A 55,210-nucleotide genomic window follows, 5' to 3' on the forward strand; every position below is an offset into this window, starting at 1 on the left:
TGGTGCTTAAGCCGTCGGAGATCACCCCGCTGACCGCCCTGAAGCTGGCCGAGCTGGCAAAAGATATCTTCCCGGCCGGGGTGATTAACGTCCTGTTTGGCCGGGGTAAAACCGTGGGCGACCCGCTGACCGGCCACGACAAGGTGCGGATGGTCTCCCTGACCGGCTCCATCGCCACCGGGGAGCACATTATTTCCCATACCGCGCCGACGATTAAGCGCACCCATATGGAGCTGGGCGGCAAAGCGCCGGTGATTGTCTTTAACGACGCCGATATCGACGCGGTGGTCGAAGGCGTGCGCACCTTCGGGTTCTACAACGCCGGGCAGGACTGTACTGCGGCCTGTCGTATCTATGCCCAGAAAGCGGTCTATAACACGCTGGTGGAAAAGCTGGGCGTCGCCGTCGCCAGCCTGAAAATGGGTGCCCCGGAGGATGAGACCACCGAGCTCGGGCCGGTCAGCTCCGCCGCCCATCTGACCCGCGTCAGCGAGGCGGTGGAACGCGCCAAAGCCCTGCCGCACATCCACGTGGTGACCGGCGGAAGCGTGGCGGGCGGCGGCGGATATTACTATCAGCCAACCCTGTTGGCCGGGGCGAAGCAGGAGGATGAGATCATCCAGCGCGAGGTCTTCGGCCCGGTGGTGAGCGTCAGCATGTTCGACGACGAAGAGCAGGTGCTGGAGTGGGCCAATGACTCGCAGTACGGCCTGGCCTCGTCGGTCTGGACCCGTGACGTGGGCCGTGCGCACCGCATGAGCACCCGCTTACAGTATGGCTGCACCTGGGTGAATACTCACTTTATGCTGGTGAGCGAGATGCCGCACGGCGGGCAGAAGCTGTCCGGTTACGGCAAGGATATGTCGATGTACGGGCTGGAGGATTACACCGTGGTACGGCATGTGATGGTGAAGCACTGATTTTATTACGCGGCGGCAATATCCTGTGATGTTGCCGCCGAGACTGTTATATACATTCTATATGGATCATTTTTATCTCTCTCTATATACTTTACATATAGTTTTATAGAGAGGTTAATTATGCCCACCCCAACACGTACTGCGCCGAAAAAATTCCTGTTCCAGCTCCGTTCTGTTGATAACGAATTTGGCGTCAGCGAGGAGACCTTTTCCCGACTGATGGCAGAGCTCTCCCTGAACCAGACCGAGTTGGTCCACAAGGCGTTACGCAACCTCGCCAAAGAGGTACTACCCGCCTACCAACAGGACGATGGCCCGCTGTCCGACGCACAACACGCCGCCGTCAAAAAACTGTCTGGCCTCGACATTTCAGAGGACGATCTGGACTCTCCATTATTTAAATAAGCAGGACGCTTATGATTAATAATTACCATCCGTTACCGGCAATCGGAGACATCATCTGGTGCAGGTTTCCTCAACATGAGGATCTGGGCCATCCGGGGCCAAAAGCGTGCCCCGGCCTGATTTTGAATGTCTTCCCGGATCTGCATGCCGTGCTGATTGTTTATGGAACCTCCCGGACGGACCACGTTTATCAGGGCGAGTTCGTCATCGACGATCAGCTTGATACGGCAGGACTAAGCTGGCCGACAAAGTTTGATCTTAACCGGCTGCAAAAATTGCCGTTTAATACGGAGTGGTTCGCGGTTGCGCCGGGCGTGGAGATCAATACGCCGTTACCCAAAATGGGGGTGATTCCACCCGTGTTTATTCCTGTGATGCGTGCCGCCTGGGCGAAAAGAGGGTAACCGGCATTGCCCGGCGGCGCTCCGCTTGCACGGGCCTACAGGGAATGCACCGGATTTTAATATCGCAGGCTTTTGTAGGCCGGGTAAGCGCAGCGCCACCCGGCAGCTTGTCGGGCGAAAATCCTAATAATATCAGGCGATATAGACAACGATAAAACAGAGTACGTACCATCAGGGCACTCATTTATAAGGATATAAGTTATGTGTTCACAATCAGATATCAGGGATGGTGTTTATTTTTAGTAGATCCCTCATTGCTATATCCATCACCGCATTAATCCTCTGCGGGCTATTTATCTCCCTCATCGCATCCAACATAAACGAGATGACGGTCTACAAAGAAACCGATCGCTATAACTATTACTCTCTCACATATGAAGAAATTCAAAACGCGCCAAGAATCTCGCAAAATTATTATTTCGAATTTCAACCCGGCGACGGATATGCGCCATCAAATGCCATCATTTTCAAAGACGCCATCAATCCAGAACCGCTTCGCACCTACCTCGTAAAATTAGGGTACGTCAGAGAGCAACGCAGGCTGCGTGGAATGGAAGTGTGGTGTCAGCCGAATAAGGAGGGGAGAGGCCCTCTCTATTTATACGTCGATAAACATGCTAAAGAAGTGAGGTTAGCAAAAATCCAGGATCAGCCCCCATGCTCCACGCCCTCAACCACCTGACCCTCGCCGTCAGTAATCTGCCCGCCAGCATTGCTTTCTGGCGCGATCTTCTTGGCCTGCGTCTGCACGCCGAATGGCACGCCGGGGCCTATCTTACCTGCGGCGAGCTCTGGCTCTGCCTGTCATATGATGAAACGCGAAAATTCATCCCGCCGCAGAACAGCGACTACACCCATTACGCCTTCTCCATCGCACAAGAGCACTTCGCAGCGTTCACGCAAAAGCTCCAGGACGCAGGTGTTATCGTCTGGAAGGAGAACAAAAGCGAAGGGGAGTCGTTTTACTTTCTCGACCCGGACGGGCACAAGCTGGAACTGCACGTGGGGGATCTGGCCGCGCGGCTGGCGGCGTGTCGGGAGAAGCCTTACGCGGGAATGGTTTTTACGTCGGATGAGGATTAACAGGGAAAGTAGGCCGGGTAAGCGTAGCGCCACCCGGCATTAAGCGCTGAACTTAAAGCGACTTCACAAACGTCAGCAGATCTTCATTCAGCTGGTCCTGATGGGTCAGCGCAAAGCCGTGCGGCGCGTTGTCATACACCTTCAGTTCCGCCTTGCTAATCAGCTCTGCCGCCACTTTACCGGTAGTTTCAAACGGTACGATCTGGTCGTTGCTGCCGTGGATCACCAGCGTCGGAACGTCGACTTTCGCCATATCCGCACGGAAGTCGGTTTCGGCGAAAGCAGTCACGCAGTCGAGGGTGCCTTTCAGCGAGGCCAGCAGGGCGATGTTCAGGGTCTGGGTCAGGCCGCCTTCAGAGACTTTCTGCCCGGCGTTGATGCCGTAGAACGGGGTGGCGAAATCGCTGATGAACTGGGCGCGATCTTTCAGCAGCCCGTCACGAATGCCGGCGAACACCGACTGATCCACGCCCTGCGGGTAAGAGTCGGATTTGCCAAAGATCGGCGTCACCGCACCCAGCAGCGCCAGGCCTGCCACACGATCGGTGCCGTAAGTGCCGATATAACGGCTCACATCGCCGCCGCCCATCGAGAAGCCCACCAGCGTCACGTCGCGCAGATCGAGCGCGGTGATCAGGTCGTTGATGTCGGAGGCAAAGGTGTCGTAGTCATAGCCATTCCACGGCTGATCCGAACGGCCAAAGCCGCGGCGGTCGAAGGCGATGGCGCGGAAACCGCGTTCCGCCAGATAGTTAAGCTGGCTGTCCCACATGTCGGCATCCAGCGGCCAGCCGTGGCTGAACAGCACCGGTTTACCCGCACCCCAGTCTTTGTAATAAATCTGAGTGCCGTCTTTCGCTTTAATCGTCGCCATAGTCTCTTCCTCAAAGTGTTGTTTTAGGTTTTAAACCGGCGCTACCAGGTAGCGGGTCGCCGGAGGTGCATCGCCCTGATGAAAAGCCAGCACGCGGCTTTGCAGCAGGTGGTCATTCATGGTGTGGCGCTCCTGCAGGCGCAGGTGTTCCACCCAGGAGCCCATCAGGAAGGTCTCGACATAGAGACCCGGCTGGTCGATATCTTCATATACCGCCCAGCTGATGGCACCCGCGCGGCGGCGCACCCGGCGCAGCTCGTGGACCGCCTGCAGGAAATCGCTGGCCGCTTCAGGATCGATCAGGTACTCGCAGGAGACCAGCACCGGGCCGCGCTCGTTGGGGATGCTCTCCCGCGCGTCGTCGGCAATCAGGCCGCTGGTATCGAGGTTCAGATTGGGATCTTTCTCCAGCTTCCAGCGCAGCACCGTGGCGCTGGCCAGCAGCATCCCGACCGTCGCCACGCAGAGTGACGTGGCGGTGTTAACGTGGGAAGCAATCTGTCCCCAGATGGCGCTGCCCGCGGTCATCGAGCCGAAGAAGACCGTCAGATAGACCGCCAGCGCCCGGGCTTTTACCCAGCGGGCGGCGCTGCGTTGCGCCCCGAGGTTGAGGGTGGAGAGCACTGCGATCCACGCGAAGCCGGTGAAGAACTCAAACAGGTTCAGCAGCCAGAAGTGGCGCACAAAGGCCAGGGCCAGCATGGTGATGGCGAAGACCAGGCTCGCCGCCACCATCAGCCGATCGGCGTTCAGGTGCTGGCGCAGACGCGGCAGCAGCACTGCCCCGGCAATCGCCCCCAGCCCGATACAGGCCAGCATAATGCCGTACCCCGCCGGGCCGAGGCCCAGCTCCCGACGCGCCACCAGCGGCAGCAATGCCCAGCCCGCACTGGCGAAGACGAAGAATGCTACGGTGCGGATCAACACGTTACGCAGCACCGGGGCAGCGTGGACGTAGCGCACCCCGGCGCGCACCGCCGAGAAGAAGTGCTCCGGCGGCAGGCGCTGCACGGATGCCGCAGGTTTCCAGCGCCACAGCACCCAGGCCACGCCCAGCACCGACAGGGCGTTGAGCATAAACACCATCCAGGGTCCGGCCAGCGAGAGCAAAAAGCCCCCCAGCGCCGGGCCGATGGCGCGACTGATGTTGACCCCCAGCGAGTTCAGCGCCACCGCCGGGCCCAGCTCCGCCTTGCTGACCAGATCCGGCACCACCGCCTGGAACGGCGGCGAGCTCATGGCGCTACCGACGCTCAGCAGAAACGCCGCGGCCAGCAGCACCGTTGGCGTGACCTGCCCGGTAAAGGAGAGGATCGCCAGCCCCGCGGCGGCAATAAACATCCACAGCTGGGAGAAGAGCAGGTACTTACGCCGGTCGACGATATCCGCCATCACCCCGGAGGGCAGGGCGAAGAGGAACATCGGCAGGCTGCTTGCCGCCTGCACCAGGGCGATATCCAGCGGATCGGCGCTGAGGGTCAGCATGCTCCAGTTTACCCCCACGTCGCTCATCCACGAGCCTACGTTGGACACCACCGTGGCGATCCACAGCATGCGGAACACCCGCTGGTGCAGAGGCTGCCAGGTGGACATCGTCGGGGCAGGCGGATGCTCCACGTGCGCGTCGGTGATCTGGGTCATGCGAATCTCTCCGTGGCCCGCGAACGGACCCGCCACGCGCCGGGGCCGGTGATCGCCAGCGTAATGAAGACGATCAGCAGCAGCCAGCCAAACTGGCCTTCGGCAATCGACCAGCCCGGATGCACCACCAGCATCGCCACCAGCAGCACGGCAACGATCGGCACGCAGGCCAGCCGGGTCGCCACGCCGAACAGGATCAGGATCGGGCAGATCACCTCGGCGACGATCGCCGGGATCAGGCTGAAGTACGGCCCGAAGCCAAAGGGATCTTCGATCCGCGTCAGTTCTTCGCTGAAATGCACGATCTTCGGCAGGCCGTGCACGTACAGCAGCAGCAGGCTGCCGGTGATCCGCAGGAAGAACAGCCCCAGGTCAATCCGGGGCAGGGTCTGTTGAGTTGAGTTCATCATGATCAGAACGCGAAGCAGCTGCAGCCCAGCACTCCCCAGAAGGCGTTATCGTCGGCCACCGGCATCTCTGCCGTGCGGGCGAAATCGTGCGCGTGGTTATGCACTCCGCACGGGCCGCTACAGTGGTGCATAGTGTTAATCCCCACGCGGGCGGCCTGCGGTGGCGCGCTGCGGTAGTGACCCGGCACCTTGACCACCGGTGACCACTCCGGCAGGACCGGGATGGCAGGCGGCGCCAGCGGGCCGAAGCTTCCTGCGGCGTAAACGATGTTGCCGTCCACCACCGTCAGCACCGACTCGATGCCTTTAATTTCCTCTTCCGGCACGCGGAAGAAGTCTTTGCTCAGCACCGCGAGATCCGCGAGCTGGCCCTTTTTGATCTGACCTTTCTGGCTCTGCTCGTTGGAGAACCACGCGCTGCCCTGGGTCCAGAGCATCAGGGCGGTGTCGCGATCCAGACGGGCGCTGTGATCGTACATCTGCATCCCGCCGACGGTGCGGCCCGAGACCAGCCAGTAGAGCGCGGTCCACGGGTTGTAGCTCGCCACGCGGGTGGCGTCGGTGCCCAGACCTACCGGCACGCCGGTCTCCAGCATGCGGGTAACCGGCGGGGTGTGGCGAACCGCTTCCATCCCGTAGCGCTCGGCGAAGTACTCGCCCTGGAAGGCCATACGGTGCTGCACGGCGATGCCGCCGCCCAGGGCCTTGATGCGGTCGATGTTGCGCTGGGTAACGGTCTCGGCGTGGTCAAAGAACCAGTGCAGGCCGTCGAACGGGATCTCGCGGTTGACCTTCTCGAAGACATCCAGCATCCGGCTGATGGACTCGTCGTAGGTGGCGTGGAGGCGGAACGGCCAGCGATGCTCCACCAGATGGCGCACCACGCGCTCCAGCTCGTCCTCCATGCCGGGAGCCAGATCCGGGCGCGGCTCGAGGAAATCTTCGAAGTCGGCGGCGGAGAAGACCAGCATCTCGCCCGCGCCGTTATGGCGGAAGAAGTCGGTGCCCTGGCCCGGCTTGAGCATGTCGGTCCACTTCTCGAAGTCTTCCAGCTCGTGACCAGGGCGCTGGGTAAAGAGGTTGTAGGCGATGCGGATCGTCATCTGCTTTTTCTCGTGCAGCTCGGCGATCACCTCGTAGTCTTCCGGGTAGTTCTGGAAACCACCGCCCGCATCAATGGCGCTGGTTAAGCCCAGACGGTTCAGCTCGCGCATGAACTGGCGGGTGGAGTTCACCTGCTGCTCCAGTGGCAGTTTTGGCCCTTTGGCGAGGGTGGCGTAGAGGATCATGGCGTTCGGACGGGCGATCAGCATCCCGGTCGGGTTGCCGTTAGCGTCGCGCTGGATCTCGCCGCCCGGCGGGTTCGGCGTGTCTTTGGTGTAACCGACGACCTTCAGCGCTGCGCGGTTGAGCAGGGCGCGGTCGTACAGGTGCAGAATAAACACCGGAGTATCCGGCGCGGCGGCATTGATCTCGTCCAGGGTCGGCATCCGGCGCTCGGCGAACTGGAACTCGTTCCAGCCGCCCACCACGCGTACCCACTGGGGTGACGGGGTGCGCAGGGCCTGCTCTTTCAGTATCCGCAGGGCGTCGGCCAGCGAGGGAACGCCTTCCCAGCGCAGTTCGAGATTGTAGTTCAGCCCGCCGCGGATCAGGTGCAGGTGCGAGTCGTTCAGGCCGGGGATAGCGGTGTGGCCTTTCAGATCCACGACTTTAGTGGCGTCGTCGTGGTACTGCATTACTTCCGCAGCGGTGCCTACGGCAAGGAATTTGCCGTCGCGCACGGCGACCGCTTCGGCGAGAGGATTTTCACGATCGACGGTATGAAACTGGCCATTCACCAGAATCAAATCTGCTTTAGCAGAGGAAGTCATAACTGCTCCTGACTGAGAGAGGGGGAAATGTCAGGATTATTGGAACCGGTTACCGGAAAAAACCAGTTATACAATGGGATAGCTATACCAAAGTATAACTATACCTGCGTATAACTATACGAAAGGTTAATTATACAAAGAGATAATTACGCCAGGGCGAAGAGTCATCCAGGATACAGGCATCGCATCGTCGCAGTGTTCCGCGACGGATTTCACCTGTTCACCTCACTGGATACCATTATGTCTAACTCAAAACTCGAAGTGTTAACCCCCGATAACTGTCAGATGATCTTCATCGACCAGCAGCCGCAGATGGCGTTTGGCGTGCAGTCTATCGATCGTCAGGTGCTGAAAAACAACGTGGTAGGGCTGGCGAAAGCGGCCAAAGTGTTCAACATCCCGACCATCATCACCACCGTTGAAACCCAGAGCTTCTCCGGCAACACCTTCCCGGAGCTGCTGGACGTCTTCCCGGGCCAGGACATTCTTGAGCGTACCTCCATGAACTCCTGGGATGACCAGAAAGTGCGTGACGCCCTGAAGGCCAACGGCAAGAAGAAAGTGGTGGTTTCCGGCCTGTGGACCGAAGTGTGCAACAACACCTTCGCCCTGTGCGCAATGCTGGAAGGCGACTACGAAATCTACATGGTGGCAGACGCCTCCGGTGGCACCTCGAAAGAGGCCCACGACTTCGCCATGCAGCGCATGATCCAGGCCGGCGTGATCCCGGTAACCTGGCAGCAGGTGTTGCTGGAGTGGCAGCGCGACTGGGCGCACAAAGAGACCTACAACGCGGTAATGGATATCGTGCGTGAGCACTCCGGTGCCTACGGCATGGGCGTGGATTACGCCTACACCATGGTGCACAAAGCCCCGTCTCGCCAGAAGAGCGAGCACGAAACCCTGGCGCCCGTTCCGGCCCCGGTTCGCTAAGTTAACAGCCGCAGGCTGGGCCCTCATCCGGCCTGCTGTTGACCTCTCTGGAGTCCATCATGAGTACTGGGTTAATTTCCCTCGCGGCAGGCGTGTTAATCGGCCTGCTGTACGCGCTGCTGAAAGTCCGCTCTCCCGCCCCGCCCGCGCTGGCGTTGATTGGCCTGCTGGGGATGCTGGCTGGTGAACAGGCCACCCGCCATTTTCTGCATGCTGACGACACCGCGCAAAAGGCGCCCGTCACCCTGTCCACAGGAGCCTCGTCATGAAAGCCTGGGTCGTTTCACTGAGCTGTGGAATTCTGGCAGGGGTGATTTATGCCGCAATTGATGTACACTCGCCCGCGCCGCCGGTTGTCGCCCTGTTGGGGCTGTTTGGCATGCTGGTGGGGGAACAGCTGATCCCGATTGGCCGCCGCCTGTTCAGCCGTCAGCTGACGATGGCGTGGTTTCGTCACGAATGCGTCCCCAAAATCAGCGGCACTGCACCTCCGGCCCGTCCCGGCGACGGTAGCGAGGGTTAATCACCTTTAGTTTGAGGAACACGAGCATGCCGCAGCGCATAGCCATCATTGATGATGAACGGTCTGTCCGCAGCGGTTTAAGCAACCTGCTGCAGTCGGAGGGGTATGCCACAGAGGCCTTCGACTCGGCGGAAGTGTTTCTCAGCCACCCTACCGCGCTGGCAGAGGTCGCGCTGGTGATTGCCGACATCCGCCTGCGGGGGATGAACGGACTCGAGATGCTCGACAAACTGCGCCTTATCGCCCCCTCGCCGCCGCCGCTTATTTTTATCTCCGGTCATGCGGATGACAACATCCAGCGCTACGCTGTTGATCACGGCGCTGTTGCTTTTTTGCGCAAGCCGATTAATGTCGATGTGCTGCTGGCGCACATTCAACGCGCGCTCGCCACCTGACAACACCTGCAAACCGATCCCACGAGAACCATTAACGAAGAAAAAAAGGAACGTGGATGACCAATACATCGCTGCCTGCTCGCTGGCCTGCCCCCGAAAATTTAGCGGAAGGGCGGGCTTTTGTACTTAAAGAAGACGTCATTTTTACCCCGCTGGGGCAGGAGGGGAGCCTCTGCTGGCTCAATGCCCGCCTGCCCAGCTCCGGCGGGTCGTTTATCATCGCCACCGGGGTGAGCGATGAAGAAGAGGCCAGCGCAACGCGCCTGCTGCGCAACGAGTTTGCCCTGCGGGAGTACCTGAGCGACGACTGGGCCATCCGCCCGGTGGCCAGCACGCAGTACCACGGGCGCTTTGCACTGGTTTATGCCCCCTTTTCGTTTGTGCTGCTGACGCGAATTGTCGGCGCGCCGATGACCTGCATCCAGAGCTTTCTTGAGCTGGCGATCCGCATCAGCCTGCCCCTGCGCCTGATGCATCTGCGCAACCTGGTGCACGGGGATATCAAGCCCGGCAATATCTTTATTCACGAGGACAACCGCTGTCGGCTGGGGGGCTTTGGCCTGTCGTCCGGCACCTCGGAAGAGATCCAGCAATCCCGGCTGGCGGTGGTGGGCGGTACTCCCGCCTACATGTCGCCGGAGCACACCACCCGCACCCATCGCTCGGTGGATAACCGCAGCGATCTCTACAGCCTCGGGGTGGTGCTCTACGAGCTGCTCACCGGCAGCCTGCCGTTTGAGCTGGGCGGCGAGGATCAGGGCAAGTGGGCGCACTATCACATCGCCTCCGAGCCCCGCGCCCCTGGCGCGGTGTGTCCCGGCGTGCCCGCCATGCTGTCGACCATCGTTCTCAAGCTGCTGGCGAAAAAACCGGAGAACCGCTATCAGACCGTGGATGGCCTGATTGCCGATCTGCGTCGTTGCCAGGCGACCCTGAGCGACGACGGGGAGATCGCCGCCTTTACCCCCGGTTTACAGGATCGCTCTCCGGCGTTTCATCTTACCGACACCCTTTACACCGCCCATCCCCAGGCGGCGGAGCTGCTTCACGCCTTTGAGCGGGTCAATCGCGATGCCATCGCCGGATTCGTGGCGATTAGCGGCCCGTCGGGGATCGGCAAATCGTCACTGATCGCCTCGGGGCTGAAGGCCCTGCAACACCGCAGCGTGCTGCTGGCGGTGGGCAAGGTGGATCAGTTTTCCCCCACGCTGCCTTATGCGGCGCTGACCTCGGCGTTTCGTAACCTGGTGCTGCATCTGCTGGGGCTGCCGGCGGAGGAGGTGGCCCAGTGGAAGGTTCGCCTGTCCCGCGAGCTGGAGGGCTACGAAGCCTTAGCCGTCAGCCTGGTGCCGGAGCTGCGGCTGCTGCTGGATAACAAGCCGCGCTTCTCCAGCGATACCTTCTCCATCGACGCCCGGGCGCGCTTCAGCCACATGGTGCTGGCGCTGGTGAAAGCCTTCGCCAGCGCGGGCTGCCCGCTGGTGCTGCTGCTGGACGATATCCACTGGATCGACCCCGCCAGCCTGCAAATTCTGGAATACCTGCTGATCCACGCCAGCGCCGTGCCGCTGCTGATGGTGGTGGCGCACCGGGATGCCTGCTCGCTGCCGGATAGCGCCCTGCATCACCAGCTGGCGAATCTGCACCTGGCCTCGCGCAACACCACCGAGCTGCGTCCGGAGCCGCTGTCGGTGAAAGCGGTGTCGCGCTGGCTGGGGAACATCTTCCATACCCGCTCGGCCAGCACCCTCGATCTGGCCGGGCTGATCCACGAAAAAACCGGCGGCAACCCGCTGTTTGTGCATGAATTTTTTCGCCGCATCGTCGATGACGGGCTGGTGACGCACAACAAATATCAGGATAAGTGGCACTACGATCTGCACGCCATCCGCACCCGGCACTACACCGAAAACGTGGTCACGCTGGTGTTGCAGCAGCTGGAGGAGATGCCGGACGACACCCGGCGGCTGCTGGGCAGCATCGCCTGCCTCGGCGGCAGCGGCGAGCTGGAGATGGTCTGCCGGGTGGTGGCGATGTCGGTGGCGGAGATCCGCTATGCCCTGCATCCGGCGGTAACGGCGCAGCTGATCACGCTCAGCGCCGACAGCTATGCCTTTACCCATGACCGGGTTCAGGAGGCAGCCTTCGCCCTGCTGGATAATGCCGAGCGCAGCCGTCTGCACCTCACCACCGCCAGCCTGCTGGCGGAGTCGGCCCGTCAGGCGGCGGGCAACGAGATCCTGTTCCGCGCCGTGCATCACGTCACGGCGGCGCTGGACTGCATTCAGCCTGCCCCCCAGCGCCAGATGTTCCGCGAGCTGAGCCTGCTGGCGGCCCGCCGCGCCCGCCGTTCGGGGGATTACCTCTCGGCCCTGAGCTATATCCAGACCGCCCGCGCGCTGGGTAACGCCGGTGCGCTGCCGGAGAGCGCCAGCGACTTCACCCTGGACAGCGAGGAGGCCGGGTGCCAGTTCGCGCTGGGCAATCTCGATGCCACCCGCCGACTCTGCGACCGCATTCTCAGCTCCCCCGGCGGGCTGGCGGAAAAAGCGCTGGCGGCCAACCTGCTGGCCGAAGTTTATATGCGCCAGTCCGACAACCGGCTGGCGCTGGAGGCGGCCCTGAGCTGGCTGGCGGTGTTTGGCATTCACGTCAGCCGCTACCCGGAGGCCGCCGAGTGCGACGAGGCCTGGCACAGCCTGTGCAACCGCGTCGGCGATAACCCGCAGGGCCATTTTGCCGGGCTGCCGCGGATGACCGACGGCGACACCGAAGCGGTGATGAATCTGCTCAACAGTGCCAGCCTGTTTGCCAGCTTTACCAGCTCGCGCCTGCATTTCATCCTGCTGTGCCGGATGATGCACCTGACGCTGGATCACGGCATTACCGGCGCGTCGGCCCCGGCGATGGCGTGGTTCGGGGTGCTGATCGGCCACCGTTACGCCGAATATCGCCTCGGCTTCCAGTACGGCACCCTGGCCCGGGAGCTGGTCAACCGCCACGGCTACGACGCCTTTGAGGCCAAAACCCTGCTGCCGCTGGATCAGCTCAGCGTCTGGACCCAGCCGCTGGGCTACACCATCGAGTGCGCCAAGGCCTGCTTCACCTCCGCCGTGACCCACGGGGACATGACGGTGGCCTGCTTTGCCGCCTGTCATCAGGTGATCAACTTCCTCACCCGGGGCGATCATCTCGACGGGGTACTGACCAGCATCGAGCGCGGGCTGGCCTTCGTGCGCAAAACCCATTACCAGGACGTGGAGGCGATCCTGCTGATGCAGCGCCACTATGTAGAGCACCTGCGCACCCCGGTGAGCGGCCACTGGAGCGCCAGCGAGGTGCTGCCGCACTCCCTGCTGCCGGTCGCCCCGGAGCAGGCCACGGAGCAGACCTCCACCATGCTGTTCTGGTTCTGGCTCTATCGCGGCATGGCCCACTTCGCCTGCGGCGAATTCCCGCAGGCGGCAGATAACCTCGCCCAGGCCGGGCGGTTTGCCTGGTCCGCCCCCGGCCATATTCATCTGCTGGATTACCATCTTTACAGCGCCCTGACGCTCTCGCAGCAGCTGACCCCGGAGACCTTTTCTGCCGACCTGCGCCGTCAGATCCACCTTCACTATGACAAAATCGCCCTCTGGGCGCGGATCAACCCGGGCACCTTTGCCGATAAAGAGGCGCTGATCTACGCCGAGATCGTGCGGCTGGACGGCATGAACAGCATCGCCCTCGAGCAGTACGAGAAGGCGGTGCGCCTGTCGCGCGACGGCGGTTTTAACCCGTTCAACGCCCTGGCCCATGAGCTGGCCGGGCGCTTCGCCCACGCCTGCGGCTACACCACCGCCGCCGATGCCCATTTCCGCGGGGCGATGACCGCCTGGGGCCGGGCCGGAGCGCGGTCCAAGGTGCGCCAGCTGGAGCTGGATTTCCCCTTCCTGCTGGCCCCCGGACAGGCCAACGCCTGGGACACGGTGGCCTTTGCCCGCAACGAGGAGATCCGCGATCTGCAGAGCGTGATCAAGGCCTCGCGCGCCCTGTCGGAGGAGATCAATCTCGAACGGCTGATCGAAACCCTGATGACCATCCTGCTGGAGCGGGCCGGCGCCCAGCGCGGCTTTTTGATCCGGGTGAATGACAACAACATTCCGGAGATCGAGGCCAGCGCCAGCACCACCACCGACGGGGTGCGGGTGCAGATCCGCAAAGAGGTGCCGATGGCCACCGACATGCCGCTGACGGTGCTGGCGGCGGTGATCCGCACCGGGCAGGAGATCCACACCGGCAGGCCGGAGGAGTTCCACCCCTTCAGCCAGGACCCGTATCTGGTGACCTCCGGGGCGGCGGTGATGTGCGTCCCGATGTTCAAGCAGGCCCGGCTGGTGGGGGTGCTCTATCTGGAGAACCGCCTGATGCCGGAGGTCTTTACCGTGGAACACTCCCGGGTGGTGAGCCTGCTGGGCGCGCATGCCGCCATCTCGCTGGAGACCGCCCGGCTGTATGCCGAGCTGCTGGAAGAGAACCTCCAGCGTCGTCGGGTCGAGAAAGAGCTGCGGGCCAGCCAGACCTCGCTGATGCTGGGAGAGCAGATCAGCCACACCGGCAGCTGGCGCTGGGAGCTGGAGCAGGATCTGATGTTTATGTCGGAAGAGTACGCCCGCATCCTCGGCCTGCCGGAGAAGCAGAAGATGATCTCAATGGCCGAGTTCCTGACCTTTGTGCATCCCGATGACTATCCGCGCATCAGCACCCTGGTAACTGAGAGCGTGCGCGACGGCCTGACCATGCGCGCCGAGTTCCGCATTATCCGCGCCGACGGTGCCACCCGCACCATTCTGGGGATTGGCGATCCGGTAGGCGTGGGCAGCGAAGTGAACGAGTATTACGGCATCATCACCGACATCACCACCCAGCGGACGGCGGAAGACGCGATGCGCGTGGCCCAGACCGAGCTGGCCCGCGTGGCGCGCGCCACCACCGTCGGGCAGCTCACCTCGTCCATCGCCCATGAGATCAACCAGCCGCTGATGTCGATTGTCGCCAACGCCGGGGCCAGCCTGCGCTGGCTCAATCGCGATCCGGCCCGGCTGGACAAGGCCCGCATCGGGCTGGAGGAGATTGTCTCCGAGGGGGAGCGGGCAGGGGAGATCATCCGCAGCCTGCAATCCCTCACCCGCAGGCAGGATCCGACCTTCGCCCGCATCGATCTGCACCATCTGGTGCGACACATTATCACCCTGTCGCGCAGCGAGCTGGAGCAGCGGCGCATCAGCGTCAGCTATGACCTGGCGGCGGCAGACAGCTTTATCGTGGGGGACAGCGTGCAGATCCAGCAGGTGCTGCTGAACCTAGTGATGAACGCGGTAGAGGCGATGGCGGAGATCAAGGATCGCCCAGGCAGCCTGGTGCTGTCGACGTCGAACCCGGAGCGCGGGGGCATTACTTTTGAAATGGCCGACAGCGGCACCGGCATCGGGCCGGGGATGAGCGAGCGCATCTTTGACTCGTTCTACTCCACCAAAGCCCAGGGGATGGGGGTGGGGCTGACCATCAGCTACACGATTATTGAGCGCCACCGGGGTAAGCTGACGGCCCGCAACCGCGAGCCGCACGGCTGTATCTTTGCCTTTACCCTGCCGCTGGCGACGAGCGTGGAGCCGCTCTGACGGCAGGCTTCAGGTCAGGCGCCCGGCGGCCCTGACCAGATCCGCCAGCGAGCGGGCCTGCATTTTGTCCATCACCCGTCGGCGGTGCACTTTGACGGTGATCTCACTCACCCCCAGCTCGGCGGCGATCTGCTTGTTCAGCATCCCGCTGATCGCCAGCTGTAACACCTGCTGCTCGCGCGGGGTGAGGGAGAGATGGCGCTGCCTGAGGGAGTACTGCTCGCGCAGGTGCGAGGCGTTCTCTTCCGCCTGCTTCAGCGCTGCGCTAATGGAGTCGATCAGATCGTTCGACACCACCGGCTTGGTGAGGAACTCATACGCGCCGCCCTTCATCGCCTTCACTGACATAGGGATGGTGCCGTGGCCGGTGAGGTAGATAATCGGGATCTCGCGCCCGCTCGCCTTCAGGGTATCCGCCACCTCAAAGCCGCTGATGGTGGGCATCTGCATATCGAGGATCACGCAGGAGGGCACATCTTCAAAGGTGTGTTGCAGAAAAGATTCTGCCGAAGAGAAGTCGAGGGCGTTCAGCCCGGCGGACTCCAGCAGCCCGACCACGGACCGCCTGACAGCGTGATCATCATCAACGACGTAAACAATGTGTTCCATTAATAGCCCCAATGATTCAGCCTGACAGAGATGAGAGGATTTTCGCTCAGCGTGAAAACCACCTTCCTGATGTTCAAGCGGTTATGGTGGCAGCTTTCGAACGCAACTACTCTAACACATTAATTATCATTATCATTTAACAATATGATAACTGTATGAAAGCGAGGGGTGAGTATTCAAAACCGCTTTTCACATTGGGTAAGCGTAGGTCAGAAATGGTCAAATTGTCGTCGTCGAGAGCGGGCCAGAGTAACAATCGATATTTTTCCAGCTCAGTCATTGTTTTCGGCAAGCCCAGCTGCAGCAGGCTCTGCAGTAACGCCCGGCGGCGCGTTGCTTGCCGGGCCTACGGGTTTTGTAGGCCGGGTAAGGCGTAGCCGCCACCCGGCGATGCCGCAGCGGTGCTGCCTGATGCTCTCTCCCGAGGGGTAAAAGATTGGCAGATTACTCCCCCACCAGCTCAATACGGTTCCCGTCCGGATCCGCAATCACCGCCTCATAATAGCCGTCGCCGGTCATTCGCGGGGGGCTTAACAGCGTGTGAGTTAGCCGCGCCTGCTCCGCCATCCGATCCACATCCGCTTTGCTACCGACGTTCAGGGCGATATGCGCCCAACCGACAAACTCCGCGTGCGGCGGTGATCCGGCCAGCGCCGGGACGGTCATCAGCTCGATGGTCGGGCCGTCGCTGAGGGTCATAAAGTGCGACGCAAACCCCGGGCGGTTTTTACTCAGGTAGCGTTCGTTGCGGCGTGCGCCAAACACCGTCTCCCAGAAGTGGACCTGGGCGTCCAGGTTGTGGGTCCAGAGTGCGACGTGTGCAATATTCATATTATCCCTCGCTGCGGGCGGGTTGGTTAGCGGTGACGGTTACGGACAGCGCCGCGACGACCAGCATCAGCAGCATAATGACCATAAACGCCTGGGTTAAAGAGGTGGCGTGCGCCACATAGCCGATAATCGCGGGTCCGGCGAGCACGCCGAGATAGCCCAGAGTAGTAATGGCCGGCACGGCGACCGCCTGCGGCATGCGGGTCTGACGGCCAACGGCGGAGAACATCACCGGTACGATATTGGCGCAGCCGGCACCCACCAGCACGTAGCCCAGCAGCGACAGCTGCCACAGCGGCATAAAGATCACCAGCGCAAAGCCAATAGCGGCCACGATCGCGCCGCCCACCACGGCGCGCAGGGCGCCGGTGCGGGCGATCAGCTTATCGCCGGTTAAGCGGAAAATCGTCATCGCCACCGCAAAGCAGGTGAAGCCCAGCCCGCCCAGCGACTCCGGCACGCCGCGCACTTCGGTCAGGAATACCGCGCTCCAGTCCAGCACCGTCCCTTCGGCGAGGAATACCGCAAAGCAGATGGCGCCAATCAGCAGCACCACGCCGCGCGGAACAGCAAACGCCGGGCCGGAGGCGGGGTTAGCCCACGGCAGCAGCCCTTTGAGGCTGAAGGCCAGCATCAGGATAACGCTCAGGATGATAATCAGGCAGGCGACAAAGGCGCTGGCCCCGAGGGTCAGGAGCAGGGTCATCGCCCCCGCCCCCGCGATGCCGCCGACGCTGTACATGCCGTGGAAGCCGGACATCACCGGCGTGGGCGAATCGCGCTCGACGATAATCGCCTGAATGTTCATGGCGCAGTCCGTCACGCCGACGCCGACGCCGAACAGCAGCAGGGCGGCGGCCAGCAGGCGCGGATCCGGAATAATCGCCAGCAGGGGCGTGGTGAGCAGCACGAGCGCCATCGCGGTGACAATCACCCGACGGCAGCCGTAGCGGCTGGTCAGCATCCCGGTAAGCGGCATCGCGATCAGCGCCCCCATCCCCAGACACAGCAGCAGCGAGCCGAGCGTGGCCTCGTTAACGCTGGTATTGGCTTTGGCATAGGGCACCAGCACCGCCCAGGTGGCGGTGACGTAGCCGGCAATAAAAAAGACGATCCGGGTGGCAAGCCGCTGAACGGCTCCGGTGGTCTGCTGGGTCATTTCACATCCTTATAAGGTTTCAGTGACGGGGAGGCGGGCGTTTTGTGCTGCACCTTCTCCCCAGCGCGCGCATGTGAGGTCGCAGGTTCAAACAGGAAGCCGTCATGGGGGTTGGTGGCGGGCACCTGCTGACGGTAACTATCATAGTATTTCATCGTGACGCTCCGGTTTCGGGCCTGGTGGATTGACAGAGCGCGCCGTCATGCAACATTATGCGCATTGTTGCTCGATTCAAATCCAGAGAAGATAATTTATGCTCGATTATGCAGCTTTCCCGGAACAACGACAAGATCTGATCCGCCAGATCCTGCAGGAAAATGGCAGGGTAGTGTGCGCCGAACTGGCGACCCGGATGCAGGTGTCGGAACATACCATTCGCCGGGATTTACATGAGCTTAGCAAAGAGGGGTTCTGTAAGAAGGTTTACGGTGGGGCGGTGCTGCAGCTGGCGGATGCCGGAAACTTCTACAGCCGCGAGCAAAAAAATCACGCAAAAAAAATCACGATCGCGCAGAAAGCGGCAACCCTGATCAAAGCAGGCAGCTGTATTTTTATTGATACCGGCACCACCAACCTCGCGCTGGCGAAGGCCCTGCCGCCGGATCTGGCGATCACCGTGGTGACCAACTCCCCGGCCATCGCCGCCGAGCTGCTGCGTCATCCTCTGTGTGAGGTGATCATCACCGGCGGACAGATCCAGCGCAGCTCCGGCGGCGCGGTGGGGGCCACGGCGGCGAGCCAGATCCAGGGGATTATTTTCGAACAGGCGTTTATCGGCGGCTGCGCGATGGATCCGGGGATGGGGCTGACCGGGTTCGACTTCGCCGACTGCGAGTTCAAAAAAGCGGTGATCGGCCAGAGCAGCCAGACCATTGTGGCGCTCACCACCGATAAAATCCCCGGCGTGGCACGCTTTGTGGTGGCGAAAAGCAGCGATATCGACGTGCTGGTGGTAGAGGCGAGCCTGGATAACGAGGCGATCGCGGCCTTTACGGCACAGGATGTGCGGGTGATCAGCGCCTAACGCACCTCAAACACCACGGCCGTCCAGCTGACTCTGGTGCAGGGCGGAAACTCGGGGCAGGGGTCGATTCGGCTACAGGCCCCTGACCAGATAAAGGTGTCGTCATCAATCCGGTACCAGTGCGGATTGCCCTGTACCGCATCGCCCACCACCGCCGCCTGCACGCTGATGCGGCTCCCCGCGGGCAGCGCGTGGGCCACAGGCGCAAACACGGACGGGCTCTCTTTGCGCGTGCAGACCTCCATCAGGGTCTTCACATGGGCAGAAACGGGAAGTTCGATGAACGGGCTCATGGCAGGCCTCATAACAGTGCACTCTTTGTGATTAACGATATAAGTCGCTCTGTAACGCGCGCTCACGATAAAGCGTGAAACTGTCAGGCGGTGTCATGCGAAAGGCTGAATACCGCGGATTTCATCCCCGCTTGACCCACGACAAGGCAGCCTGGCCCGGCCTCTTTCTATAATCAGGCCCGTTTGTCTTTTCACTGGTGCTAACCATGGCGTATCAACTCAACCTGAACTGGCCGGAATTTTTAGAAAAATACTGGCAAAAGAAACCTGTCGTTTTAAAGAACGCCCTGCCCAATTTTATCGATCCTATCAGCCCCGACGAGCTGGCAGGGCTGGCGATGGAGCCGGAAGTGGACAGTCGCCTGGTCAGCCATAAAGAGGGTAAATGGCATGCCAGCAACGGTCCGTTCGAGCACTTCGATGGCTTAGGCGAAACCGGCTGGTCGCTGCTGGCGCAGGCGGTCAACCACTGGCACGCACCGGCTGCCGAGCTGGTACGTCCGTTCCGTGTGCTGCCGGACTGGCGTCTGGACGATCTGATGATCTCCTTCTCCGTACCGGGCGGCGGCGTGGGCCCGCATATCGACCAGTACGATGTGTTTATCATCCAGGGGATGGGGAGCCGCCGCTGGCGCGTGGGGGACAAACTGCCGATGCGCCAGTTCTGCCCGCATCCGGCGCTGCTGCATGTCGATCCGTTCGAGCCGATCATCGATGAAGATCTGGCCCCGGGCGACATCCTCTACATTCCGCCTGGATTCCCGCACGACGGCTTTACCCACGAGACGGCGCTGAACTACTCGGTAGGCTTCCGTGGCCCGAACGGCCGGGATCTGATCAGCAGCTTTGCCGATTACGCCCTGGAAAACGATCTGGGTGGGGAGCACTACAGCGATCCGGATCTGACCTGTCGCGAACACCCGGGCCGGGTGGAAGAGTACGAGCTCGAGCGGCTGCGTAAGATGATGATCGAGATGATTAGCCAGCCGGACACCTTTAAGCAGTGGTTTGGCAGCTTTATCTCCACCCCGCGCCACGAGCTGGATATCGCCCCTGCCGAGCCGGAGTATGCCCCGGAAGAGGTGCTCGACGCGCTGCTGGGCGGCGAAACCCTGACTCGCCTGAGCGGGCTGCGGGTATTGAATATCGGCGGCAGTTTCTTTATCAACAGCGAGCAGCTGGAGACGGTGGACGCGGCGGCGGCGGATGCGCTGTGCCGCTACACCGAGCTGGGCCAGGCGGAGCTGGGCGCTGCCCTGCAAAACCCGGCGTTTGTGGAAGAGCTGACCGGGCTGATTAACCAGGGCTACTGGTTCTTTGACGAGTGATCGCAAAGGCGGCGCGGGGCCGAAGCCCCACGCCGTCATCTTTACGCCGCGAGGATGTGACAGGCTTTCCAGTAATCAAGAAGGCGCTCGTCATTAGGTTCGCGCTCGGCTTTACTTTTCATGGCCCGTGCCAGATTCTCTCTCGACACCTCCTGGCCTTTTTGTACAACATCTAAAACCGCTTCACCAAGAGCCAGGGATATTTCGGTACGATTGGCTTCTACCATATATGCCTCCGTGTTGAGTGCGTAAATTTAATTATGTAACACAGTAACGGGAACGGAATATTTCTCGGCACATTCTTATATATTTAATATAACCTCCAGGCCGCTGCGTAAATAATGTTTCGAAATGCTAATGAAGCGGTAAATAACGGATTTATGGTCTACAGTTAGTTTCGTATCACAACGCTCAAACACATGATGAGGAGAATTAACCATGGTAAACAAGAGTGAAATCAAGGAACATGCTCCGGTTGTTGCAAGCTGCGGTCACCATGTCGGCACGGTTGACCATCTTGACGGCGAGCGTATTAAGCTGGCAAAAAACGATTCCGAATCTGGCGGCAAACACCATTATATCCCGCTGGAATGGGTCGATAAAATTGACGGCAATAAAGTGGTGCTGAATAAAAATCATGAAGAGACGTTTGCCAGCTGGCAAGAGGCGTAATTCTCTGACGATCCACATTATTAATATTTGGCTCTGGCGTTTCGCCGGAGCTTAATATTGATGCTAAGGCGGCAATTTTACCTGCATTGCCGCCGCGCTAAAGGAGTGATACTGTTTTATTTTTAATAGCTTCCTCCAGGCGCAGGCATGTCCAACACAAGGCTCCATAATCCGACCGCTGCAACGAAAAAAACCTTTTCCGTGGCAGACTTTAAGGTATTTGGCGAGCGCTACGGCATTGACTACCGCTTTCCCCTGCTGACCGATACCTGTGCCAACACCAGCCCCGTGCTGCACGGTGATGTCGAAGAGATGACCCTCCCGTCCGGCATTTCGTTAACCCATTCCGACGTGCGCGTGCTGCAACCCTATGAAACCACCTCCCGTCACAGCAGCCCTTTGTACGTGCTGGTGGTGCTGGAAGGCTGTGTGACCCTGACCCTCAGCGGCGAAGTTTACGCGGTACGGCCCGGGATGGCGTTCAGCGCCAGGCTGAGCGAGCAGCAGGCGATGTCTGCCCGTCATGACGCCGATATCGCCCTGAAAACCCTCTCCTTTGGCGTTTACCCCGACGATGCCCGCCGCGAAAGCCTGCTCGCCTCCCTGCTGGATCAGTGGGAAAAGCTCAACGCGCCCACCTTTGTCTGGCAGGTGCCGGATTTTGTGCTGGCCGGTATTCAGCATGCCCGACAGCGCGAGCGAAGCAGCCTGTCGCGCCAGCTGTTGCTGGAAGGGGTGATGTATCAGCTGCTGGGCCATGGCCTGCACCTGCGGGAGCAGCAGGGCACGGCGCTGGCGGGCGCGTCCGGCGGGGAGCACGCCCGGCTGGAGCAGATCCGCCATCTGCTGGCACAGGCTCCGGAGCAGGACTACACCCTCGCCCAGCTGGCGGCCCGGGCGGCGATGAGCCCCAGCAGCCTGCGGAGCAAGTTTCGCCAGGCCTACGGCTGCACGGTGTTCGACTACCTGCGCGACTGCCGTCTCGGACTGGCGCGCCGCTATCTGCTGGAAGGCCACAGCGTACAGCAGGCGGCGTGGATGTCGGGCTATCAGCACGCCACCAACTTCGCCACCGCATTTCGTCGTCGCTACGGCGTCTGCCCCGGCGCTGTGCGCAGCGACCGTTAATCCGCTTTTCCCCGATCGCCAACGCCATTTGTGCGGTTTGGCATTGCGCATACGTACTCTGGCGGCGCGCATAGCTATCTTCGAAATGAAAAAGGTAATAATTCTTATTAACAATTAGAAATGCCTTTGGAGATTTTTCATGTTCGCTAAAACGCGGCTGGCACTGCTGGTGGGATGGGTTACCGGGAGCGTCGCGCTCCCCCTGATGGCGCAGGAGACGCCGAAAACCGAAACCGTTGTTGTCACCTCGCAGATGCAGAGCGGTGCCACCAAGCTGGCGACCCCGGATATCGAAACCCCGCAGGCGGTGTCGATCGTCACCCGCGAGCAGTTTGAAGAGCAGGGCGCCACCAGCGTTCGCCAGGCGGTGAGCTACACCCCGGGCGTCTACAGCAATCAGATTGGCGCCTCAAACCGCTTCGACTATATCGTGCTGCGCGGCTTCTCCGACGGCAGCCTGGATAACGTCTATCTCGACGGCCTGAAGATGATGGGCGACACCAACTCCCACAGCTCGCTGGTGGTTGACCCCTGGTTCCTGGAAAATATAGAAGTGGTGCGCGGCCCGGCCTCGGTGCTGTATGGCCGTTCCTCACCGGGCGGGATCGTGGCGCTCACCTCGCGTAAACCCTCGTTCGATCCGGGCGGCGAGATCAAGCTGTTCGCGGGGAATAACGATCAGCGCGGGGCGATGTTTGACGTTACCGGCGCGCTGGACGACAACGACCGCGTGGCGGCCCGTCTGAGCGGTATGACCCGCTATGCCGACTCCCAGTTTGATCCCCTGAAGGAAGAGCGTTACGCCCTGATGCCGAGCCTGACCTGGCGCATCACCGACAACACCCGTCTGGATCTGATGGCCTATCTGCACCGCGATCCCGAGGGCGGCAGCCACTCCGGCCTGCCGTACGACGGCACCGTGGTCCCGCACGATGGCAAGACGATCTCCAACACCTTCTTCGAAGGTGAGGACGATTACGACAAGTACGATCGCCGCGAGGAGATGGTCGGCTACAACATCGAGCACATGTTCGACAGCGGCTGGTCGGTGCGCCAGAAGCTGCGCTATCTGCATACCAAAGTGGAGCTGAATCAGGTCTATGCCGCCGGCTGGCTGAACGAAACCGAGCTTAACCGCGGCTACTCCGGCTCCGACGAGAAGATGGATGCCATCACCCTCGATAACCAGATCGACGGCAGCTTCGATACCTGGGCGGTGAACCATCGGGTGCTGATCGGCCTCGATTATCAGGATCGCAGCAACAATACCACCGGCTACTACGGCGGCTTCCCGCCGATCGACGCTTTCCACCCGGTGTACGGCGCGAAGCCGGACTACATCACCATGTACAGCCAGGAGAAGCACAAGCTGCGGCAGACCGGCTACTACCTGCAGGATCAACTCTCGCTGGACAACTGGCGTCTGACCCTGGGCGGGCGCTACGACCAGGTGAGCGTCTCGAATATCGACAAGCTCAACGATACCCGCAGCGATCTGGACAAGAACAACTTCAGCAGCCGCGCGGCGCTGTTGTACCTGTTTGATAACGGCATCGCGCCGTACGTCAGCTACTCCACCGCCTTTACGCCGACCAGCTTTGCCGATGCCAACGGCGATCTGCTGGATCCGATGGAAGGCAAGCAGTGGGAAGCAGGGGTGAAGTTTGAGCCGGAAGGGATGAACAGCCAGTTCAGCGCCTCGGTGTTCCGCATCAACCAGAAAAATATCGCCACCAAAGAGGAGCCGACCGATCCGTACCGCTCTATCGGTGAGATCGAATCTGAAGGGGTGGAGCTGGAAGCGGTGGGGCAGCTGACCGACAGCCTGCGCCTGCAGGCGGCCTATACCTATACCGACATCCGCTACAAGAAGAGCAGCCCGGAGGAAGAGGGCAAGCGTGCGGTCTATGCACCGCGCAATATGGCCAGCGGCTGGCTCAGCTATGACGTCAAAACCGGGCCGCTCGACGGCCTGACGGTGGGCTCCGGCGTGCGTTACGTCAACGGCGTGACCAGCGATCGCATGAACACCCACACGCTGCCGTCCTACACGCTGGTGGATCTGGCGGTAGGCTATGACCTGTCGAAGGTGGGGCTGACCGGAGTGAGCGCCCAGCTGAACGTCAACAACCTGACGGACGAAAGCTACGTGGCGGCCTGTAACTCACTCTCATACTGCTACTTTGGTGCCGAACGCAGCATTGTTGGCAGCGTGTCGTGGAAGTTCTGAGTCGTTAGCATTGCCCGGTGGCGCTACGCTTACCGGGCCTACGGGACTATCCCCTCTCCCCTTTGGGGAGAGGGTCAGGGTGAGGGGAAGAGACCGCACTACGCCTCCATCGCAATATGAATCGCCTCGCCCATCTTCTTCAACGCCTCGCGATTCTTCTCATTCGGCGGTAACGCCACGTTGATCCGCAGGCAGTTACGATACTTCCCTGACGCCGAAAACAGCGACCCCGCCGCGGCCTGGATCTTCAGGCGACTCAGCTGCTTGCTGACGCACACCATATCCACCTTCTCCGGCAGCTCCACCCACAGCAGGAAACTGCCCTGCGGGCGCGTGACGCAGATCTCCGCCGGGAAATACTGCCGCACCCAGCAGGTGTAACGCTCCATATTCTGCTGATAAATCTGGCGCATACGCCGCACGTGGCGATGGTAGTGTCCGTCGCGGATAAACGCCGCCACCGCCATCTGCGTGCCGGGCACGTTAAACCCGCCCGCGGCATATTTCATGTGCATCACCCGGTCGTAATACCGCCCCGGCACAATCCAGCCGACGCGCAGCCCGGGGGCCACGGTTTTGGTAAAGGAGCTGCACAGCAGCACGCGACCGTCGATATCAAAGGAGTGGATGGTGCGCGGGCGCGGGTACTCCGCCGCCAGCTCGCCGTAAATATCATCCTCCACGATGACGATATCGTGGCGCTGGGCAAGGGCCAGCACCTGGCGTTTGCGCGCCTCCGGCATGATAAACCCGAGCGGGTTATTGCAGTTGGGCACCAGGATCACCGCTTTGATCGGCCACTGCTCGAGCGCCAGCTCCAGGGCTTCAATGCTGATCCCGGTTTGCGGATCGGTGGGGATCTCGATCGCCTTGATGTTAAACCCGCGCAGCATCTGCATGGTGCCGTGGAACGACGGCGACTCTACCGCCACGATATCCCCCGGCTGGCACACTGAAAGCAGCGCCAGCGACAGCGCCCCGTGGCAGCCATTGGTGATCACAATTTCGTTCGCCGCCACCGTCGAGCCGCCGTCCAGCAGCAGGCGGGCGATCTGCTCGCGCAGCTCCTGCCGCCCCTCCAGCACGTCGTAACTTAGCATCTCCCCGGGATGGTGCTGGGCAATGCGGCTCATCTCGCGCCACAGCGGCTTCAGGCTCGGCTGGTTCAGATCCGGCGAGCCGCCGCCAAAGGAGATCATCTCCTTATCGGCGCGGGCATCGAGGAGCATCATCACCTCATCCCACTGGGTCACCTCCACCGGACGCTGCACCGGGCGGGTCATCGCCGGGACGGGCGGCTGCGCTTTGCGCGAGGAGACGAAGTAGCCGGAGCGCGGCTGGGGGGTGATCAGCTGTAAATTTTCGAGGATCTGATAGGCCTGCTGGATGGTGCTGATGCTGACGCCGTGCTCCTGACTCAGCGCGCGCACCGAGGGTAAACGCTCCCCGCTGCGATACAGTCCTTGTTCAATGCGTTGTGCCAGGAGATTGGCCAGATGTTGGTAGCGCGTCATGCTGTATCCTTGGTTGTCACCATACAGATCTAAAAACCAGTACAGATTGCGGTGAAAAACGGCATTCAGATACTGTTTTAGCGGATCTGTATGTTAAACAAAAGTTGTTTTTGAATCTGTATTGCAGGCCCCGATTACCGTGATGATAACTCCACAGACACGATGAGGAGCGCATCATGGAATTTTACGAAAACCGGGCCAAACGGCCGTTTGCGGTGTTTATCTGGATCGGGCGGGCAGTGAAAAAGTGGTATCGCGTTAAACGCACGCGCCGCATTCTGAGCCAGATGAGCGATGAGCAGCTCAAGGATGTCGGGCTGTCGCGATTTGATATGTAAGGTATTGCCCGGTGGCGCTGCGCTTACCGGGCCTGGAAGGGCACGAACCGTAGGCCGGGTAAGGCGTAGCCGCCACCCGGCATAAAGGCCTCACTCTACGGTGGATTTCCCGGTGTTTTCCGCAATGCGGCGCAGATATTCGTTATTTTTAAACGCTACCATGATCAGCTCGAACATCACGCGGGTGCCGATCAGGCTGAACACCATGCCGAAAAATCCGGCGAACAGATGCTCGGTAAACATGGAGTAGAGCCCGCCGATGAAGATAAACAGCATGGCGATCCAGTAGAAAAAGACCAGCACGCGCGGCGTTAACAGATAGTCGAATCCCAGTAGTGATTTCATTTTTTCTTGTCCTTAGAAGTTTTATTTTGCGCGTTGATTATAAAGGCAGTGGCGGTAATTCATACCTTAATGATTATCCGGAAACGGCTTTTTGTGGTGCAAAATCAGGGAGTTGTTATTTCAGAAGATCGCAGGTTTGGCTTTTTGGCCGCGTGAGTAGCGCAACGGCTTCTTCATAGCTGCGCACGTTGTTATACCCCATCACCAGCCCGTAACGTTTATCCGACCCGCTGTACCATGCCGACAGGGCATTCACCTGCAACTGCTGCTGTTGCCAGCAGTGGGCGATCGCCTGGTCGCAGCTGCCTTTAGTTAGAAACGCCACGATATGCATCCCGCCATCGTTCTGCTCGGTGAAGAATCGATCCCCGTAGACCTCGTGCAGGGCGGCAATCATCCAGTCGCGGCGCTGCTGATAGAGGGCGCGCATCTTTTTCAGATGGCGGAAGAAGTGGCCCTCGTTGAGGAAGGCGGTGAGGATCTTTTGCGTCAGCACCGGCTGACCGCTGGCAAGCAGATCGGCGCAATCGTTGAAGGCCGATACCGTGCTGGCGGGCATCACCACGTAGCCGAGGCGCAGGGACGGCATCACGGTTTTGCTGAAGGTGCCCATGTAGATCACCCGATCCTGACGATCGAGGCTTTTCAGTGACGGCAGCACCTTGCGGGTGTAGTGAAACTCGCCGTCGTAGTCATCCTCGATGATCCAGGCATCGTTCTGCCCGGCCCAGTCGAGCAGCTGCTGTCTACGGGGCAGCGACAGCGTGACCGCCAGCGGGCTCTGGTGCGACGGGGTAACGATAACGAACCGGGCGTCGGGGTGGTGGCGCAGCAGATACCCGGTGTCCATGCCTGAACGATCCACCGGCACGGTGTGCAGGCGCGGCACGATCCGCCGGAGCAGCTGCTGGCCCATAAAATAGCCCGGATCTTCAAACACTACCTTGTCGTTGCGGCTGGCGAGGGTATCGAGGATCAATCGCAGGCTGCCGCTGTAGCCGCTGGTGATCAGCACCTGCTCTGGCGTGCAGGACAAGCCGCGCGAAATGTTGAGGTAGCTGGCGATCGCCTGGCGCAGGGGAGGCCACCCCATCACCGGCGGGTTGAGCATCTCCTCCTGGCGCATGGCGCGCACCGCATGGCCCGCCAGCAGCAGCCATTTCTTATACGGGAAGCTGTCCAGCGCCGGGATGCCGGGGCGCAAAAAGCCCGCCCGTTCCCGCTGGCTGACCAGCGATTCCGGCAGCTGGCCGGTAAGCGGATCGTCGGGCGGCGGGGGCGTGACGGGAAGAGTGAGGTCCGGGTTAACCCGCGTGCCGCGCGCGCCCTGGCTCACCAGATAGCCCTCGCCGGTCAGAATGGCGTAGGCGGTTTCAACCGTTTTGCGTGCCACCTTAAGCTCTTCCGCCAGCACGCGGATGGCGGGCACCTTGTCGCCGGGCTTGAGGACGCCGCGGGTGATGTTGTCCCGATAGCGGGTATAAATTTCATGATAGCCCGGCTTCATGTCCTACCTCGTTTCGCGCTTTTTGTATCTTTTTACTATGTCATGAACGGCGTAAATTTGCCCCATCGCATTTCATATGCCGCACACCCGGAGAAAGACAATGAGCACTCGCGTTAACCACCATAAAGCCACACCTGCCCTCGCTAAAGCGCTGTCCGACCTGAGCATGGCGGTGAGCCAGACCTCCATCGACCCGGCGCTGAAGCACCTGATCGACATCCGCGTCTCCCAGCTCAACGGCTGCACCTTCTGTCTGGATATGCATTCGAAAGAGGCCAAAATTGCCGGCGAGCGCGAGCTGCGCCTGTACCATCTGACCGCATGGCGCGAGTCACCCCTGTTCAGCGCCCGTGAAAAAGCGGCCCTGGCCTTCACCGAAGCCCTGACCCAGATCGGCCCCCACGGCGTCAGCGACGTGCTGTACCGCAGCGTGGCGGAACACTATTCGGAGATTGAGATCTCCGAGCTGAACTTTGCGATCGTGGCGATCAACGCCTGGAACCGTCTGGGGATCACTTCCCGTATGGAACCCGGCGCGCTGGATGGCGCCTACGGCCTGAACAAAGCTAACCTCGAGTAAGACCGCGCTCACGGATCATCGCCACCAGCGCCCGCAGCCCCGGCGGGACGTGGCGATGGCCGGGGTAGTAGAGGCGCAGCCCGGCAAAGGGCTGCGACCACTCGTCCAGCACGCTCACCAGCTCCCCGCTTTGCAGCTCCTGCTGAATATAGAGTTCCGGCAAAAATCCCACGCCCAGCCCGGCCTTCACCGCCCGGATCGAGGCAAAGAGATCCGAGGTGGCAAAACGCGGCGGCACCGCCAGGGCGATCTGCTCCCCGCGTCGCGCCAGCTCCCAGCGATAAATTCCCCCGTGGGCCATCCGCATGCCGATCCCCTGGTGATGCAGCAGATCGTCCGGGGTTTGCGGGGTGCCGTAGCGGGCAAAATAGTCCGGCGTGGCGGTGACGAGCTGACGAATGTCGGGGGTGAGCGGCACGGCGATCATGTCCTGCGGCACCGACTCCGCAAGGCGCACCCCGGCGTCGTAACCTTCCGCCACGATATCGATCATCCGCGCTTCACTCACCGCCTCGACGCGCATTTTCGGGTAGCGGATCATGTAGTCGATCAGCAGCGCATCCAGGAACAGCGTGCCGACGTTATTGGGAACGTTCAGACGCAGGGTGCCGGCAGGCTCGTCGATGTCGCTGTGGATCTCTTCGTCTGCCTGTCGAATTTCCTGCAACGCCGGGCCGATGCGTGCCACATAGCGCTGCCCGGCGTCGGTGAGCCCAACGCTGCGGGTGGTGCGGTTAAACAGGCGCGTTTGCAGGCGGGATTCCAGCCCGGCAACGGCGTTGCTCACGGCGGTGGCCGACATTCCCAGCTCTTGGGCGGCGGCGCGAAAGCTGCCGCGACGCACCACGGCCATCACCACTTCCAGCTCGGTCAGTCCTGAACGGTGCATAGATTATCCTGAAAATCGAAACAACCTTTGCAGCATAGCGTGGATTATCGTAACGGAGAAGGCGTGCCAGACTGGGTGCATCCAGCCTGAGGAGGTTTATATGCATCACATCGAACAGATTTATATCAACGGCGAATTTGTTACCCCACACGGCACCGAACGTTTTGATCTCTTTAACCCGGCGACGGCCCGGGTGATGGGCCAGCTGCGTCTGGCCGATGCAGTGGATGCCGAACGCGCCATTGCCGCCGCAAAAGCCGCTTTTCCGGCGTGGTCGCAAACCCGCAAACAGGAACGCATTGCCGCGCTACAGCGGATGCAGGCTGCCGTGGCGGCCCGGCACGACGATCTGCTGGAGGCGGTGATTGAGGAGTATGGTGCCCCCGCGTCGCGCTCGGCGTGGATGGCGAGCTATCCGGCGGAGGCGATCGGCCAGGCTATCGCGGCGCTGGAGGCGTTTGAATTCGTGATGACGGCCGGGGCGGCCCGGGTAGAGATGACGCCGCTCGGCGTCGCCGGGCTCATCACCCCGTGGAACAGCGATGCGGGCTTTATCTGCGGTAAACTGGCGGCAGCGCTGGCCGCAGGCTGCACGGCGGTGATCAAGCCCAGCGAGATGAGCGCCCTGCAGACGCAGATCGTGACCGAGGCGTTGCACGCCGCCGACCTGCCGCCGGGGGTGTTTAACATCGTCACCGGGCGCGGCGACACGGTGGGGGAGACCATCAGCCGTCACCCTCTTGTTGCGAAAATCTCGTTTACCGGTTCAACGCAGACCGGCAAAGCGATCCTGCGTAACGCGGCGGAGAACTTTACCCGCGTCACCCTGGAGCTGGGCGGCAAATCCCCGACCCTGATCCTCGACGATGCCGATATCAAACAGGCCGTTCCGCTGGCGGTGCAGGCCGGGCTGATGAACAGCGGGCAGGCGTGTGTGGCCGGTACGCGCATTCTGGTGCCGCAGTCGCGGAAAGCGGAATTCGACCAGGCGCTGGCTCAGGCCATCGCAGCGGTGAAGTCCGGCGATCCGCGCGACAGCGCCACCGGGGTCGGCCCGATGGTGAGCGAGAAACAGTGGCAGCGGGTGCAGGGGTATATCCAGCGAGGGCTGGCAGAGGGCGCGCGCCTGCTGGCGGGCGGAGAAGGGCGGCCGGAAGGCACCCGGGACGGCTGGTTTGTCCGCCCGACGCTGTTTACCGACGTGCACAATCAGATGACCATCGCCCGGGATGAAATCTTCGGTCCGGTGCTGTGTGTGATTGCTTATCGCGACGAGGCCGAAGCCATCGCCATTGCCAACGACACCGACTACGGCCTGAGCGCGCTGGTGCTGGGCGGCGATGTGGCTCGTGCTCGCCGCGTGGCGGCGCAGATCCAGTCCGGTCGCGTGCTGGTGAATACCCTCGCCCATGAGCCTCAAGCCCCCTTTGGTGGGTTCAAACACTCCGGCATGGGGCGCGAGATGGGGACATGGGGGATCAGCGCGTTTATGGAACCGAAGTCGATCCTCGGCTAAAACATCGCCCGGCGGCGCAGGCTTGCCGGGCCTACAGTTAGTGCCTTTCCAGGCCGGGTAAGCGCAGCGCCACCCGGCAATTCGCGGTTTATTCGGCAAACAGCTTTTCAATGGATTTTGTGGGATAAAAAAGAGCATCGGCGTTGCTACCCGTTAAAGGAATAAAGCCGAGCGTCAGATAAAAATCTTTCGCCTTATCGTTGAGCGCATCCACAAACATGCCGTGAATGCCCACAGCCTGCGACGCCAGCCAGACCACTTTCATGGCATGTGTCACCAGCGTCATCCCCCAGCCCTGACCCTGCAGATCCTGGTGTATTGCGAGGCGCCCTAACGTGACGCTGGGTACATTGACATAGGGCACTTTGCGCTGCTGCGTTTTTGATGGCAGGGTCTCTTTCTCAAAGCAACTGCCGGACAACGTATAGTAGCCCAGCACTTTAGGCGTAGGGTCATCGGTGACGAGAAGATAAGCGCCTAACAAGCGCCCAACGTGCTGGCGTGCAAGATGCTTACACAGAAAACGGTTGAGGGTATCTTCCCCGCAGTTGAAGCCTGTTAAATCATAGTGAGTCGTTTGCGAAAACATCCTTATCGTCAGATTAGCCACGTCTTACTCCATGTTTTGCAGACGTCTTGCTGCGCGTTTCAGCCTCTCATTGGGCTCTGGCGGGTTGTCGAGTGCATCCATAACGCGTTTCCACGAATCTTCATTAAGGATCAGGCGGCGATGCTGCTCAATGACTTCGGCAGCCCGTTCCGAGGCACTGTTAACCATAAACTGGGTGATTGTCTGGTTAGTCATCGCCGCAGCTTCTTCGATCAGATCTTTGTCTTCGTCAGTTAACCTGAGGTCGATGCGCTGTTTTTTCAGTGCTGGCATTTTTACTCCGGGGTTATCTTTATGTACGGATAGATTCCGTACGCGAACTATAAAACTGAACAGGATTTTTTTCAATCCGGGCGATAACATTTCGCTCTTCACCGAAGCATCACGTTTTTCTTTCCTGCATCCTCTCCTTAACCCCACAACGGAGAGATCCTCATGATTGCAGTCCTGTTTGAAGCCAGAGCGCAACCCGCGCATCAGGCGCGTTACCTGCAGCTGGCCGCCGAGCTAAAACCGCTGCTGGCGGATATCGACGGCTTTATCGATATCGAACGTTTCCAGAGCCTGACCAACGACGGCAAAATCCTCTCCCTCTCCTGGTGGCGGGATGAGGAAGCGATCCTGAAGTGGAAGCAAAACGTCTTTCACCAGGCCGCGCAGGCCGAAGGGCGGGCGTCGATCTTTGCCTCTTACCGGATTCGCGTGGCGCAGGTAGTGCGGGATTACGCCTCAGAGACCGGAGGACACGCCGATGTATGACGTTCATGTGATTTTCAACACTGTGCCGGGCGAACTGGCGCGCTTTGGTCAGCTGCTGGGGCGCAACGGCGTGGGGCTAGAGGGCGGGGGCGTCTTTGGCGTGGAGGCGCATTTTCTGGTGGAGGAGGGCGAAAAAGCCCGGCGCGTGCTGCTCGACGGCGGTTTTAACGTGCAGGCGGTGCGAAAACCGCTGATCCGAAAGCTGAAACAGGAGCGCCCCGGCGAGCTGGGAGAGATTGCCGCCGCGCTGGCTGCGCAGGGGGTGTCCATCCTGACCCAGTACAGCGATCATGCGAACCACCTTATTCTGCTGACGGATAATGATAAGCTGGCCGCAGAGATCACCGGGCCGTGGGTTGCCAATGCTAAAGACCAGTTTACCTCCTGATAACAGCGCCACGCTGGAGCTGGCCGTGGCTGCGGTCGCCGCGGCGATGGCCGACCCGTCACGGGTAAAAATGCTCTGCGCCCTGATGGACCGACGGGCGTGGACCGCCACCGAACTCAGCGCCGTGGCGGATGTGGCGCCTTCTACCGCCAGCGGGCATCTCACCCGTCTGCTGGAGGGGAGGCTGATAACCTGTCTTTCTCAGGGGCGGCATCGCTACTACCGGCTGGCGGGGCATGACGTTGCGGCGCTGGTGGAGCAGATGATGGGGCTGTCGTGGGGGCGGATCACGCCGCCGGAGACGACCGCGCCGGAATCGATGCGTCACGCTCGCACCTGCTACGACCATCTGGCGGGCACGGTCGCGGTGAAGATATATGATTTTATGCAGGCGGCAGGCTGGCTGGCGGCGGACGGATCGGCCCTCACTCTGAGCGGGCGCGAGGCGTTCCTCTCCCTGGGGATCGCGCTTAATGCCAATACGCGGCGTAAAGCCTGCTGCGCCTGTCTGGACTGGAGCGAGCGCCGCTTCCATCTGGGCGGTGAGGCGGGCGCGGCGCTGCTGGTTCATATGGACACCAAAGGCTGGATCCAGCGGGTAGCGGGGTTTCGCGACGTGAGCGTGACCCCGTCCGGCCAGCGTGCCATCGATCGGCATTTTAGCCGCTGAGGAAACGCCCGGCGGCGCAAGCTTGCCGGGCCTGCAAAAATACCGACCGCATGACCCGCAGGCCAGGCAAGAAAACATCAACCATTTCTACAGTTATTTATTCATCTGAATTATATATAAAATAAAAATCATTTCTTATCTAAATAAATAAATCTTGAGAATTGTCTCATGTCAAAGTTTATAATTTTTGCGCTTGCCAAAAATAGCCCGGCATGAAAAATTAGCCGATGCTGTTATCAGTTCACCATTCGAATGCTTATAAGATGTAATTTATTAACAGGGAAGGGAATATATTGTGTCTAAAATAAAAAGTTACGCCGAAAGCGTATTGTTCCAGAGTATTATTTCATTATCGAATACGGCCTGTACACCCGGCAGCCTTGCCTGTCTGTCAGAAAATTATATTTCACGTCTCGGCCATAACGATGTCCCCCTTACGCTGCGCAAGGCGCTTAAGGATGTTAAAGCCCTTCTGGCTGTCCTTATCGAAACAAGTAACGGTAATACAGTCGCTTATGCACCAGGCGTGAACGGGCATCAGTGTCTGTTGACTCAGATTACGGAGCTGTATACCGACGTGGTGGCCTGGAATGCGGTTGAACAGTACATTTCGGCGTCACAGTTTCTCTTATTTTCTGACGCGAATAATGGAACTCAGAATCCTTCGCATAGCGTGATCAATTAATATTCTTTCCTCTATAAAAAGAGAGCTGCATCCTCGGGTATGCGGCTCTCTTTTTTATTGGAAAAGTCTTAACAGACAGATAGCCCTCTGTAATTCCAGCATAACATTCCCCAGAAATAGGCTTTTTTGTAAGGGAAGGCACGAATTGCCGCGAAGCGCTTAAGACTATTCCTATAATCATCGGGAAAAGTGTTAATTGAAAATTATTACATTCTCGATGATTATGAATGAATCCACAGTGATGCCAGGGATATAGACGATGATTATAGTATTAACATCCTGTAGATATTTTCAGCAGGGCTTTGCCATGCTGGCCGATCAGCTTATGAACGACTCACCGTCGTTTCAACGGGTGCTTTATCTGGATGATATTAACGACGCGACAAAAGACGATCTGGTCCGGACAAAAGCCATTGTGGTGGATTATGGTCAATCCGACATCAACGTTCTGAATGCCCTGCTGGAGGTCAAAAATCGTTACCAGCAGAGCTATTTTATTTTTATCACCCGCGATGTCTGCTACGAAAGCACGATTGATAATATTTTAATTAACACCATCGCTGATTACACCATCGACTGTAAAAGTGCTGTACGCCAGCTACGCACCTGCCTTGCACACTTTGCGCTGGAAGATCAGCCGGTGACTATTTTTAAAAATGTTCGCTGGCATCATCTTGAAAAACAACAACCTTTAACCAAAATGGAGACGATGCTGCTGCCTTATATTGTGTCGGGAAAAAAGAATAAAGAGATTACGCGCTACCTGGATGTGACCGGAAAAACCGTCAGCCATCATCGACGCAATATTTATCGTAAGTTTGCCGTGACCAGTCTGACCGGGTTGTATAAGAAATTTGATGAACGTGTTTGATGCTGTAAGGGACCTGTATGGAAAGAATGATTACTGCACAAAAAAGTCTGGAAAAAGCGTTGTTGATCCTGATCGAAACTGCCGATAGCGAAGAGAAACAGTGGCGTATTTATCATGAATGCCTGTGCAAGTTTACTCAGGAGAGCCTCCCGCATCTGTTACGCATGGACTATTTTAGTCTGTTAAGGCTGGCCAACGTGCCGTTTAACAGCGCCGGAAAAATGTCGCCTGCCGGCCCTGATACCAGCCAGGGGATCAACGCCCTGCTACCGATGGCCATTCTTCTGCTTTATAAGCGCCTGACCGAGTGGTTATCTGTTGAAGCGTATCTCCGCAAGAGGCATGTTTCCGCCAGATAAGATCGATCGTGCGCAGGCAGGGCCCGCTTTCGCAATTCCTGCTGTTTAGATCCTCGTTTCTTGATACTTACCCTGATAACTATTATCTTCTCAGCGTGTGAAGCGAGGTTTCCCCATGCGTGAAGAAGATCTGTTCTGCCGCAGGCCAATGGGCATGCGGATGGCAATGATTGTGCGTCAGTGGCGCGCGGTGATTGACGACGCCATTCTTGAGACCGGGTTAACCCAGTCGAGCTGGACGGTGATGATGCAGCTGAAGCAGCTGGGGGATAACGTCTCGGTGAGCGAACTGGCGGAAGTGCAGGGTATTGAACTGCCGCCGCTGATGCGCACCCTTTCACAGCTGGAAAAGCAGGGCTACCTGCTGCGCACCACATCGCCTTATGACAAGCGCATCCGGCTGCTGACGCTCACGCCCGAGGGGAACGCGGTGCTGAAAACGCTGACCCAGGTAATCGAAACGTTCCAGACGCGGGTATCGCAGAATATCGCCCCGGAGCATCTCGACATTTTTAGCGCCACACTCAATCAAATCGCCTGCAATTTGCGGACAATCCGCGAAGAAGATAACAAGACCGAATAATCATGACCCCTGAACAAAAGTTTGCCCGCTGGGTAAGGGTGAGTATTGCCTCTTTCCTGCTGATGTTTGTCTATTTTATTGTCGCGGATATCTGGATCCCGCTGACGCCGGACGCCACCGTGATGCGCGTGGTGACGCCGGTATCGGCGCGCGTCTCCGGCTATGTGGCGGCGGTGCACGTGCACAACAACAGCCAGGTGAAGAAGGGCGATCTGCTGTTTGAGCTCGACCCGACCCCGTTCCGCAATAAGGTCGAGGCCGCCGAGATTGCCCTGCAGCAGGCGCGTCTCGCCAACCAGCAGCTGGATGCGCAAATCGTGGCGGCTCAGGCCAGCCTGAAAACCGCCCAGCTCACCGCCCGCAACGATAAAGTGACCTTTGATCGCTATCAGAAACTCAGCACCCTGCAGAACGTCTCCCAGGCGGATCTGGATAAAGTCCGCACGACATGGCAGAGCAGCGAGCAGGCCGTTGCCAATCTGGACGCCAGCATTCATCAGCTGCGCATTGAGCGCGGCGAGCGTGACGAAAGCCGTAACGTGACCCTGCAAAAATACCGCAACGCGCTGGACGAGGCCGAACTCAACCTCGGCTGGACGAAGATCTACGCCGAAGCTGACGGCACGGTCAGCAACGTCCAGCTGAGCCCCGGCTTTTATGCCGCCTCCGGCTCGGCGGCGCTGGCGCTGGTAAACAACCAGAGCGATATCGTCGCCGATTTCCGCGAAAAGAGCCTGCGCCATACCCACCAGGACACCGATGCCGCGGTGGTGTTTGACGCCTTCCCGGGCCGCGTATTCCGCGCTCACGTCACCAGCAGCGACGCCGGTATTTTAGCGGGACAGGAGGCGGTCAATGGCCAACTGTCGGAGCCCGAGACCTCCAACCGCTGGGTGCGTGATGCCCAGCGCATGCGCATCCACGTGGCGCTGGACGAAGCCCTGCCGAAGCACCTGCCGACCGGGGCGCGCGCCACCGTGCAGCTCTATAACAGCGAAGGTCCGTTTGCCCGCTTCTTCTCCGGGATGCAGATCCACCTCGTCAGCCTGCTGCACTATGTCTACTGATCATCATGTCTATTAATACCCTGGCGCGGGTCTTTACCCCGCACGGCAACATCGTCTACACCGCCAACGACTTTCGTCAGACGCTGCGGATCGTGTTTGCCGGGATGATTGCCCTGAGCGTGTCGAGCTTTTACAACACCAGCTACGGGGTCTTCTTCGTGATCTACCCGATTATGCTCCTGTCGCTGGTGCCGGTGTTTAACCGCCACGTCGCAAAACAGTTTGTGTTCAGTTCCGCGCTGAACTGCCTCGAAATGGTGTTTATTATCGGCTATCTGGCGCAGTGGCCGCTGATCATGACCCTGGTGGTGTTTGGCCTCTACGTGATGCGTTTTCGTTTTATGAGCCAGGGGCCGCTGTTTCTGTTTGGCTCGATGGGGGTGGTGTGCCAGAGCACCATGCTCAACTTTATGAGCTACCCCACCACTAACTGGCACACGCTTTTATTCTCTAATCTCGAAGCCAGCGTGATGGCGGTGTGCCTGAGCGCGCTGATGCACTATCTGCTGCCGGATGTCGAACCGCGTACGCCGCCGCCGCGTCTGGAGAAAGATGCCGCCCGGGTGCGCCATGAGTCGCTGCTCTCCGGCACCGTGGCGACGCTGATTTTTGTGGTGTTCCAGATAAGCGATCTCAGCGATTCGCTGTCGGCGCTGATGGCCGGGGTCCTGATACTCTTCCCGATGCACTACCGCGGGGCGGTGATGAGCTCGCTGTGGCGCGTGGTCGGGGTGGTGCTCGGCTGCCTGTACATTCTGGTGGTGCAGCTGGTGCTGTACGATCACAGCAGCCACATGCTGCTGATGATGCCGCTGATCGGCCTCGGGCTGGCGTTTGGCGCCCGCCTGCACGTGATGGAGAAGGTCGGGGCCGGGGTCGGTTTTGCCAGCATCACCACTATCGGGATTATGTTCGGCCAGAACATGCACCCTGACGGCGACCTGGTGTTCAGCGATCTCTACCGTATCGTCTCGGTGACGGTGGCGCTGGTGGCGACCCTGACCCTGGTGTTCCTGATGCATCTGATCCTTAACTGCTTTGCCCCGACGCGCTACGTGATCCGTAATCCGTAGCCCTTACCGGGTGAGCAGGGGCAGCACCTCGGGCAGTTGCGACAGCAGGAACAGGATCAGCCCGATGGTGCCGCCCACCAGGGTGCCGTTGACCCGGATAAACTGCAGATCCTTGCCGATGTTCAGTTCAATCTGTCGCGACATGTCTTTGGCATCCCAGCCTTTGACCGTATCGCTGATATGGCGGGTCAGGAAGCGGGCAAAATCCGGCGCCACGCGATGGGCGGCCTGCTCCAGATGCTCGTTCAGCGAGGCGCGCAGGTTGGCATCCGCCACCAGAGTTTCACCAAACCACAGCCCGGCGTTGGCAAGGCGCTGCTTAACCCGGGAGTCATCGCGCTGCATGTCGGCCTTCAGCCATTCGCGCAGATCGGCCCACATCTCACCCAGGTAGCGGTTAAAGGCCTCGTCGTTCTTCAGATACTCTTTAATGTTCTCGGCCTTGGCCGCCGTTTCCGGATCGTTTTTCAGATTATCCACCAGCTTCAGCACCGCGCGGTCAAAGGCCTGGCGGATCTGGTGGGTACGGTCGTGGCTGACATCATCCAGAATGGCATTCACCGCATTGGACACCAGCTCGGCGCTCTGATCCCCCAGCCATTCGGTAGGCAAGATCATCGCCTTACGCGGGTGCTCGGTCTTCAGCCAGTGGACAATCTGTGCGGCGATAAAATCGCGAGTGCTGTCGCGCTGGAGCAGCGTAATCAGGCGGTTAATCACCGCATCCAGCAGCACCTGATGACGGCTGTTTTTGGTCATGCTCTCCAGCATGGCGGCGCTGGTTTCGCTGAAATCGACCTTATCCAGCGCCTTATGCACCGCCCGCTTAAGCATGCGCTGAATGCGCCCGTCATCGGTCAGTTCGAGGAAGCCGCTCATCACCTGCATGATATGCTGCCCGACGCGCTGGGCGTTATCCGGCTTGCTGAACCAGTTCCCGATGAGGAGCGCCGGTTCGTGCTGGCGGATAAGCGCCACCAGCGACTGGGTATCGAGGAATTTCTCCTGCACAAACTGGCCGAGATTGTCGCCAATCCGGTCTTTGTTGCGCGGGATAATCGCCGTATGACGTGAGATAAAGGGTATCGGCACCCGGCGGAACAGGGCCACCACGGCAAACCAGTCGGCCAGGGCGCCGACCATCGCCGCTTCGGCAATAGCTTTCACCCCCCGCACCCAGAACGTCTGTGGCAGGAAGAGGGTGGCGATAAAGGTCGCGGCGGCAATCAGCAGCAGCGACAGCGCCAGGAGCTTGGCGCGTTTGAGTTCAGCGAGTTTTTCCATAGGGTTAAGGATAGAGGGAGAAAAGGCGAAGGGGCAAGGGAGCGTGCATTTTCCCCGGTGGCGCTGCGCTTACCGGGGCTACGAGGGGTGCGATGGTCTGGTTTTGTAGGCCTGATAAGCGCAGCGCCACCAGGCGTTTTTCCAGATAGCCCTGAAGGAGGTGCAAGACAGTCTTTTTGTGGCTACAATGTAGCTACAAACCATAAGGAGGCACTATGGATTCCGTAATCCGATCGCGTATCGACAGCGAGCTCAAAGCTCAGGCGGGTTCTGTCCTTGAGAGCTGTGGCTTAACCTGGAGCACGGCGATACGCCTGTTCGCCGAGCAGATTGTCAAAAATGAAGGGATCCCGTTCGAGGTGACCCGCAAACCCACCGCACGGTTACGCAATGCGATGCGCGAAGCCGAAGATATTTCCACCCACCAGAACGGACGCTTTGATGGTGTTGACCAGCTCATGGAGAGCTTAAACGATGGGAAAGAGTAAACGCGCGCCACTTCCGTACCGTTCTGATTACACTAAAACCTTTGTTAAAGCCTGGGAGCGCTACAACAAAGCAGGCCGGAAAGATATGCATGCCACGGCGGAGATTATGTCGCTGGTGCTCTCCGGTAATCCCATCCCTTCTGAGTACAGCGATCATCCCCTGACAGGCGATATGCAAGGCTTCCGCGAGCTGCATATTGGCGGTGACTATCTGTTGGTTTATCGGATCGATGATAAAAAGCCTCTGGTCGTGTTTACCGACCTGGGCACCCACGCAGAGCTTTTTGAATAGAGGCGTTTACCGGCACTACAAGCCATGTTCCGCGTGTTTACAGGGATTCAAGGATAAGCGGTAACAATCGCCACAGGATCCCTGCGCCAAACATCATCAGCACCCCTCCCGCCACGCGCTCGATTTTCCAGATATTGTTGCTCAACCGCCGCTGTACGCCGGGCAGGGCGATAAATGACACCACCGCCAGATCCCACACCAGCACGACCGTGACCATCCAGATACCGCTGACCGACTGCTGCAGCAGAGTAACGTTCGGACCCAGCAGCCCGGTCATCAACGCCAGATAAAAAAGGGCGTTTTTCGGATTTAACACCGCCGATCCCAGCCCGAGCAGGAGCTGCCTGCGCCAGGAGGGACATTCTGGCTCCGCGTAATCCAGCGCCAGCGTGCGGGCGCGGCTTTGCGCCAACTGCCAGCCGATCCACAGCAGATACAGCGCGCCTAATAGTTCGATAACACTGAACAGCAGCGTGAACTGGCGCAGCGCGCTCCAGCCTACAATCACCAGCAGAATATAGAGTCCGTTGCCCGCGGCGATCCCCACGCACAGCCCGGCGCTGCCGCGCAGGCGATGTCGGGCGGCGAATCCCATCAGCAGAAAGAAATCCGGGCCCGGGCTGAGCAGGGCAACAAAATGCGCCAGCGCGAGGGCCAGAAAAGCGGGCGGAAAAAGTAGGGTAAGCAGTTCCATAGTGACCTCATCAGCAAAACTGAGGTCAAGCTACGCTGGCGTAAGCGCTAATTATTGTCGGATATTGATCGCCCGGTAGCGTACTGGCGTGGCGTAGCGGCCGTGTAGCTGACAAATGTTTTATGGAAGTGGCTCTGATCGGCAAAGCCGCTCTGGTAGCTGACGTCGGCAATGTCATCCCCGGCGCGCAGGCGCGCTTTGGCGAACTCTATCCGGGAAATGTTCAGGAAAGTGCCGGGCGTCAGGCCAGTGTCCTGCTTAAAGGTTCTGATAAGCGTCTCTTTGCGCAGCGAGAAGCGTCGGGCTAAGGCGTCCAGAGAAGGCGGCTTGTGCAGGCTGTGACGGAGCGTCTGCTGAAGCGCAAGGCTGGTGGGGCGAAGGGAGGCGGGCGGCGTTGGCCCGGCGGCAAGCCGGGAGAGAAGCGTGTCGATGACCGTCGCCGAGAGCGTCTCAACGACCCTCAGATACTGGCGGAACAGCGCCTCATTGCGGATCACCTGCATTGCGGGCTGAAGGTCGGTCTCCAGATACAGCATATGGTAGCTGCGCGGCTGACCTGCCAGCGGATTGCAGCTGTGCGGCATGTGCGCGGGGATGACGATCAGATCGCCAGGATAAAGGGTGAACGGCTCGCCGTTGCAGGTGCAACAAGTTTGCCCCTCCAGGATAGCGCCAATGGACAGCTGCCCGTGGCTGTGAAGCTTGTAGGCCTGGGCGCTTTGCCAGGTGCTGCGCAGTTCAACGCCAGGCTGACGGCGGAAGGTCTGATTGACGTGACGGGTGTGGGTCATAGTGGCTACCGGAGGCGTTTAAGTGGTTATAGCATGAGCGGAGAAGAGTGTCGCCTGTGATAATTTGGGAAGAGGTCGCTATGTGACAGGAATAGTGGTACATAAAATACCGCAACGGCATCACAGGAATATCAGGGATAATTATTAAGGGAATAAACTATGCACGTCAGCACGGCTATTAAATGGTTACATCGGCTTACCACCATTCTGTTACTTATTATCGTTGCAGGCTATTTTTCTTATGAATACTTCATGAAGAGCCGAAGCGACGATCGTTTAGTGATAACAAAAGAGGTGACAGAAAACGTGACGCTTTACGTCACGCAGTATGGGGGCGGTGCAACCGCGCCTGATGTCTATCGTTATTACCTGAATAATAAAAATCAGACGATAGAGCAGCTCAGGGAAAATAAGCCTTTTCTTGTTTCAGATAATGGTAATGCGATAATTAGCGGCTACGGTAATAACGTCAATGTTAAGTTATCAGGGCGTATTTATTCTTTTAGTAATCTGACGATGTTCTACGCTCAGGAAAATCTGGTTATCCCGGTGATAAATCTTACTGCAATAGGAGTACGCTAATTAATATGCATATGAAGACGCAAGAAGTGATGAGGTTCAGACGCGATGAGATGCCATCATGCAGAACATTGCATACAAATGAACTACTGGCATTGGCAGAAAAGACTGATAATGCAATCGATTATAGTTATATCCCTGAAACTACCGAAGAACAGTGGAATGACGCGGTTCGCGGCAAATTTTAGTGATTTAAAATAACCGGCGCCATCCTGTAGGTGGCGCACTAAAATACTCTTCCTATAAAAAATGGAGGAAATAAACCCTTTTAATTAATAACCGTTGTCAATAAAAGCTCAATATATACTATCTCACTCAAGATATTTATACAAAGCGTAACAGTAATAACTTTACTGAATGTGTGTTTTCGCAATTTAATAACTATATCCACATCACCACTGGGGTGATATAAAGTATAAGGAGTAAGAAACAGGAGAGGGATATCATGGTCGACACCGCTATTTTTGTGGGAAATATAGCTACGGATGATGTAAAAAAGGTTGCTAACAGGATTTATGATATAATCGTATCACCCGGGATCATTCCTGGGTTAATAAATGGGGGGCTTACCGTTCCACTTGATTTAGGGTATCTTGCTATAGGCTATTTCGATACGGTTTCGCGTTTTTCTCGTCAAACTCAGCGAATCCGCATAGCAGAGGCAATTCATAACGATATTTTAAATTATGATCACATCACAAATGCAATTGAAAAAATATTTGAAAAATTCAACAAATACCTCACTGTAAGCCATCAAGATAATGTTTATCGCGGTGTTGTTTCATCCATTGCTGGTCGCTTAATTACCGCTAAAATCATTTCAACAATAGGGGCGGCTGTCCTCACACGTGTATCCTTCATTGGTGCAAAGACAGCGAACAACTGGATCGGCAGAGTCACTATGGTGTTGCTTGTTGGCGGGATGGCTGAGCGTTCCATTAGCATTTCTGAAGAGCTTGCTATCAAGGCTCCTGAAATATATGAGCTACTTCGTCCGCATGATTATGATCTGACATATTTTCTTTTTGAACCTGCTGTAAAACCCTTTGTGGAAGCCGTTCATATAGCAAACCAACTTGGGCAGCCTTATTTTAATAAAATAATAAAAATCGTTGAGAGTAAATTAAATGCCGAATAACAGTCCTCTCTCTTTTATGTATAAGCATGTTTTAAATGCGTTAATATTAATGATGGTTCACACCTGGGGTTTCTTCGAATCTGTACTGTTTGTAGGTGGTTTTATAGTTTGCCTTATATTACCTGTCGTGTGGCCCATGAAGTTCATTTATGCCGTTTTATGGTTGATAGTATTCTACATATGTTCAAAAGTTGTTAGTTTTTTAGAAAACTACCGTGATGGAAACAAAAATAGATAATAGGGAAATAATATGTCTAATCCAGCTTATTTATGGTTAACAGATGAAAATGGATCTCCTGTCGCGGGAGGTTGTTGCGTGTTGGGCCGTGTGGGATCCATCGAGATAAAATCATTGTCACATCACATGACTATCCCGACAGATTCTAATACGGGGAAATTAACCGGTACACGAATCCATACGCCAATATTAATACAAAAAGAGTTTGACCGTGTAACACCACTTTTATATCGCGCTATTAGTCGGGGCTACCTCCTTAAATCCGCTGAAATTAAAATGTACCAAATAGTGGACTCGGGAAGAGAAGTTGAATATTTTAATATCTATATGGAAAATGTAAAAATCACGGGTATTACACCCAGTCTTCATCCCGGCTCTGGTACAGGAACTCATTTAGAAAATATTGAGCTTCGCTACGAGTCTATTCAGTGGAAGTATGTTGACGGAAATATTGTCTTTAAAGACAGCTGGAACGAACGCTGCGTCGCATAGATGGCTGTGTTCTAAGGCTTTAATCTCTAACGCCACCCTCCCGGTGGCGTTACCTGTATACCTAACTTTACCTGCGAACTCAGCCATTTTGACTACCCTTAATACCCAACGCGGTAAAAAAGGAGGCAACAATGGCCTATAAGACAGTGAATCCTGCCAACAACAAACTCATCAAAGAATATCCTTCTCATACCGATGCTGATGTCGAGGCGGCGCTGAGTACCGCCGACGCGCTCTACCATTCCGACTGGTCAAAAGGCAGCATCGACAAGCGCCTGGCGGTACTGTACAAGCTGGCGGATCTGATTGATTCCCGTACCGAAGAGCTGGCAAAAATTGCCAGCGAGGAGATGGGTAAACTCATTGCCCAGAGCCGCGGCGAGGTGAAGCTCTGCGCGCAGATTGCCCGCTACTACGCGGATAATGCCAAACAATTTCTCGCCCCGGTGAAATACCCCTCTGAAATGGGCGAGGCGTGGGTAGAGCACCATCCGATCGGCGTGGTGATGGCCGTGGAGCCGTGGAACTTCCCTTACTACCAGCTGATGCGCGTGCTGGCCCCGAACCTGGCGGCGGGTAACCCGGTGATCGCCAAACATGCCAGCATCGTTCCGCACTGTGCGGAGGCCTTCGCCCATCTGGTGCGCGAAGCCGGTGCGCCGGACGGAGCATGGACTAACCTGTTTATCTCTTCCGATCAGGTGGCGAATATTATCGCCGACGATCGCGTGCAGGGCGCGGCCCTGACCGGGTCCGAGAAGGCCGGTAGCGTGGTGGCCGCCCAGGCGGCGAAGCACATCAAGAAATCGACCCTCGAACTGGGCGGTAATGACGTATTCGTGGTGCTGGACGATGCGGATCTGGAGAAAGCGGTGAAGATCGGCGTCAACGCCCGCCTTGCCAATGCCGGGCAGGTCTGTACTGCCGCCAAGCGCTTTATCGTGCACGAGAAGGTGGCCGAGCAGTTCCTGACGAAATACACCGAGGCATTCCGCAACATCAAAATAGGCGATCCGCTCGACGAGAGCACCCGACTGGGGCCGCTGTCATCGAAAGAGGCGCTGGAGACCCTGACGAAACAGGTGGACGAGGCGGTGAAAAATGGCGCGACGCTGCATTTCGGCGGCAAACCGGTCCAGCGTGAAGGCAGCTTCTTTGAGCCGACCATTCTGACCAACATTACCCGCGATAACCCGGCGTATTTCGAAGAGTTCTTTGGCCCGGTGGCGCAGATCTACGTGGTGAAAAACGATGACGAGGCGGTGAAGCTGGCCAACGACTCGCACTACGGCCTGGGCGGTGCGGTGTTCAGTAAAGATATCGATCGCGCTAAAAAGATGGCCTCGAAAATCGAGACCGGGATGGTGTGGATCAACTGGCTCACCGATACCGCCGCCGAGCTGCCGTTTGGCGGCGTGAAGCGCTCCGGCTACGGTCGCGAGCTGTCTGATCTGGGGATTAAAGAGTTTGTGAACCAGAAGCTGGTGGTGATCCGCCGGTAGGTATTTTCCCCCTCATCCTGACCCTCTCCCCAAAGGGGAGAGGGAACCAACCCGCAGTCCATAGGCTCGTTAAGTGATTCGAATAAATGTGATGTATAATTATTTGTGTGTCATAAATTAGCTAGCGCCCTCACAGTTCGCAGAGAAACCATCCCGCAATTCTGGATAACCATTGGTCCGTTGCTAGTATGAATTCGCTAATCATACACCTGCAAGAGGATACAATGATAAACAGAAATCGTATGATCGTGAACGGTATTGTGGCTTCCCTGGCCTGTACATGGACCCTGACAGCGCGAGCTGAAAATCCCGCAACCGAAGTCAAAATCGTGCGCGATCAATACGGCATGCCGCACATCTACGCCGATGACACCTACCGTCTGTTCTATGGCTACGGCTACGTGGTGGCGCAGGATCGCCTGTTCCAGATGGAGATGGCGCGTCGCAGCACCCAGGGACAGGTTGCCGAAGTCCTCGGCAGTACTTTTGTTAAATTCGATAAGGACATCCGCCAGAACTACTGGCCGGATTCGATCCGCGCGCAAATCGCTGCGCTCAGTGCGGATGATAAAGCCATTCTGCAGGGCTATGCCGATGGGATGAACGCCTGGATCGACCGGGTAAACGGCGATCCCGGCAAACTGTTGCCAGAACAATTCTCCACCTTCGGCTTTACGCCAAAACGCTGGGAGCCTTTTGATGTGGCGATGGTCTTTGTCGGGACCATGGCGAACCGTTTTTCTGACGCCACCAGCGAGATCGACAACCTCGCTCTGCTGACGGCGTTAAAAGATAAGTATGGCGACAAGGGGATGGCGGTTTTCAACCAGCTGAAATGGTTGGTGAATCCGGCGGCGCCGACCACCATCGCTCCGCAGGAGAGTCAGTATCCGGTTAAGTTCGATCTCAACACCACGCAAACCGCCGCCCTGTTGCCGCGTTACGATATGTCGCCGCCAATGCTGGATCGACCGGCCAAAGGTGATGATGGTGGCCTGCTGGCGCTGACCCCGGCGCAGAACCGCGAGACGATCATGGCGCAGTTTGTTCACGGCGGAGCCAACGGCCTGGCGGGCTATCCCACCACCAGCAACATGTGGGTGCTGGGTAAGGGCAAAACCCAGGATGCCAAAGCGATCATGGTCAATGGGCCGCAGTTCGGCTGGTATGCGCCGGCGTACACCTACGGTATTGGGTTGCACGGCGCGGGCTATGATGTCACGGGCAATACGCCCTTTGCCTATCCGGGGCTGGTGTTTGGCCATAATGGCACCATTTCATGGGGATCTACCGCCGGATTTGGCGATGATGTCGACATTTTTGCGGAACAACTTTCCGATCAAAAGCCAGGGCAGTACCTGCATAACGGCGAGTGGATCAAGATGCTCAGCCGCGAAGAGAAAATCGTCGTTAAAGACGGGCAGCCAGAGACCTTTACCGTCTATCGCACCCTACATGGCAACGTGATAAAAACCGACCCGGCCACGCAAACGGCGTATGCCAAAGCGCGGGCCTGGGACGGCAAAGAGGTGGCCTCCCTGCTGGCCTGGACCCATCAGATGAAGGCGAAAAACTGGCAGGAGTGGACGCAGCAGGCGGCGAAGCAGGCCCTGACCATCAACTGGTATTACGCCGATATCGATGGCAACATTGGCTATGTGCATGGCGGGGCTTATCCGCAGCGTCAGCCAGGGCACGATCCGCGTCTGCCGGTGCCGGGCACCGGCAAGTGGGACTGGCAGGGGCTGCTGCCGTTCGATCTTAATCCTAAGGTCTATAACCCGAAGTCGGGCTATATCGCCAACTGGAACAACTCACCCCAGCAGGGCTATCCGGCCTCGGATCTGTTTGCCTTCTTATGGGGGAGCGCGGATCGCGTTACCGAGATTAGCCAGCTTATTGATAAACAACCCACCTTTACTTACGAGCAGGCCTGGGATCTGATCCGGCAGACCAGCCGTCAGGATCTGACCCGTCGGCTGTTTTTACCCGCTCTGCAAAACGCCACGGCACAGTTGCCGGGTGACGATCCGCGCCAGCAGCTGGTAAAACGGTTAAGCGACTGGGATGGGGTGAACCTTCTCAATGAGGATGGCAAAACGCTGCAACAGCCGGGCTCGGCGATTTTAAACGTCTGGCTGAGCAGCATGTTGAAACAGACCGTCGCGGCGGCGGTGCCGGAGCCGTTCAATAAATGGTATAGCGCCAGCGGCTACGAAACCACGCAGGACGGGCCGACCGGATCGCTGAATATCAGCGTGGGGGCGAAAGTGCTGTATGAAGCGTTACAGGGGGAAAAATCTGCGATCCCACAGGCGGTGGATCTGTTCGGCGGCAAGCCGCAGCAGGAGGTGATCCTTGCTGCCCTGCAGGAAGCCTGGCAGACGCTGTCGCAGCAGTACGGCAACGATATTACGCAGTGGAAAACCCCGGCGATGGCGTTGACCTTCCGCGCCAGTAACTTCTTTGGCGTTCCGCAGGCGGCTCCGGAAGAGGCCGTCCATCAGGCGGAGTATCAGAATCGCGGCACGGAAAACGACATGATTGTCTTCTCGCCGACTTCGCAGGAAGCACCGGTTCTGGCATGGGACGTGATGGCACCCGGACAGAGCGGCTTTATCGCCCCGGACGGTACGCCGGATAAGCACTATCGCGATCAGCAAAAACTGTATGAAACCTTCGGGCGTAAACCGCTGTGGTTAACCCCGCAGGAGGTGGCGGCGCATCAGGAGTCGCAGGAGATTTTGCAGGTACAGCGGTAAGAGTGAGTGCCGTTTCGCCCGGCGGCGCTGCGCTTGCAAGGGCCTACGGTTTTGTAGGCCGGGTAAGCGCAGCGCTACCCGGCAGTTTGTTGGGTTAGAAGCTCACGCCGCCGCCAACGTAGGCGCCGTCAATCAGAGTGTGGTTTGGACGATTGTCTTTGCCATCAACGCTTACGTGGCGGTAACCCACTTTCAGCGTAACCGGTTTGACCGGCGTCCAGCTGACGCCGCCGTTTGCTTCAACGTAGTTTTTAACGCTGTTGTTCAGGCCGTCCGGGGCAACGTAACCTTCACCGAACAGGTTAATGCTGTCCGTCAGCGCCACGTTCACGCCGCCGCCGACCGGGAATGCCACGCCGTTATCGCCTTTTTTCGGGCCAACGTAGATGGCTTTCGCACCCGCATTCAGCATCACCGGGCCGACTTCAAAGTTGTAGCCTGCGCCAACGCCACCGGTCTGGGTGCCGTCATCGGTATTTTTGAGCCAGTGGCCTTCGGTATACAGACCGGATGAGGATTTACCCATTTCCACATTCAGGTTGGTGAAGTTTTTACCCTGTTCAATGCTGCCGCCCATGGCCAGGGCAGAACCTGATACCGCAGTCAGCGCGGAAAGGAGAAGAATATTAAGCTTTTTCATGTTTTATGCCTCGTCATCAAATTAATCTGAGGGCACCTTAACAAGCGACGTTTATGACTGCAAATGTGATCAGGGTCGGATTTTTATGCTGATTGTGTGAATTTATTTCAGTGTTATTGTTGCGAAATGGTGACTTTGTTGCGGGGTCAATCATTGATCTCAAGGTGTTTAAGATCGATTTAGTTTATTCCCTAAACAGACGCTGAATAGAGCATAGAAAATAGTGAGCAACGAAATAATGGTGATTATTATCATTACGTAATCCATTTTCAGCTTTACAGTTTATAACCTTTATTTACATTGATTCATCGTTATCTGCACCGCAAAGAAGCCACTCCCTTTTGGAGAAAAGGGAGTGCAGATGTTATTTTTTCAATCCGGCAAACCCCGCGCGGATCTCTTCTTCCGGCAGTTCGATCCCGATAAACACCATCACGCTGTGCGGGGCTTCCTCGCCCCACGGGCGGTCCCAGTCGGCGCTGTAGAGGCGCTGGACGCCCTGGAACAGCAGGCGGTTCGGCTCGCCGTCGATCCACAGCATGCCTTTGTAGCGCAGCAGTTTATCGGCAAAGGAGAGCAGCAGGTTCTCCATCACCCGGGAAACTTCGCTGATATCTACCGGGTAATCCAGTTCAACCACGATAGTGGAGACATCATTCTGCTTGTCGGCCATAAAGTGGAAACGCGGCTTCGAGGTCACCTTCTCTTCCAGCATAAAGCCGTTGGTATTGAACAGCTGGGCGAGATCGATATCGCCATGGGTAACGGTAAAGATGGGCGCGCGGGCGTTAATGCGCGTCAGGCGCTCGCGCAGCTTCTCGCTCTCGCCCGCCACGTCGGTTTTGGTCAGCAGGATGCGGTCGGCGTAGCCCACCTGCGACTGGGCGATGGTGAACTGGTTCATCTGGTCGTCGGCGTGGACCGCGTCCACCAGGGCGATCACGCCGTCCAGCAGGTAGCGCTGGCAGAGGATCTCGTGAGAGAAGAAGGTCTGAATAATCGGGCCGGGGTCGGCCATGCCGGTGCACTCGATCACCAGGCGGTCGAAGTCGATCTCGCCGCGATCGCGGCTGTCGAGCAGGTCGAGCAGGGCGTCTTCGAGTTCATTCGAGCGGGTGCAGCAGATGCAGCCGTTGGTCAGGGTTTTGATCTGGGTGGCGCGATCGCCAATCAGCTGGTCGTCAACCGAGACTTCCCCGAACTCGTTTTCGATGACCGCGATTTTAAAGCCGTGTTGTTCGTTCAGGATGTGGCGCAGCAGGGTGGTTTTGCCCGCGCCGAGAAAGCCGGTGAGTAGGGTAACGGCAATCGGTGTCATGGTCTCTCCTTTAGCAGCAGCGTACGCCGCCTTCTCCTCCTCCGCCGTAGCGCGCTTCCTGACGCTCGCGGAAGAATTCGTTGTAGGTCATGTACGGCTTATCCGGATGGTTGGTCTTCATATGTTCAACGTAGTTGTCATAGTCCGGGATGCCAATCAGCATTTTCGCCGCCTGACCGAGGTATTTTTTAGCTTCGCCTAAGTTACCAAACATTGTGCCATCCAGATAGAAAAAGCCCGGCGGCGCTACGCTTGCCGGGCCTGTGAATATTCCAACCCTCTCCCAAAGGGAGAGGAGAGTGGATTAATGGTGTGAAGAGGTCTTCACGCCGCCTTCCGGTACCGGTACATACGGGGTCTCTTTATCCGTACGACCGTCGGCGTTACGCACTTTCATCCAGGTTTTAATGCCGTAGAAGATGATGCTGTAGACCACCACCAGGAACAGAATGCTCAGACCCGCGTTGGTGTAGTTGTTCACCACGATATGGTTCATGTTGGCAATCTGTTGGGCAGTCAGCTCATCGCCTGCCGCAATCTTCTCTTTGTACTGGTTAGCCATAAAGAAGAAGCCTTCCAGCTGCGGGTTGGTGCTGAACAGTTTCAGACCCAGCGCCCAGGTGGTGCAGAGCAGCAGCCACAGGGCAGGCACCACGGTCACCCAGATGTATTTGGTGCGCTTCATCTTCACCAGCACCACGGTGCCGAGCACCAGGGCAACGGCCGCCAGCATCTGGTTAGAGATCCCGAACAGCGGCCACAGGCTCTTCACGCCGCCCAGCGGGTCGACAACGCCCTGATACAGCAGGTAGCCCCACAGGCCGACGCAGCCCGCAGTACCCAGAATGCCGGCCACCAGCGAGTCGGTTTTCTTCAGGAACGGCACGAAGTTACCCAGCAGGTCCTGCAGCATAAAGCGGCCTGCACGGGTACCTGCATCCAGCGCGGTCAGGATGAACAGCGCTTCGAACAGAATACCGAAGTGGTACCAGAAGCCCATGTCCGCCCACGGCAGCACTTTGTGGAACACGTGGGCGATACCCACTGCCAGGGTTGGCGCGCCACCGGCACGGTTCAGCACCGACGGTTCACCGATGTCTTTCGCGGTCTGCATGATCTGCTCAGGCGAGATCACGAAGCCCCAGGAGCTGACGGTTGCCGCCGCGTGGGCGCTCACGTCTTTCAGCTGCGCCATGATCAGCGCCGCGTTGTCACCGCCCATCTCATGCAGGTTTGGCATGGTAATGCCCAGGCCCGCAGGCGGGGTGTTCATCGCGAAGTAGAGACCCGGCTCGATGATGGACGCCGCCACCAGAGCCATGACCGCCACGAAGGACTCCATCAGCATCGCGCCGTAACCGATCAGGCGGGCGTCGTTTTCGTTCGCCAGCAGCTTCGGTGTGGTGCCGGAGGCAATCAGGGCATGGAAGCCAGAGACCGCGCCACAGGCGATAGTAATAAACAGGAACGGGAACAGGGCGCCTTTCCACAGTGGACCGGTACCGTCGATGTACTGGGTCACCGCAGGCATTTTCAGCTCAGGGTTGATGATCACGATGCCGATCGCCAGCCCGACGATCACGCCGATTTTCAGGAAGGTCGCGAGGTAGTCACGCGGCGCCAGAATCAGCCATACCGGCAGCAGGGCAGAGACAAAGGCATAGCCAACCAGCACGAAGGTGATGGTGGTGTCTTTGAAGGTCAGCGCCGGGCCCCAGTACGGGTCATGCGCAATCACGCCGCCGAAGTAAATAGACGCCACCAGCAGCACGATACCGATCACCGACACTTCACCCACGCGGCCCGGACGCAGGAATCGCATGTAGATCCCCATGAACAGCGCAATCGGCACGGTGGAGCAGACGGTGAACACGCCCCACGGGCTTTCGGCCAGGGCTTTCACCACGATCAGGGCCAGCACCGCCAGGATGATGATCATAATCAGGAAGCAGCCGAACAGGGCGATAGTCCCCGGCACGCGGCCCATCTCTTCTTTGATCATCTCACCCAGAGACGCGCCGTTACGGCGGGAAGAGATAAACAGCACCATAAAGTCCTGCACCGCCCCCGCCAGCACCACGCCCGCCAGCAGCCACAGGGTACCCGGCAGGTAGCCCATCTGCGCGGCCAGCACCGGGCCGACCAGCGGGCCCGCGCCTGCGATGGCGGCAAAGTGGTGACCAAACAGCACGTAGCGGTTGGTTGGCACGTAGTTCAGGCCGTCATTGTTGATGACTGCCGGGGTGGCACGCGTCGGGTCGAGCTTCATGACCTTCTGCGCGATATAGAGACTGTAGTAGCGGTACGCCACCAGATAGACCGATACCGAGGCCACGACGATCCACAGGGCGCTGATGTGCTCTCCGCGGCGCAGGGCGACGACGGCAAGGCAACAGGCACCGAGGATCCCGAGCAGCAGCCAGGGAACGTGCTTAAGTAGTTTTTTAATGTCCATAATAAAACCTGGTTTTTTAGATGAAAAAAGGGTCAGGGTTCGCTGTGAGAGATATTGAGTAATGCTGAGGCGATCATGCCAGAGCCTTACGCGCGTAAAGGAGGGTAAATCGGTGAGTGGTTGTATGGCGGGATGAGCGGTCTACAGGGAGGGCGAGTGGTTCAGGCTCGCCGTCAGTGGGGAAAATTGTGTGAGGAGGATCACTCTACTTCGGTCAGCTCCGTTGCCAGATAGCTTTCCAGGATGGCGACAAACTTCTGCTTAAGCCAGGCCGGTTCCAGCACCTGAATGTTGGGCAGCCAGTAGAAGAGCAGCGGCAGGATCTGGTTCTCATGTGCGGCCCGGCAGCGCAGGGTGATCCCCTGCTGTCCGTCGCTCAACATCTCCTGACCGGGCAGCAGCTCGCGACGCTTAAAATAGTGCGCCATGCTCGCAGGAATAAATATATCCACTTCGAAAGTCTCTTCACTGACCCAGGGCTCAAGGCTGGTTTCAACTAATTCGAGGATCTCATTATCCGGAATAAAGTTTTCGCTGCGAATATCCAGCCACTGGATCAGGCTCAGGCTAAATGATTTCAGTTTGTTATTATCAGTGGCTTGTAAATAACAGAGGTTATTTTTGTTAATTAGTTTATAGGGTTTAATCAGTCGCGATTTATCTTTATACAGGATCTGGCAAACTTGCCGGTGCTTAATGGCTTTTTCCAGGGTCGGTAACAGACGATGCATCGCGCCGGGTGCGTCAGGCACCTGAAGAGCATGAATAAGCCGGTACTGCCCGTCTCCGGTGTGCTCCACAATGGGCGAAAGGGCATTCAGATCGCGATAAACCGTGCGCTCAGTGATATTAAATTTATGCATCAATGCCTGGCGGTTAACCACGCCGTGTAAATGGAGCTCCAGCAGAATATCAACCAACCTTTCAGCCGAGCGACTCCTGGTCGGAATTGTCATATATGCTTTCCCGTTATTTAAGCCATTGCTGTGAACATTATGCCGGTGCGGCTGACAAAATATGTCAGTACAGAATTTGGCATAAAAATTTGTCTTAGGTTATAACGGCCAGAATTGGGATAAACATTAGGAATTTTTACAGCGGCGGGATAAAAGCGCGGTATAGATCGGATCCGCCGGGGCAATTTCCCCGGCGTGGAGATGAATTAGCGTTCGAGTTCGGAATCGGCAAGCGGTGTCGTCAGGGGAATTTCTGTCGGGATGTTCAGCCAGTCGGACTTGCCGTAAAAGACGGCGTTGATCTGCGTTTGATAGAGCAGGTGGGTACGAAAACGCTGGAACAGTTTTGCATCTGGAGCAAAATCCGCCTGCCAGAACTGGTTCAGCGGCCCCTGCCAGGTTAACCCTTCGATGTCGTACAGCGCTTTGCCCATCACCTTGAGCGGCTTGTTATGGATCAGCGCCGACAGGCCGGCGGTGCTGTTCACGGTGATGACGCCCCGGGTGTGGGTCAGCAGGGCGGGCAGGGAGAGATCGTGGACATAGAGCACCCGGCCGCTGATGTCATACTTTTCGGTCAGCTTGTTAATCAGGATGCCGTAAAAACGGTGACCACGATCCATCGGGTGATGCTTGAACACCAGATAACGCTCTTTCGACGCATGGCGGGCAAAGGAGCGGATCACGGTTTCGATATAGTCACGCACGTCTTTATACGGGCTGTGATGAATAATCTGGCTGTCGTTGTAGACCTGCAAAATCGCCAGGTAGTACTGGTTATCCAGCTTTTCAGTGATATGGCTCAGCATGTGGCGCTGCTGCCAGCGATACCACAGCTTACGGCGACCGGCACGGAACCAGCAGCGCATCTCATACCACGGGGAGAACGACTTGTGGTGGAGATAGCCCCGGTAGCGATGGCGGCCAAACCAGCCCGCCGCATAGTAGAGCATGGCATGGGCAGCACGGTTAAAGGAACTCGGTTTCCACGGCGTTGGGGTTTTCAGCTCCGGCAGCGGCTGCTCGCGATAATACTTCGCATCAATGGGCATCGAGGAGAAGGCATTCACGCCCCCTTTTTCCAGGGTGATGTAGAAGGGACGGAAATAGCCCTCTTCAAACGCCAGAAAATCGATGGATTTGCTGCGCGCCCACTTCTTCGCTTCGATATGCATCGGGCGACAGTCACCAAAACAGACGATGGTGTCGAAGGGGTAGGTTTTATGTAACTCGCGCAGCCAGAAGGCAAAATTTTTTACTGAGCCGGTGTAGTGCAGCGCGGTCTCTTTCGCGGCGTACCATGAGTCCCCGGCATTAAAGCAGACCTGCTTCACTTCACGATTGCTGCTCTGCAACCAGCTTGCCAGACGTGAAAAGCAGGGGCCCATTGGTCCTTGTAATAAAAGATATCGGCGGCCATTCAGCAGATGG

General features: G+C 58.2%; 58 protein-coding genes and 1 pseudogene (2 of these 59 cut by a window edge). 34 read left to right on the forward strand and 25 right to left on the reverse strand.

Going from position 1 to position 55,210, the window contains the following annotated elements; genetic code table 11:
* From patD to ACP4QI_RS02395, 5 genes are all read left to right on the forward strand, one after another.
* Positions 1-920, forward strand: the 3' portion of a protein-coding gene (gene patD / locus ACP4QI_RS02375; RefSeq protein WP_426495471.1) for an aminobutyraldehyde dehydrogenase. 505 nt of this gene lie to the left of the window's left edge; the window shows 920 of its 1,425 coding nt (coding positions 506-1,425); its start codon lies off the left edge, out of view; the stop codon is at positions 918-920.
* A 120-nt stretch (positions 921-1,040) separates the two neighbouring features.
* Complete coding sequence (locus ACP4QI_RS02380) at positions 1,041-1,325, forward strand: hypothetical protein (RefSeq protein WP_426495472.1); 285 nt, start codon at positions 1,041-1,043, stop codon at positions 1,323-1,325.
* A gap of 11 nt (positions 1,326-1,336) precedes the next feature.
* Positions 1,337-1,729 (forward strand): hypothetical protein, encoded by a 393-nt coding sequence (locus ACP4QI_RS02385; RefSeq protein ID WP_426495473.1) that lies wholly within the window; start codon positions 1,337-1,339, stop codon positions 1,727-1,729.
* Between the two features lie 226 nt (positions 1,730-1,955).
* A complete protein-coding gene (locus ACP4QI_RS02390) occupies positions 1,956-2,411 on the forward strand; it encodes a hypothetical protein (RefSeq protein WP_426495474.1) in 456 nt (151 codons plus the stop codon).
* Positions 2,387-2,812, forward strand: coding sequence for a FosA8 family fosfomycin resistance glutathione transferase (locus ACP4QI_RS02395; RefSeq protein ID WP_285127469.1), 426 nt, complete (start codon positions 2,387-2,389; stop codon positions 2,810-2,812). Before ACP4QI_RS02390 ends, ACP4QI_RS02395 begins: the two co-directional genes overlap by 25 nt.
* 52 nt (positions 2,813-2,864) lie before the next feature.
* Here ACP4QI_RS02395 and ACP4QI_RS02400 read toward each other — a convergent pair whose 3' ends face one another.
* From ACP4QI_RS02400 to ACP4QI_RS02415, 4 genes are read right to left on the reverse strand one after another with little or no spacing between them, the layout of a single operon-like run.
* Positions 2,865-3,686, reverse strand: a complete 822-nt coding sequence (locus tag ACP4QI_RS02400) for an alpha/beta fold hydrolase (protein ID WP_285127468.1) — start codon at positions 3,684-3,686, stop codon at positions 2,865-2,867.
* Positions 3,687-3,716: 30 nt separating this feature from the next.
* Positions 3,717-5,327, reverse strand: a complete 1,611-nt coding sequence (locus ACP4QI_RS02405; protein WP_426495475.1) for an MFS transporter — start codon at positions 5,325-5,327, stop codon at positions 3,717-3,719.
* Entirely contained in the window at positions 5,324-5,734 is a 411-nt protein-coding gene (locus tag ACP4QI_RS02410) for a DoxX family protein (RefSeq protein ID WP_426495587.1), read from the reverse strand. Before ACP4QI_RS02410 ends, ACP4QI_RS02405 begins: the two co-directional genes overlap by 4 nt.
* A gap of 5 nt (positions 5,735-5,739) precedes the next feature.
* Positions 5,740-7,611 (reverse strand): amidohydrolase, encoded by a 1,872-nt coding sequence (locus ACP4QI_RS02415; protein ID WP_426495476.1) that lies wholly within the window; start codon positions 7,609-7,611, stop codon positions 5,740-5,742.
* A 240-nt stretch (positions 7,612-7,851) separates the two neighbouring features.
* On the opposite strand from ACP4QI_RS02415, the gene ACP4QI_RS02420 reads away from it, so the two are divergent.
* The 5 genes from ACP4QI_RS02420 to ACP4QI_RS02440 are packed head-to-tail and all read left to right on the forward strand — an operon-like array spanning position 7,852 to position 15,122.
* Complete coding sequence (locus ACP4QI_RS02420; protein WP_142488058.1) at positions 7,852-8,544, forward strand: hydrolase; 693 nt, start codon at positions 7,852-7,854, stop codon at positions 8,542-8,544.
* A 59-nt stretch (positions 8,545-8,603) separates the two neighbouring features.
* On the forward strand, positions 8,604-8,813 hold the full coding sequence (locus ACP4QI_RS02425) for a DUF1427 family protein (protein WP_032616311.1): 210 nt from the start codon (positions 8,604-8,606) through the stop codon (positions 8,811-8,813).
* Positions 8,810-9,067, forward strand: a complete 258-nt coding sequence (locus ACP4QI_RS02430; protein ID WP_142488059.1) for a DUF1427 family protein — start codon at positions 8,810-8,812, stop codon at positions 9,065-9,067. Before ACP4QI_RS02425 ends, ACP4QI_RS02430 begins: the two co-directional genes overlap by 4 nt.
* A 26-nt stretch (positions 9,068-9,093) precedes the next feature.
* Positions 9,094-9,462, forward strand: a complete 369-nt coding sequence (locus tag ACP4QI_RS02435) for a response regulator transcription factor (protein ID WP_142488060.1) — start codon at positions 9,094-9,096, stop codon at positions 9,460-9,462.
* Positions 9,463-9,518: 56 nt separating this feature from the next.
* Positions 9,519-15,122, forward strand: coding sequence for a trifunctional serine/threonine-protein kinase/ATP-binding protein/sensor histidine kinase (locus tag ACP4QI_RS02440; protein WP_426495477.1), 5,604 nt, complete (start codon positions 9,519-9,521; stop codon positions 15,120-15,122).
* A 9-nt stretch (positions 15,123-15,131) separates the two neighbouring features.
* On the opposite strand, the gene ACP4QI_RS02445 is transcribed toward ACP4QI_RS02440, so the two are convergent.
* The 4 genes from ACP4QI_RS02445 to ACP4QI_RS02460 all read right to left on the reverse strand — a co-directional run bounded on the left by ACP4QI_RS02445 (position 15,132) and on the right by ACP4QI_RS02460 (position 17,876).
* Positions 15,132-15,731 carry a response regulator transcription factor gene (locus ACP4QI_RS02445; protein WP_426495478.1) on the reverse strand — a complete coding sequence of 200 codons (600 nt, stop codon included), beginning with the start codon at positions 15,729-15,731 and terminating at the stop codon, positions 15,132-15,134.
* Between the two features lie 444 nt (positions 15,732-16,175).
* Positions 16,176-16,562 (reverse strand): VOC family protein, encoded by a 387-nt coding sequence (locus tag ACP4QI_RS02450; protein WP_156262811.1) that lies wholly within the window; start codon positions 16,560-16,562, stop codon positions 16,176-16,178.
* Between the two features lies 1 nt (position 16,563).
* On the reverse strand, positions 16,564-17,721 hold the full coding sequence (locus ACP4QI_RS02455) for an MFS transporter (protein WP_426495479.1): 1,158 nt from the start codon (positions 17,719-17,721) through the stop codon (positions 16,564-16,566).
* Positions 17,718-17,876: a hypothetical protein gene (locus ACP4QI_RS02460; protein WP_426495480.1), complete on the reverse strand. Its 159-nt coding sequence runs from the start codon at positions 17,874-17,876 to the stop codon at positions 17,718-17,720. The genes ACP4QI_RS02455 and ACP4QI_RS02460 overlap by 4 nt, the downstream gene beginning before the upstream one ends.
* A 98-nt stretch (positions 17,877-17,974) precedes the next feature.
* Here ACP4QI_RS02460 and ACP4QI_RS02465 point away from each other — a divergent pair, with 98 nt between their 5' ends.
* Positions 17,975-18,745: a DeoR/GlpR family DNA-binding transcription regulator gene (locus ACP4QI_RS02465; RefSeq protein ID WP_426495481.1), complete on the forward strand. Its 771-nt coding sequence runs from the start codon at positions 17,975-17,977 to the stop codon at positions 18,743-18,745.
* Here ACP4QI_RS02465 and ACP4QI_RS02470 read toward each other — a convergent pair.
* Positions 18,742-19,038 (reverse strand): SH3 domain-containing protein, encoded by a 297-nt coding sequence (locus tag ACP4QI_RS02470; protein ID WP_231313179.1) that lies wholly within the window; start codon positions 19,036-19,038, stop codon positions 18,742-18,744. The genes ACP4QI_RS02465 and ACP4QI_RS02470 overlap by 4 nt on opposite strands.
* 206 nt (positions 19,039-19,244) lie before the next feature.
* On the opposite strand from ACP4QI_RS02470, the gene ACP4QI_RS02475 reads away from it, so the two are divergent.
* A complete protein-coding gene (locus ACP4QI_RS02475) occupies positions 19,245-20,366 on the forward strand; it encodes a ribosomal protein uL16 3-hydroxylase (protein WP_307762388.1) in 1,122 nt (373 codons plus the stop codon).
* A gap of 41 nt (positions 20,367-20,407) precedes the next feature.
* Here ACP4QI_RS02475 and ACP4QI_RS02480 read toward each other — a convergent pair whose 3' ends face one another.
* A complete protein-coding gene (locus ACP4QI_RS02480) occupies positions 20,408-20,593 on the reverse strand; it encodes a DUF2767 domain-containing protein (RefSeq protein WP_142488072.1) in 186 nt (61 codons plus the stop codon).
* Between the two features lie 211 nt (positions 20,594-20,804).
* Between ACP4QI_RS02480 and ACP4QI_RS02485 the strand changes: the two genes are divergently transcribed.
* The 3 genes and pseudogenes from ACP4QI_RS02485 to foxA all read left to right on the forward strand — a co-directional run bounded on the left by ACP4QI_RS02485 (position 20,805) and on the right by foxA (position 24,396).
* Entirely contained in the window at positions 20,805-21,038 is a 234-nt protein-coding gene (locus ACP4QI_RS02485; RefSeq protein ID WP_106995659.1) for a DUF2171 domain-containing protein, read from the forward strand.
* A 147-nt stretch (positions 21,039-21,185) separates the two neighbouring features.
* Positions 21,186-22,166, forward strand: a complete 981-nt coding sequence (locus ACP4QI_RS02490; protein WP_142488073.1) for a helix-turn-helix domain-containing protein — start codon at positions 21,186-21,188, stop codon at positions 22,164-22,166.
* A 120-nt stretch (positions 22,167-22,286) separates the two neighbouring features.
* Positions 22,287-24,396: pseudogene (foxA, locus tag ACP4QI_RS02495) on the forward strand (ferrioxamine B receptor FoxA).
* A 98-nt stretch (positions 24,397-24,494) separates the two neighbouring features.
* On the opposite strand, the gene ACP4QI_RS02500 reads toward foxA, so the two are convergent.
* The gene (locus ACP4QI_RS02500; protein ID WP_285127458.1) at positions 24,495-25,910 is read right to left on the reverse strand and encodes an aminotransferase-like domain-containing protein; all 1,416 of its coding nucleotides are present in this window, start codon (positions 25,908-25,910) and stop codon (positions 24,495-24,497) included.
* A gap of 176 nt (positions 25,911-26,086) precedes the next feature.
* Between ACP4QI_RS02500 and ACP4QI_RS02505 the strand changes: the two genes are divergently transcribed.
* On the forward strand, positions 26,087-26,248 hold the full coding sequence (locus tag ACP4QI_RS02505) for a DUF1127 domain-containing protein (protein ID WP_426495482.1): 162 nt from the start codon (positions 26,087-26,089) through the stop codon (positions 26,246-26,248).
* Between the two features lie 90 nt (positions 26,249-26,338).
* Here the strand turns inward: ACP4QI_RS02505 and ACP4QI_RS02510 are convergent, their stop codons facing one another.
* Both ACP4QI_RS02510 and pdxR read right to left on the reverse strand, forming a co-directional pair.
* Complete coding sequence (locus tag ACP4QI_RS02510) at positions 26,339-26,593, reverse strand: DUF4282 domain-containing protein (protein WP_142488077.1); 255 nt, start codon at positions 26,591-26,593, stop codon at positions 26,339-26,341.
* Positions 26,594-26,708: 115 nt separating this feature from the next.
* Positions 26,709-28,100, reverse strand: a complete 1,392-nt coding sequence (gene pdxR, locus ACP4QI_RS02515; RefSeq protein ID WP_426495483.1) for a MocR-like pyridoxine biosynthesis transcription factor PdxR — start codon at positions 28,098-28,100, stop codon at positions 26,709-26,711.
* 100 nt (positions 28,101-28,200) lie between these two features.
* On the opposite strand from pdxR, the gene ACP4QI_RS02520 reads away from it, so the two are divergent.
* A complete protein-coding gene (locus tag ACP4QI_RS02520; RefSeq protein WP_142488079.1) occupies positions 28,201-28,680 on the forward strand; it encodes a carboxymuconolactone decarboxylase family protein in 480 nt (159 codons plus the stop codon).
* On the opposite strand, the gene ACP4QI_RS02525 is transcribed toward ACP4QI_RS02520, so the two are convergent.
* A complete protein-coding gene (locus tag ACP4QI_RS02525; protein WP_426495484.1) occupies positions 28,667-29,569 on the reverse strand; it encodes a LysR family transcriptional regulator in 903 nt (300 codons plus the stop codon). The two genes, ACP4QI_RS02520 and ACP4QI_RS02525, sit on opposite strands and share 14 nt — an antisense overlap.
* 100 nt (positions 29,570-29,669) lie before the next feature.
* On the opposite strand from ACP4QI_RS02525, the gene ACP4QI_RS02530 reads away from it, so the two are divergent.
* Positions 29,670-31,085 carry an aldehyde dehydrogenase family protein gene (locus tag ACP4QI_RS02530; protein WP_426495485.1) on the forward strand — a complete coding sequence of 472 codons (1,416 nt, stop codon included), beginning with the start codon at positions 29,670-29,672 and terminating at the stop codon, positions 31,083-31,085.
* Positions 31,086-31,173: 88 nt separating this feature from the next.
* Here ACP4QI_RS02530 and ACP4QI_RS02535 read toward each other — a convergent pair whose 3' ends face one another.
* Together ACP4QI_RS02535 and ACP4QI_RS02540 are read right to left on the reverse strand one after the other, a co-directional pair.
* Positions 31,174-31,695, reverse strand: coding sequence for a GNAT family N-acetyltransferase (locus ACP4QI_RS02535; RefSeq protein ID WP_426495486.1), 522 nt, complete (start codon positions 31,693-31,695; stop codon positions 31,174-31,176).
* Positions 31,696-31,698: 3 nt separating this feature from the next.
* Entirely contained in the window at positions 31,699-31,968 is a 270-nt protein-coding gene (locus ACP4QI_RS02540) for a type II toxin-antitoxin system TacA family antitoxin (protein ID WP_142488082.1), read from the reverse strand.
* A gap of 162 nt (positions 31,969-32,130) precedes the next feature.
* Here ACP4QI_RS02540 and ACP4QI_RS02545 point away from each other — a divergent pair, with 162 nt between their 5' ends.
* The 9 genes from ACP4QI_RS02545 (at position 32,131) to ACP4QI_RS02585 (ending at position 38,150) form a co-directional block, all read left to right on the forward strand.
* Positions 32,131-32,454, forward strand: coding sequence for an antibiotic biosynthesis monooxygenase family protein (locus ACP4QI_RS02545; protein ID WP_426495487.1), 324 nt, complete (start codon positions 32,131-32,133; stop codon positions 32,452-32,454).
* Positions 32,447-32,842: an amino acid-binding protein gene (locus tag ACP4QI_RS02550; RefSeq protein ID WP_142488084.1), complete on the forward strand. Its 396-nt coding sequence runs from the start codon at positions 32,447-32,449 to the stop codon at positions 32,840-32,842. Before ACP4QI_RS02545 ends, ACP4QI_RS02550 begins: the two co-directional genes overlap by 8 nt.
* Positions 32,817-33,512 (forward strand): ArsR/SmtB family transcription factor, encoded by a 696-nt coding sequence (locus ACP4QI_RS02555; RefSeq protein WP_426495488.1) that lies wholly within the window; start codon positions 32,817-32,819, stop codon positions 33,510-33,512. Before ACP4QI_RS02550 ends, ACP4QI_RS02555 begins: the two co-directional genes overlap by 26 nt.
* Before the next feature lie 295 nt (positions 33,513-33,807).
* Positions 33,808-34,197, forward strand: a complete 390-nt coding sequence (locus ACP4QI_RS02560; protein ID WP_142488086.1) for a hypothetical protein — start codon at positions 33,808-33,810, stop codon at positions 34,195-34,197.
* A gap of 307 nt (positions 34,198-34,504) precedes the next feature.
* Positions 34,505-35,068 carry a helix-turn-helix domain-containing protein gene (locus ACP4QI_RS02565; RefSeq protein WP_426495489.1) on the forward strand — a complete coding sequence of 188 codons (564 nt, stop codon included), beginning with the start codon at positions 34,505-34,507 and terminating at the stop codon, positions 35,066-35,068.
* 17 nt (positions 35,069-35,085) lie between these two features.
* The gene (locus ACP4QI_RS02570; protein WP_426495490.1) at positions 35,086-35,427 is read left to right on the forward strand and encodes a hypothetical protein; all 342 of its coding nucleotides are present in this window, start codon (positions 35,086-35,088) and stop codon (positions 35,425-35,427) included.
* A 115-nt stretch (positions 35,428-35,542) separates the two neighbouring features.
* Positions 35,543-36,010 carry a MarR family winged helix-turn-helix transcriptional regulator gene (locus ACP4QI_RS02575; RefSeq protein WP_156262832.1) on the forward strand — a complete coding sequence of 156 codons (468 nt, stop codon included), beginning with the start codon at positions 35,543-35,545 and terminating at the stop codon, positions 36,008-36,010.
* Positions 36,010-37,077 carry an HlyD family secretion protein gene (locus tag ACP4QI_RS02580; RefSeq protein WP_142488090.1) on the forward strand — a complete coding sequence of 356 codons (1,068 nt, stop codon included), beginning with the start codon at positions 36,010-36,012 and terminating at the stop codon, positions 37,075-37,077. The genes ACP4QI_RS02575 and ACP4QI_RS02580 overlap by 1 nt, the downstream gene beginning before the upstream one ends.
* A 5-nt stretch (positions 37,078-37,082) precedes the next feature.
* Positions 37,083-38,150, forward strand: coding sequence for a DUF2955 domain-containing protein (locus ACP4QI_RS02585; protein WP_142488091.1), 1,068 nt, complete (start codon positions 37,083-37,085; stop codon positions 38,148-38,150).
* Between the two features lie 3 nt (positions 38,151-38,153).
* Here ACP4QI_RS02585 and ACP4QI_RS02590 read toward each other — a convergent pair whose 3' ends face one another.
* On the reverse strand, positions 38,154-39,434 hold the full coding sequence (locus ACP4QI_RS02590; protein ID WP_426495491.1) for a DUF445 domain-containing protein: 1,281 nt from the start codon (positions 39,432-39,434) through the stop codon (positions 38,154-38,156).
* A gap of 215 nt (positions 39,435-39,649) precedes the next feature.
* Here ACP4QI_RS02590 and ACP4QI_RS02595 point away from each other — a divergent pair, with 215 nt between their 5' ends.
* Together ACP4QI_RS02595 and ACP4QI_RS02600 are read left to right on the forward strand one after the other, a co-directional pair.
* The gene (locus ACP4QI_RS02595) at positions 39,650-39,922 is read left to right on the forward strand and encodes a type II toxin-antitoxin system RelB/DinJ family antitoxin (RefSeq protein ID WP_106995684.1); all 273 of its coding nucleotides are present in this window, start codon (positions 39,650-39,652) and stop codon (positions 39,920-39,922) included.
* Positions 39,909-40,214 carry a type II toxin-antitoxin system RelE/ParE family toxin gene (locus ACP4QI_RS02600; protein WP_426495492.1) on the forward strand — a complete coding sequence of 102 codons (306 nt, stop codon included), beginning with the start codon at positions 39,909-39,911 and terminating at the stop codon, positions 40,212-40,214. Before ACP4QI_RS02595 ends, ACP4QI_RS02600 begins: the two co-directional genes overlap by 14 nt.
* 37 nt (positions 40,215-40,251) lie before the next feature.
* On the opposite strand, the gene ACP4QI_RS02605 is transcribed toward ACP4QI_RS02600, so the two are convergent.
* Positions 40,252-40,908, reverse strand: coding sequence for a LysE family translocator (locus ACP4QI_RS02605; RefSeq protein ID WP_426495493.1), 657 nt, complete (start codon positions 40,906-40,908; stop codon positions 40,252-40,254).
* Between the two features lie 47 nt (positions 40,909-40,955).
* The gene (locus ACP4QI_RS02610) at positions 40,956-41,699 is read right to left on the reverse strand and encodes a helix-turn-helix transcriptional regulator (protein WP_426495494.1); all 744 of its coding nucleotides are present in this window, start codon (positions 41,697-41,699) and stop codon (positions 40,956-40,958) included.
* Positions 41,700-41,858: 159 nt separating this feature from the next.
* Between ACP4QI_RS02610 and ACP4QI_RS02615 the strand changes: the two genes are divergently transcribed.
* The 5 genes from ACP4QI_RS02615 (at position 41,859) to ACP4QI_RS02635 (ending at position 48,410) form a co-directional block, all read left to right on the forward strand.
* The gene (locus ACP4QI_RS02615) at positions 41,859-42,281 is read left to right on the forward strand and encodes a hypothetical protein (RefSeq protein ID WP_426495495.1); all 423 of its coding nucleotides are present in this window, start codon (positions 41,859-41,861) and stop codon (positions 42,279-42,281) included.
* Between the two features lie 442 nt (positions 42,282-42,723).
* A complete protein-coding gene (locus tag ACP4QI_RS02620) occupies positions 42,724-43,416 on the forward strand; it encodes a hypothetical protein (RefSeq protein WP_426495496.1) in 693 nt (230 codons plus the stop codon).
* 250 nt (positions 43,417-43,666) lie between these two features.
* On the forward strand, positions 43,667-44,146 hold the full coding sequence (locus ACP4QI_RS02625; protein ID WP_156262839.1) for an Hcp family type VI secretion system effector: 480 nt from the start codon (positions 43,667-43,669) through the stop codon (positions 44,144-44,146).
* 131 nt (positions 44,147-44,277) lie between these two features.
* Positions 44,278-45,648, forward strand: coding sequence for an NAD-dependent succinate-semialdehyde dehydrogenase (locus tag ACP4QI_RS02630; RefSeq protein WP_426495497.1), 1,371 nt, complete (start codon positions 44,278-44,280; stop codon positions 45,646-45,648).
* A 224-nt stretch (positions 45,649-45,872) separates the two neighbouring features.
* Positions 45,873-48,410 carry a penicillin G acylase gene (locus ACP4QI_RS02635; RefSeq protein WP_426495498.1) on the forward strand — a complete coding sequence of 846 codons (2,538 nt, stop codon included), beginning with the start codon at positions 45,873-45,875 and terminating at the stop codon, positions 48,408-48,410.
* Between the two features lie 94 nt (positions 48,411-48,504).
* Here ACP4QI_RS02635 and ACP4QI_RS02640 read toward each other — a convergent pair whose 3' ends face one another.
* From ACP4QI_RS02640 to ACP4QI_RS02665, 6 genes are all read right to left on the reverse strand, one after another.
* A complete protein-coding gene (locus ACP4QI_RS02640; RefSeq protein ID WP_142488102.1) occupies positions 48,505-49,050 on the reverse strand; it encodes a YfaZ family outer membrane protein in 546 nt (181 codons plus the stop codon).
* Between the two features lie 364 nt (positions 49,051-49,414).
* Complete coding sequence (gene yjiA, locus ACP4QI_RS02645) at positions 49,415-50,368, reverse strand: GTPase (protein WP_426495499.1); 954 nt, start codon at positions 50,366-50,368, stop codon at positions 49,415-49,417.
* 10 nt (positions 50,369-50,378) lie between these two features.
* Positions 50,379-50,582 (reverse strand): YbdD/YjiX family protein, encoded by a 204-nt coding sequence (locus ACP4QI_RS02650; protein WP_032616354.1) that lies wholly within the window; start codon positions 50,580-50,582, stop codon positions 50,379-50,381.
* Between the two features lie 90 nt (positions 50,583-50,672).
* Positions 50,673-52,823 (reverse strand): carbon starvation CstA family protein, encoded by a 2,151-nt coding sequence (locus ACP4QI_RS02655; protein ID WP_142488104.1) that lies wholly within the window; start codon positions 52,821-52,823, stop codon positions 50,673-50,675.
* 200 nt (positions 52,824-53,023) lie between these two features.
* Positions 53,024-53,779, reverse strand: coding sequence for a helix-turn-helix transcriptional regulator (locus ACP4QI_RS02660; RefSeq protein ID WP_426495500.1), 756 nt, complete (start codon positions 53,777-53,779; stop codon positions 53,024-53,026).
* 206 nt (positions 53,780-53,985) lie between these two features.
* Positions 53,986-55,210, reverse strand: the 3' portion of a protein-coding gene (locus ACP4QI_RS02665; protein ID WP_191221282.1) for a capsule biosynthesis protein. Its footprint extends 20 nt past the window's final position; only the last 1,225 of its 1,245 coding nucleotides appear in the window; its start codon lies off the right edge, out of view; it ends in the stop codon at positions 53,986-53,988.

The organism is Leclercia sp. TB492 (assembly GCF_049974505.2).
Taxonomy (GTDB): domain Bacteria; phylum Pseudomonadota; class Gammaproteobacteria; order Enterobacterales; family Enterobacteriaceae; genus Enterobacter; species Enterobacter adecarboxylatus_C.

Bases quoted from the DNA above. Each gene is read 5' to 3' on its own strand.
- ACP4QI_RS02660 (WP_426495500.1), bottom strand. From the start codon at position 53,779: ATGACAATTCCGACCAGGAGTCGCTCGGCTGAAAGGTTGGTTGATATT.
- ACP4QI_RS02500 (WP_285127458.1), bottom strand. From the start codon at position 25,910: ATGACGCGCTACCAACATCTGGCCAATCTCCTGGCACAACGCATTGAA.
- ACP4QI_RS02390 (WP_426495474.1), top strand. From the start codon at position 1,956: ATGGTGTTTATTTTTAGTAGATCCCTCATTGCTATATCCATCACCGCA.
- ACP4QI_RS02625 (WP_156262839.1), top strand. From the start codon at position 43,667: ATGTCTAATCCAGCTTATTTATGGTTAACAGATGAAAATGGATCTCCT.
- ACP4QI_RS02565 (WP_426495489.1), top strand. From the start codon at position 34,505: ATGCTGGCCGATCAGCTTATGAACGACTCACCGTCGTTTCAACGGGTG.
- ACP4QI_RS02540 (WP_142488082.1), bottom strand. From the start codon at position 31,968: ATGCCAGCACTGAAAAAACAGCGCATCGACCTCAGGTTAACTGACGAA.
- ACP4QI_RS02510 (WP_142488077.1), bottom strand. From the start codon at position 26,593: ATGAAATCACTACTGGGATTCGACTATCTGTTAACGCCGCGCGTGCTG.
- ACP4QI_RS02420 (WP_142488058.1), top strand. From the start codon at position 7,852: ATGTCTAACTCAAAACTCGAAGTGTTAACCCCCGATAACTGTCAGATG.
- ACP4QI_RS02415 (WP_426495476.1), bottom strand. From the start codon at position 7,611: ATGACTTCCTCTGCTAAAGCAGATTTGATTCTGGTGAATGGCCAGTTT.
- ACP4QI_RS02530 (WP_426495485.1), top strand. From the start codon at position 29,670: ATGCATCACATCGAACAGATTTATATCAACGGCGAATTTGTTACCCCA.
- ACP4QI_RS02595 (WP_106995684.1), top strand. From the start codon at position 39,650: ATGGATTCCGTAATCCGATCGCGTATCGACAGCGAGCTCAAAGCTCAG.
- ACP4QI_RS02455 (WP_426495479.1), bottom strand. From the start codon at position 17,721: ATGACCCAGCAGACCACCGGAGCCGTTCAGCGGCTTGCCACCCGGATC.
- ACP4QI_RS02470 (WP_231313179.1), bottom strand. From the start codon at position 19,038: ATGAGCCCGTTCATCGAACTTCCCGTTTCTGCCCATGTGAAGACCCTG.
- ACP4QI_RS02380 (WP_426495472.1), top strand. From the start codon at position 1,041: ATGCCCACCCCAACACGTACTGCGCCGAAAAAATTCCTGTTCCAGCTC.
- ACP4QI_RS02590 (WP_426495491.1), bottom strand. From the start codon at position 39,434: ATGGAAAAACTCGCTGAACTCAAACGCGCCAAGCTCCTGGCGCTGTCG.
- ACP4QI_RS02410 (WP_426495587.1), bottom strand. From the start codon at position 5,734: ATGAACTCAACTCAACAGACCCTGCCCCGGATTGACCTGGGGCTGTTC.
- ACP4QI_RS02585 (WP_142488091.1), top strand. From the start codon at position 37,083: ATGTCTATTAATACCCTGGCGCGGGTCTTTACCCCGCACGGCAACATC.
- ACP4QI_RS02520 (WP_142488079.1), top strand. From the start codon at position 28,201: ATGAGCACTCGCGTTAACCACCATAAAGCCACACCTGCCCTCGCTAAA.
- ACP4QI_RS02430 (WP_142488059.1), top strand. From the start codon at position 8,810: ATGAAAGCCTGGGTCGTTTCACTGAGCTGTGGAATTCTGGCAGGGGTG.
- yjiA (WP_426495499.1), bottom strand. From the start codon at position 50,368: ATGACACCGATTGCCGTTACCCTACTCACCGGCTTTCTCGGCGCGGGC.
- pdxR (WP_426495483.1), bottom strand. From the start codon at position 28,100: ATGAAGCCGGGCTATCATGAAATTTATACCCGCTATCGGGACAACATC.
- ACP4QI_RS02610 (WP_426495494.1), bottom strand. From the start codon at position 41,699: ATGACCCACACCCGTCACGTCAATCAGACCTTCCGCCGTCAGCCTGGC.
- ACP4QI_RS02400 (WP_285127468.1), bottom strand. From the start codon at position 3,686: ATGGCGACGATTAAAGCGAAAGACGGCACTCAGATTTATTACAAAGAC.
- ACP4QI_RS02435 (WP_142488060.1), top strand. From the start codon at position 9,094: ATGCCGCAGCGCATAGCCATCATTGATGATGAACGGTCTGTCCGCAGC.
- ACP4QI_RS02480 (WP_142488072.1), bottom strand. From the start codon at position 20,593: ATGGTAGAAGCCAATCGTACCGAAATATCCCTGGCTCTTGGTGAAGCG.
- ACP4QI_RS02445 (WP_426495478.1), bottom strand. From the start codon at position 15,731: ATGGAACACATTGTTTACGTCGTTGATGATGATCACGCTGTCAGGCGG.
- ACP4QI_RS02405 (WP_426495475.1), bottom strand. From the start codon at position 5,327: ATGACCCAGATCACCGACGCGCACGTGGAGCATCCGCCTGCCCCGACG.
- ACP4QI_RS02550 (WP_142488084.1), top strand. From the start codon at position 32,447: ATGTATGACGTTCATGTGATTTTCAACACTGTGCCGGGCGAACTGGCG.
- ACP4QI_RS02525 (WP_426495484.1), bottom strand. From the start codon at position 29,569: ATGCACCGTTCAGGACTGACCGAGCTGGAAGTGGTGATGGCCGTGGTG.
- ACP4QI_RS02655 (WP_142488104.1), bottom strand. From the start codon at position 52,823: ATGGACATTAAAAAACTACTTAAGCACGTTCCCTGGCTGCTGCTCGGG.
- ACP4QI_RS02440 (WP_426495477.1), top strand. From the start codon at position 9,519: ATGACCAATACATCGCTGCCTGCTCGCTGGCCTGCCCCCGAAAATTTA.
- ACP4QI_RS02490 (WP_142488073.1), top strand. From the start codon at position 21,186: ATGTCCAACACAAGGCTCCATAATCCGACCGCTGCAACGAAAAAAACC.
- ACP4QI_RS02575 (WP_156262832.1), top strand. From the start codon at position 35,543: ATGCGTGAAGAAGATCTGTTCTGCCGCAGGCCAATGGGCATGCGGATG.
- ACP4QI_RS02600 (WP_426495492.1), top strand. From the start codon at position 39,909: ATGGGAAAGAGTAAACGCGCGCCACTTCCGTACCGTTCTGATTACACT.
- ACP4QI_RS02620 (WP_426495496.1), top strand. From the start codon at position 42,724: ATGGTCGACACCGCTATTTTTGTGGGAAATATAGCTACGGATGATGTA.
- ACP4QI_RS02475 (WP_307762388.1), top strand. From the start codon at position 19,245: ATGGCGTATCAACTCAACCTGAACTGGCCGGAATTTTTAGAAAAATAC.
- ACP4QI_RS02615 (WP_426495495.1), top strand. From the start codon at position 41,859: ATGCACGTCAGCACGGCTATTAAATGGTTACATCGGCTTACCACCATT.
- ACP4QI_RS02485 (WP_106995659.1), top strand. From the start codon at position 20,805: ATGGTAAACAAGAGTGAAATCAAGGAACATGCTCCGGTTGTTGCAAGC.
- ACP4QI_RS02640 (WP_142488102.1), bottom strand. From the start codon at position 49,050: ATGAAAAAGCTTAATATTCTTCTCCTTTCCGCGCTGACTGCGGTATCA.
- ACP4QI_RS02635 (WP_426495498.1), top strand. From the start codon at position 45,873: ATGATAAACAGAAATCGTATGATCGTGAACGGTATTGTGGCTTCCCTG.
- ACP4QI_RS02465 (WP_426495481.1), top strand. From the start codon at position 17,975: ATGCTCGATTATGCAGCTTTCCCGGAACAACGACAAGATCTGATCCGC.
- ACP4QI_RS02450 (WP_156262811.1), bottom strand. From the start codon at position 16,562: ATGAATATTGCACACGTCGCACTCTGGACCCACAACCTGGACGCCCAG.
- ACP4QI_RS02505 (WP_426495482.1), top strand. From the start codon at position 26,087: ATGGAATTTTACGAAAACCGGGCCAAACGGCCGTTTGCGGTGTTTATC.
- ACP4QI_RS02650 (WP_032616354.1), bottom strand. From the start codon at position 50,582: ATGTTTGGTAACTTAGGCGAAGCTAAAAAATACCTCGGTCAGGCGGCG.
- ACP4QI_RS02555 (WP_426495488.1), top strand. From the start codon at position 32,817: ATGCTAAAGACCAGTTTACCTCCTGATAACAGCGCCACGCTGGAGCTG.
- ACP4QI_RS02630 (WP_426495497.1), top strand. From the start codon at position 44,278: ATGGCCTATAAGACAGTGAATCCTGCCAACAACAAACTCATCAAAGAA.
- ACP4QI_RS02395 (WP_285127469.1), top strand. From the start codon at position 2,387: ATGCTCCACGCCCTCAACCACCTGACCCTCGCCGTCAGTAATCTGCCC.
- ACP4QI_RS02460 (WP_426495480.1), bottom strand. From the start codon at position 17,876: ATGAAATACTATGATAGTTACCGTCAGCAGGTGCCCGCCACCAACCCC.
- ACP4QI_RS02570 (WP_426495490.1), top strand. From the start codon at position 35,086: ATGGAAAGAATGATTACTGCACAAAAAAGTCTGGAAAAAGCGTTGTTG.
- ACP4QI_RS02545 (WP_426495487.1), top strand. From the start codon at position 32,131: ATGATTGCAGTCCTGTTTGAAGCCAGAGCGCAACCCGCGCATCAGGCG.
- ACP4QI_RS02385 (WP_426495473.1), top strand. From the start codon at position 1,337: ATGATTAATAATTACCATCCGTTACCGGCAATCGGAGACATCATCTGG.
- ACP4QI_RS02605 (WP_426495493.1), bottom strand. From the start codon at position 40,908: ATGGAACTGCTTACCCTACTTTTTCCGCCCGCTTTTCTGGCCCTCGCG.
- ACP4QI_RS02425 (WP_032616311.1), top strand. From the start codon at position 8,604: ATGAGTACTGGGTTAATTTCCCTCGCGGCAGGCGTGTTAATCGGCCTG.